Source organism: Streptomyces sp. NPDC090741 (genome assembly GCF_044769045.1).
GTDB lineage: Bacteria > Actinomycetota > Actinomycetes > Streptomycetales > Streptomycetaceae > Streptomyces.
On the sequence record NZ_JBIVXF010000027.1, the window covers coordinates 1 to 57,671 of the forward strand.

At 74.9% G+C, this 57,671-nt stretch carries 40 protein-coding genes and 1 pseudogene (1 of these 41 running past the window's edge); 8 read left to right on the forward strand and 33 right to left on the reverse strand.

What is annotated here, in order from left to right:
* The 3 genes and pseudogenes from ACIQU4_RS40450 to ACIQU4_RS40460 form a co-directional block, all read right to left on the reverse strand.
* A pseudogene (locus ACIQU4_RS40450) lies at positions 1-152 on the reverse strand (sulfate adenylyltransferase small subunit); the annotation flags it as partial.
* Positions 149-781 carry an adenylyl-sulfate kinase gene (gene cysC / locus ACIQU4_RS40455; protein ID WP_403742337.1) on the reverse strand — a complete coding sequence of 211 codons (633 nt, stop codon included), beginning with the start codon at positions 779-781 and terminating at the stop codon, positions 149-151. The gene cysC and the pseudogene ACIQU4_RS40450, both read right to left, overlap by 4 nt.
* Before the next feature lie 8 nt (positions 782-789).
* Positions 790-3,507: a penicillin acylase family protein gene (locus ACIQU4_RS40460; protein WP_403742340.1), complete on the reverse strand. Its 2,718-nt coding sequence runs from the start codon at positions 3,505-3,507 to the stop codon at positions 790-792.
* A gap of 272 nt (positions 3,508-3,779) precedes the next feature.
* Here ACIQU4_RS40460 and ACIQU4_RS40465 point away from each other — a divergent pair, with 272 nt between their 5' ends.
* Positions 3,780-4,511 (forward strand): sulfotransferase family protein, encoded by a 732-nt coding sequence (locus ACIQU4_RS40465; protein WP_403742342.1) that lies wholly within the window; start codon positions 3,780-3,782, stop codon positions 4,509-4,511.
* 56 nt (positions 4,512-4,567) lie between these two features.
* Here ACIQU4_RS40465 and ACIQU4_RS40470 read toward each other — a convergent pair whose 3' ends face one another.
* The 3 genes from ACIQU4_RS40470 to ACIQU4_RS40480 are packed head-to-tail and all read right to left on the reverse strand — an operon-like array spanning position 4,568 to position 14,840.
* Entirely contained in the window at positions 4,568-6,064 is a 1,497-nt protein-coding gene (locus ACIQU4_RS40470) for an amino acid adenylation domain-containing protein (RefSeq protein WP_403742345.1), read from the reverse strand.
* Complete coding sequence (locus tag ACIQU4_RS40475) at positions 6,064-9,378, reverse strand: amino acid adenylation domain-containing protein (protein ID WP_403742348.1); 3,315 nt, start codon at positions 9,376-9,378, stop codon at positions 6,064-6,066. Before ACIQU4_RS40475 ends, ACIQU4_RS40470 begins: the two co-directional genes overlap by 1 nt.
* Positions 9,375-14,840 (reverse strand): amino acid adenylation domain-containing protein, encoded by a 5,466-nt coding sequence (locus tag ACIQU4_RS40480; protein ID WP_403742350.1) that lies wholly within the window; start codon positions 14,838-14,840, stop codon positions 9,375-9,377. The genes ACIQU4_RS40475 and ACIQU4_RS40480 overlap by 4 nt, the downstream gene beginning before the upstream one ends.
* Positions 14,841-15,045: 205 nt before the next feature.
* On the opposite strand from ACIQU4_RS40480, the gene ACIQU4_RS40485 reads away from it, so the two are divergent.
* Positions 15,046-16,362, forward strand: a complete 1,317-nt coding sequence (locus ACIQU4_RS40485; RefSeq protein ID WP_403742353.1) for an MFS transporter — start codon at positions 15,046-15,048, stop codon at positions 16,360-16,362.
* On the opposite strand, the gene ACIQU4_RS40490 is transcribed toward ACIQU4_RS40485, so the two are convergent.
* Positions 16,332-17,582, reverse strand: coding sequence for a tryptophan 2,3-dioxygenase family protein (locus ACIQU4_RS40490; RefSeq protein ID WP_403742355.1), 1,251 nt, complete (start codon positions 17,580-17,582; stop codon positions 16,332-16,334). The genes ACIQU4_RS40485 and ACIQU4_RS40490 overlap by 31 nt on opposite strands.
* A gap of 146 nt (positions 17,583-17,728) precedes the next feature.
* Between ACIQU4_RS40490 and ACIQU4_RS40495 the strand changes: the two genes are divergently transcribed.
* Positions 17,729-18,937 carry an RNA-guided endonuclease InsQ/TnpB family protein gene (locus ACIQU4_RS40495; RefSeq protein WP_403742357.1) on the forward strand — a complete coding sequence of 403 codons (1,209 nt, stop codon included), beginning with the start codon at positions 17,729-17,731 and terminating at the stop codon, positions 18,935-18,937.
* A 14-nt stretch (positions 18,938-18,951) separates the two neighbouring features.
* Here the strand turns inward: ACIQU4_RS40495 and ACIQU4_RS40500 are convergent, their stop codons facing one another.
* From ACIQU4_RS40500 to ACIQU4_RS40555, 12 genes are all read right to left on the reverse strand, one after another.
* A complete protein-coding gene (locus tag ACIQU4_RS40500) occupies positions 18,952-19,794 on the reverse strand; it encodes a tryptophan 2,3-dioxygenase family protein (protein WP_403742360.1) in 843 nt (280 codons plus the stop codon).
* Between the two features lie 17 nt (positions 19,795-19,811).
* Positions 19,812-21,542, reverse strand: coding sequence for a condensation domain-containing protein (locus ACIQU4_RS40505; protein WP_403742363.1), 1,731 nt, complete (start codon positions 21,540-21,542; stop codon positions 19,812-19,814).
* 8 nt (positions 21,543-21,550) lie between these two features.
* Positions 21,551-24,952 carry an amino acid adenylation domain-containing protein gene (locus ACIQU4_RS40510; protein WP_403742365.1) on the reverse strand — a complete coding sequence of 1,134 codons (3,402 nt, stop codon included), beginning with the start codon at positions 24,950-24,952 and terminating at the stop codon, positions 21,551-21,553.
* Positions 24,953-24,988: 36 nt separating this feature from the next.
* Positions 24,989-26,368, reverse strand: coding sequence for a M20/M25/M40 family metallo-hydrolase (locus ACIQU4_RS40515; RefSeq protein ID WP_403742368.1), 1,380 nt, complete (start codon positions 26,366-26,368; stop codon positions 24,989-24,991).
* Positions 26,369-26,384: 16 nt separating this feature from the next.
* A complete protein-coding gene (locus tag ACIQU4_RS40520; RefSeq protein ID WP_403742370.1) occupies positions 26,385-27,488 on the reverse strand; it encodes an acyl-CoA dehydrogenase family protein in 1,104 nt (367 codons plus the stop codon).
* A complete protein-coding gene (locus ACIQU4_RS40525) occupies positions 27,485-28,651 on the reverse strand; it encodes an acyl-CoA dehydrogenase family protein (protein WP_403742373.1) in 1,167 nt (388 codons plus the stop codon). Before ACIQU4_RS40525 ends, ACIQU4_RS40520 begins: the two co-directional genes overlap by 4 nt.
* A complete protein-coding gene (locus tag ACIQU4_RS40530) occupies positions 28,648-32,118 on the reverse strand; it encodes an amino acid adenylation domain-containing protein (protein WP_403742375.1) in 3,471 nt (1,156 codons plus the stop codon). The genes ACIQU4_RS40525 and ACIQU4_RS40530 overlap by 4 nt, the downstream gene beginning before the upstream one ends.
* Positions 32,119-32,123: 5 nt before the next feature.
* Entirely contained in the window at positions 32,124-32,993 is an 870-nt protein-coding gene (locus ACIQU4_RS40535; RefSeq protein ID WP_403742378.1) for a [LysW]-aminoadipate kinase, read from the reverse strand.
* 118 nt (positions 32,994-33,111) lie between these two features.
* Positions 33,112-34,137, reverse strand: coding sequence for an N-acetyl-gamma-glutamyl-phosphate reductase (gene argC, locus ACIQU4_RS40540; protein WP_331741965.1), 1,026 nt, complete (start codon positions 34,135-34,137; stop codon positions 33,112-33,114).
* A complete protein-coding gene (locus ACIQU4_RS40545; protein ID WP_229335785.1) occupies positions 34,137-34,307 on the reverse strand; it encodes a lysine biosynthesis protein LysW in 171 nt (56 codons plus the stop codon). The genes argC and ACIQU4_RS40545 overlap by 1 nt, the downstream gene beginning before the upstream one ends.
* Before the next feature lie 105 nt (positions 34,308-34,412).
* Complete coding sequence (locus ACIQU4_RS40550) at positions 34,413-35,465, reverse strand: BtrH N-terminal domain-containing protein (RefSeq protein WP_403742381.1); 1,053 nt, start codon at positions 35,463-35,465, stop codon at positions 34,413-34,415.
* On the reverse strand, positions 35,455-36,036 hold the full coding sequence (locus ACIQU4_RS40555) for a hypothetical protein (RefSeq protein ID WP_403742384.1): 582 nt from the start codon (positions 36,034-36,036) through the stop codon (positions 35,455-35,457). The genes ACIQU4_RS40550 and ACIQU4_RS40555 overlap by 11 nt, the downstream gene beginning before the upstream one ends.
* Positions 36,037-36,057: 21 nt before the next feature.
* Between ACIQU4_RS40555 and ACIQU4_RS40560 the strand changes: the two genes are divergently transcribed.
* On the forward strand, positions 36,058-36,924 hold the full coding sequence (locus tag ACIQU4_RS40560) for a GNAT family N-acetyltransferase (protein WP_403742387.1): 867 nt from the start codon (positions 36,058-36,060) through the stop codon (positions 36,922-36,924).
* A gap of 61 nt (positions 36,925-36,985) precedes the next feature.
* Here the strand turns inward: ACIQU4_RS40560 and ACIQU4_RS40565 are convergent, their stop codons facing one another.
* From ACIQU4_RS40565 to ACIQU4_RS40595, 7 genes are read right to left on the reverse strand one after another with little or no spacing between them, the layout of a single operon-like run.
* Positions 36,986-37,990 (reverse strand): transketolase family protein, encoded by a 1,005-nt coding sequence (locus ACIQU4_RS40565; RefSeq protein ID WP_403742389.1) that lies wholly within the window; start codon positions 37,988-37,990, stop codon positions 36,986-36,988.
* Entirely contained in the window at positions 37,987-38,877 is an 891-nt protein-coding gene (locus ACIQU4_RS40570; RefSeq protein WP_403742392.1) for a transketolase, read from the reverse strand. Before ACIQU4_RS40570 ends, ACIQU4_RS40565 begins: the two co-directional genes overlap by 4 nt.
* Entirely contained in the window at positions 38,874-40,229 is a 1,356-nt protein-coding gene (locus ACIQU4_RS40575) for a DegT/DnrJ/EryC1/StrS family aminotransferase (protein ID WP_403742395.1), read from the reverse strand. The genes ACIQU4_RS40570 and ACIQU4_RS40575 overlap by 4 nt, the downstream gene beginning before the upstream one ends.
* Positions 40,226-40,582 (reverse strand): hypothetical protein, encoded by a 357-nt coding sequence (locus tag ACIQU4_RS40580; RefSeq protein ID WP_403742398.1) that lies wholly within the window; start codon positions 40,580-40,582, stop codon positions 40,226-40,228. Before ACIQU4_RS40580 ends, ACIQU4_RS40575 begins: the two co-directional genes overlap by 4 nt.
* Complete coding sequence (gene lysX / locus ACIQU4_RS40585) at positions 40,579-41,451, reverse strand: lysine biosynthesis protein LysX (protein WP_403742401.1); 873 nt, start codon at positions 41,449-41,451, stop codon at positions 40,579-40,581. Before lysX ends, ACIQU4_RS40580 begins: the two co-directional genes overlap by 4 nt.
* Positions 41,448-42,548, reverse strand: a complete 1,101-nt coding sequence (locus ACIQU4_RS40590) for a M20/M25/M40 family metallo-hydrolase (RefSeq protein WP_403742449.1) — start codon at positions 42,546-42,548, stop codon at positions 41,448-41,450. Before ACIQU4_RS40590 ends, lysX begins: the two co-directional genes overlap by 4 nt.
* A gap of 16 nt (positions 42,549-42,564) precedes the next feature.
* Positions 42,565-43,371, reverse strand: coding sequence for a 2OG-Fe dioxygenase family protein (locus tag ACIQU4_RS40595; protein ID WP_403742403.1), 807 nt, complete (start codon positions 43,369-43,371; stop codon positions 42,565-42,567).
* A 150-nt stretch (positions 43,372-43,521) separates the two neighbouring features.
* Between ACIQU4_RS40595 and ACIQU4_RS40600 the strand changes: the two genes are divergently transcribed.
* Together ACIQU4_RS40600 and ACIQU4_RS40605 are read left to right on the forward strand one after the other, a co-directional pair.
* Positions 43,522-48,792, forward strand: a complete 5,271-nt coding sequence (locus tag ACIQU4_RS40600; protein ID WP_403742406.1) for a MupA/Atu3671 family FMN-dependent luciferase-like monooxygenase — start codon at positions 43,522-43,524, stop codon at positions 48,790-48,792.
* Positions 48,789-49,310, forward strand: coding sequence for a flavin reductase family protein (locus ACIQU4_RS40605; protein WP_403742409.1), 522 nt, complete (start codon positions 48,789-48,791; stop codon positions 49,308-49,310). Before ACIQU4_RS40600 ends, ACIQU4_RS40605 begins: the two co-directional genes overlap by 4 nt.
* A gap of 112 nt (positions 49,311-49,422) precedes the next feature.
* On the opposite strand, the gene ACIQU4_RS40610 is transcribed toward ACIQU4_RS40605, so the two are convergent.
* On the reverse strand, positions 49,423-50,427 hold the full coding sequence (locus ACIQU4_RS40610; protein WP_403742412.1) for a LuxR C-terminal-related transcriptional regulator: 1,005 nt from the start codon (positions 50,425-50,427) through the stop codon (positions 49,423-49,425).
* Between the two features lie 315 nt (positions 50,428-50,742).
* On the opposite strand from ACIQU4_RS40610, the gene ACIQU4_RS40615 reads away from it, so the two are divergent.
* Together ACIQU4_RS40615 and ACIQU4_RS40620 are read left to right on the forward strand one after the other, a co-directional pair.
* Positions 50,743-50,952, forward strand: a complete 210-nt coding sequence (locus ACIQU4_RS40615; RefSeq protein WP_403742415.1) for a hypothetical protein — start codon at positions 50,743-50,745, stop codon at positions 50,950-50,952.
* A gap of 46 nt (positions 50,953-50,998) precedes the next feature.
* Positions 50,999-51,919: a LysR family transcriptional regulator gene (locus ACIQU4_RS40620; RefSeq protein WP_403742418.1), complete on the forward strand. Its 921-nt coding sequence runs from the start codon at positions 50,999-51,001 to the stop codon at positions 51,917-51,919.
* Between the two features lie 6 nt (positions 51,920-51,925).
* Here the strand turns inward: ACIQU4_RS40620 and ACIQU4_RS40625 are convergent, their stop codons facing one another.
* The 6 genes in view from ACIQU4_RS40625 to ACIQU4_RS40650 are tightly spaced (at most 22 nt apart) and all read right to left on the reverse strand, a layout consistent with a single transcriptional unit that may run on beyond the window.
* On the reverse strand, positions 51,926-52,963 hold the full coding sequence (locus ACIQU4_RS40625; protein ID WP_403742423.1) for an oxygenase: 1,038 nt from the start codon (positions 52,961-52,963) through the stop codon (positions 51,926-51,928).
* A gap of 5 nt (positions 52,964-52,968) precedes the next feature.
* Positions 52,969-54,072: an aspartate kinase gene (locus ACIQU4_RS40630; RefSeq protein WP_403742426.1), complete on the reverse strand. Its 1,104-nt coding sequence runs from the start codon at positions 54,070-54,072 to the stop codon at positions 52,969-52,971.
* Positions 54,069-55,109 (reverse strand): aspartate-semialdehyde dehydrogenase, encoded by a 1,041-nt coding sequence (locus ACIQU4_RS40635; protein WP_403742429.1) that lies wholly within the window; start codon positions 55,107-55,109, stop codon positions 54,069-54,071. Before ACIQU4_RS40635 ends, ACIQU4_RS40630 begins: the two co-directional genes overlap by 4 nt.
* Positions 55,110-55,131: 22 nt before the next feature.
* Positions 55,132-56,163: a transporter substrate-binding domain-containing protein gene (locus ACIQU4_RS40640; protein ID WP_403742431.1), complete on the reverse strand. Its 1,032-nt coding sequence runs from the start codon at positions 56,161-56,163 to the stop codon at positions 55,132-55,134.
* Positions 56,160-57,515 (reverse strand): methylaspartate mutase, encoded by a 1,356-nt coding sequence (locus ACIQU4_RS40645; protein ID WP_403742434.1) that lies wholly within the window; start codon positions 57,513-57,515, stop codon positions 56,160-56,162. The genes ACIQU4_RS40640 and ACIQU4_RS40645 overlap by 4 nt, the downstream gene beginning before the upstream one ends.
* Positions 57,512-57,671, reverse strand: partial view of a cobalamin B12-binding domain-containing protein gene (locus ACIQU4_RS40650; protein WP_053692618.1) — the 3' portion only. 293 nt of this gene lie beyond the right edge of the window; only the last 160 of its 453 coding nucleotides appear in the window; its start codon lies off the right edge, out of view; the stop codon is at positions 57,512-57,514. Before ACIQU4_RS40650 ends, ACIQU4_RS40645 begins: the two co-directional genes overlap by 4 nt.

Genomic DNA, 57,671 nt, shown 5'->3' on the forward strand with positions numbered 1-57,671 from the left:
GAGTCCTTGCCGCCGGAGAAGAGGATCACCGGCTTCTCGAACTCGCCCGCCACCTCGCGGAAGATGTGCACGGCCTCCGATTCGAGGGCGTCGAGATGGCTCAGCGCGAAGAGCGAGCCGGCCGCCTCCGCGGCCCGGACGGTCGCCGTCATGCCAGACCCCTTTCGGTGAGCAGTGCGTGCAGGGCCGAGGCCGACTCCCGGACGGTCTGGGTGTGGGACTCGATGCGCAGGTCCGGGGCGCGCGGGGCCTCGTACGGGTCGTCGACGCCGGTCAGACCGGAGATCTCGCCCGCCGCCTGCTTGGCGTACAGGCCCTTCACGTCGCGTACGGAGCAGACCTCGACCGGGGTGGCCACGTGCACCTCCAGGTAGGGGGTCGCGGTGGCGCGGTGCCGGGCCCGGACGGCCTCGCGGCTGTCGGTGAACGGCGCGATCACCGGGACCAGGACGAGCACCCCGTTGCGGGCCAGCACCTCGGCGACCATGCCGATCCGCTGCACGTTGGTGTTGCGGTCGTCCCGGGAGAAACCGAGGTCGGCGGAGAGGAACTTGCGGATCTGGTCCCCGTCGAGGACCTCCACCCGCCGGTGCTCCCGGCGCAGCCGCCCGGCCAGCTCCTCGGCGATCGTCGTCTTGCCGGCGCTCGGCAGCCCGGTCAGCCACACGGTGGCCCCCGGCCAGCAGGTGCACAGCCGGGCCTCGGGCCGAGGCAGGGCGCCGGGCTGAGGCAGGGCGCCGGGTTGCGGCGGGGCCGCGGGGAGGGTTGTCACGAGTGTCATCGGTCTGCTCACGCTCCTTCGGGGCGGAGGGTCAGGCGGTCCTTCGCCGCGGCGGTGACCGCGGACCGGGTCGAGGGCCAGGGGAGGGTCTCGCCCCTGCGCCACAGCTCCGTCTGGTCGTCGTAGTGGTCGTTGAAGGCGTGTCCGGAGGCGCCGGTCAGGTTGATCCAGCGCGAGGCGTCGAAGTCGGCGAAGTCCACGACCATCCGCATCGAGGGCACCCAGTTCACCTCGTAGCCCTTGGAGGCGTCCCAGCCGGTCGCGTCGACCGTCGCCGAACCGCCGCCGACCTCCACCGGCTCGTGGTTCAGCAGCCACTGCACGGGCGCGGGCCCGCCGGTGCCCAGGGTGTCGTTGCGCAGGGTCAGGGTGTGCAGGGCGCCCCACCGCCACTTCGCAGGGTCGGCGCCGAGCCGGCCGGACAACTCCTTCGCGGCGTCGTCCAGGGCGGCCCGCAGCACGTCGTCGCGGGTGCGCAGGCCGCGCGGGTCCTTGGCGCTGCGCCACCAGGGGTCGTCCGGCGAGGACAGCAGCTTGCGGACGACGTCGTACCAGAGGCCGCCGCCGTCGACGTGCAGCTGAGCCTTGTTGCCGTCGAGCTCGTCGTAGAACGTCAGCTTCAGCAGGTTGCTCCACACCGCGTTGAAGTACGCGGCCGGCGCCGAGTCCGCGCCCTGCCCGAAGTCCCAGCCGCGCAGCAGGTCCTGGGCGGCGCGGGCCTCCTTGCCGGGGGTGACCGTCAGCAGGTACGGGGTCAGGGCGGCCGCGTTCTCGTTGTGGTCGTCGAGCTGGATCCGCTGCATGGCGGCGGCGTCCAGCTTGCCCGCCTTCTCGATCAGCTGCGCGATCCGCTCGCTGCGGTAGCCGTCGCCCCAGTTGCGGGTCAGGTCGTACGGGTACTGCGGGCCGGCCGCCGCGTTGTTCGCGGTGACGATGTAGCCCGACGCCGGGTCGAAGGAGCGCGGCAGCGCGTCGAAGGGAACGAAGCCCTGCCAGTCGTACTCGCCGGTCCAGCCGGGCACCGGCCAGCGGCCCTCGCCCTTGCCGCGCACCGGGATCCGGCCCGGCGCCTGGTAGCCGATGTGGCCCTGGCGGTCGGCGTAGATCAGGTTCTGGGCGGGGGAGGAGAACAGCGCCGCCGCGGCCCGGAAGGAGTCCCAGTCCCTGGCGGTGTCCAGCTGGAACACCGCGCCCATGGTGCGTCCCGGGTCCAGGGCGCTCCACCGCATCGCGACCGCGTACTCGGCGCTGCCGCCGCTCTCGCGCTCGACGCCGGGGATCCGGCCCTCGGCGGCGAGCGTCTTCGCCTTGGGGAAGGCATCGGAGATGACGGGGCCGTGGACGGTGGAGCGGACGGTGATGGTGCGGTCCGGGCCGCCCGCGACCTTCAGGACCTCCTGCCGGGTCTCCAGCGGCCGCTGCTCGCCCTTGTAGGCGTACGTGGAGCCGGTGACGCGCTCCACGAACAGGTCGGTGTCGGCGGGGGCCAGGTTGGTCACGCCCCAGCCGATGTCGCCGTTGTGGCCGACGATCACCCCGGGCATCCCGGCGAAGCCGAAGCCCGACACGTCGTACGGGCAGGCCGGGCCGGTCGTGGTGCAGTGCAGGCCGCCCTGGTACCAGACGCCCGGCATGGACGGGGACAGGTGCGGGTCGTTCGCGAGCAGCGGCTTGCCGGTCGTCGTGCGGCTGCCGGCCACCACCCACGAGTTGGAGCCGATGCCCGAACCGCGCGGCCCGAGCACCTTGTCGACTCCTGCGAGGGCGTCGGAGGCTCCCGCCATCGGCCCGTACGCGGCCGTCGCGGTGGCCGTCGCCGTCGCGGTGGCCGCGGCGGCCGCCGGACCGGCCGGCGCCTCGGGCACGGTGCCCTGGCTGTCGCCGGGGGAGACGATCGGCCGCCAGCGGGAGAAGTCGTACGTCGGGAAGAGGGAGTCGACCTGGGCGTCGGTCAGGGTCGCGGCCAGCAGTGCGTGCCGCACCTGGTCCGAGAGGGTGGCGTTGAGGTTCCAGGCCATGGCCTTGAGCCAGGACACCGAGTCCGCGGGCGTCCAGGGCGCCGGGCTGTAGTCCAGGCCGCCCAGCTTCAGCAGCGGGTACTCCACCCCCAGGTCCGCGCCCTTGTGGCCGGCGAGGTAGGAGTTCACCCCGGCCGCGTACGCGTCGAGGTTGGCCCGCGACTGCGGGTCCAGCAGGGCGACCTCCTGCTCGGCCACCCGCCGCCAGCCCATCGTGCGGATCAGGGAGTCGGTCTCCACCTGGCTCTCGCCGAAGAGCTCGGCGAGGCTGCCGGAGGTGATGTGCCGGCGGACGTCCATCTCCCAGAACCGGTCCTGGGCGTGCACGAACCCCTGCGCGAGGAACAGGTCGTGCGGGTCGCCCGCGTAGATCTGGGGGACGCCCGAGGCGTCCCGGGCCACCGTCACCGGCCCGTGCAGGCCGGGCACCGACAGCTCGCCCGACACCTGCGGGTACGAGGCCCGCACCATCCGGGTCGCCGCCAGACCGGCCACGCAGGCCACCGTCACCAGCAGCACCGCCAGGCACCAGGCGGTCACCCGCACCCCGCGCCACCGGCGCGAGCCCCGCCGCGGCGCGGCCCGCACCTCCCCGGGCCCGCCCTCCGGCGGCCCGTCCTCCGGCGGCCCGTCCTCCCGAGGGGTGCCGCCGGGGTCCTCCCCACCCGGCGCGCCGGGCCGGGTCAGCGGATCCATCACATCGCTCATGTCTTCCGTTCCCATGCTCGGCGGAACTCTGCGCTCCCGACGGTCGCAGTCGCACCGCCCGGGCATAAGCCGGGGAATCTCCCGACAGTCGTTCCGCTATTCGTTCGCTACTGGCCGGCCGTCGGCCGCGGGAGCGGCCCGGCAGCGGGCCGATAGCGGGCCGGGAGCGGCCCGCGGTTGAGTGGGGCACCCGGGGACGCCGCAGCGGCGGAGCCGGTGCACATCACCCTTGGTTTTTCACCCTTGGTTTTTCCGGACACGAAGGCGGGGACATGCCGGCGACAGCGCTCTGGGCGGCACCACGATCACGTTCGACCGCGTTCTTCCGGTCGATGCTCCAGCACGGCGACATCACCGCCCTGCACGAGCCGTTCTGCAACGTCGCGGACTTCGGGGAGACCGAGGTCGAGGGCGCCGTCGTCCGCTCCGAACGCGAGCTGATCGACGCGATCGGCGAACTCGCCCGCCACCGGCCGGTGTTCTTCAAGGACACCACCGACCACCGCTACGCCGAGGTCCTCGCCGACAAGGAGTTCCTCGCCGGGAGCCGGCACACCTTCCTGCTGCGCCGCCCCGAGGAGATCGTCTCCTCCTTCTACGCCCTCCAGCCCGACATGGAGCTCTCGGACGTCGGCATCGAGGGCCTGCACGAGATGTACCTGGCCGTCCTCGCCGCCGGGGGCGAGCCGCCCGTGGTCGTCGACTCCGACGACCTGGTGGAGCGGCCCGCCGCCACGATGGCCGCGTACTGCGCCGCCGTCGGCATCCCCTTCCGGCCCGAGACGCTCAGCTGGGACGCCACCGCCCGCGGCGAATGGCAGCGCACCGACCGCTGGCACGTCGCCGTCAGCAACAGCACAGGGTTCTCCAAGAGCCGCACCGCCTACCGGCACACCGCGGAGAACGACCCGAAGCTCGCGCAGTTCGCCGCGCACCACCGGCCGTTCTACGAGTTCCTGTGGGACGCCCGGCTGCGGGTCGGCCAGGAGGCCCCCGCCCTCTGAGCGCCCCGCAGCCGACGGGGCCCGGCCCGCACACCGCGGGCCGGGCCCCTTCCGCATCAGAGCGCGGCGGCCAGCGCCCGGCGGTCCACCTTGGCGTTGGGGGTCAGCGGGATCTCCTCCAGCACGACCACCCGCCCCGGCAGCATGTACACCGGCAGCACCGCGCGCAGGTGCGCATGGACCTCCGCGAGCGAAGGGGTGTCCGTACCGGTGACGAAGGCCGTCAGCACGCCCTCGCCACCCTCCTGCGGCCGCACCAGGTCCACCACCGCGTCCTTGACCCGCGGATGCTTCAGCAGGACCTCCTCGATCTCGCCGGGCTCGATCCGGTGCCCGTGCAGCTTGATCTGGGTGTCGATGCGCCCCGCGAACTCCAGGCCGTCGTCCCCCACCGTCCAGCGGACCAGGTCGCCCGTCCGGTACAGCCGGGCGCCGTGCCCGCCGAAGGGATCGGGTACGAACTTCAGCGCCGTCAGCCCCGGCCGGTCCAGGTAGCCCCGCGCCAGGCACACGCCGCCGATCAGCAGCTCCCCGAACCCGCCCGGCGGCTGCTCCAGCCCGTCCGGGCCCACCACGTGCGCCTCCAGGTTCGCCATCGCCTCGCCGATCAGCGGCTTGGGCCGGCCCAGCCGCGGATCGTGGCGCTGCTCGGTACAGGCTACGGTCGCCTCGGTGGGCCCGTACTGGTTGTTGACGATCCGCGTCGGCGAGGACCAGCGGTCCGCCTGGAAGCGGCTCAGCTGCTCCCCGCCCACGTTGAGCACCCGCAGCCCGGGCAGCTGCTCGGGGTCCAGCAGCGGCAGGATCGCCGTGGTGAACACCCCGATCGTGACGCCCTCGTCGTGCATCAGGGCGCCCAGCGCCCGCGGGTCGAGCAGGGTCAGCGCCGAACCCTGCACCAGGCAGGAGCCCGTCGTCAGCGCCCCGAAGATCTCCAGGACGCTCACGTCGAAGCAGGGCGTGGTCAGCTGCAGCCAGCGGTCACCCGGACCGATCGAGAACTGCCGCGCCATGTGCGAGGTCAGGTTGACCACGCCCCGGTGCGGCAGCAGGGTCCCCTTGGGGCGGCCCGTCGACCCCGAGGTGTAGATGACGTACGCCAGCTGGTCCGGGTGCGCCGGCAGCTCCGGGTCGGCCGCGGACAGTCCCGTCAGCATGTCCGCCGTGAACGGGTCGTCGAGGCAGACCGCCGCCGCCTCCTCGGGGACCTGCCCGGCCAGGGCGGTCGTGGTGACGACCAGCTCGCAGCCCGCGTCCCCCATCAGGTAGCCCAGCCGGTCCACGGGCTGCGCCGGGTCCATCGGCAGGTACGCCCCGCCCGCCTTGAGGATCGCGAGCATCGCCAGCGGCAGCTGCGGGCCGCGCTCCATGAGCACGCCCACGACCGACTCCCGGCCCACGCCCATCCGGCGCAGGTGCGCCGCCAGCCGGTTGGCCCGCCCGTTCAGCTCCCCGTAACTCCACTGCTCGCCCTCGAAGCGCAGCGCCGGCGCCTCGGGGATCCGCCGCGCCCAGTCCTGCACGAGCTCGTGCAGGCATGCCTGTCCGTTCATTACCGACCGCCTCCAGCGTCCGTGTCCGCCGGCCCGGATCCGTCCCGGCCGGCCAGCAGTTCCTCCACCTCGTCCTCGCTGAGCTCGCCGATCTCCAGGGCCAGGCGCGCGATCGCCCCGACGTCCACGCCCTGGTCCCGGCCGGCCGCCTCCACGAGGGCCGCCTGGCTCTCCACGTCGGTGGCCGCGAAGACCTCCCGCAGCGGGATCTCCACCCCGAACACCTCCGCGGTCAGCGCGGCGATCCGGGTCGCGGCCAGCGAGTAGCCGCCCAGCTCGAAGAAGTCGTCCCGTACGCCCACCCCGTCGACGTGGAGCACGCTGCCCCACACCTCGGCCAGCAGCGACTCCACCGGGGTACGAGGGGCCAGCCGCCCGGCGTCCAGGGCCGGCCGGGCGCTGCCGACGGGCGGCAGGGCCCCGCGGTCGGCCTTGCCGCTGACCGCGAGCGGCAGCCGCTCCAGCGCCACGAAGTGCGCGGGCACCATGTGTTCGGGCAGGGTCCGGCGCAGCTGCTCCCGCAACGCGCGCACCGGCAGGTCCGTGCCGCCGTCCGGTACGTAGTAGGCGGCGAGGGCGGTGTCCCCGGTCTCCCGGACCGCCTTGACGACCACCTCCCGGATTCCGGGCAGGGCCGCCAGGGCCGCCTCGACCTCGCCGAGTTCGATGCGGAACCCGCGCACCTTGACCTGGTCGTCGATGCGGCCGAGGTAGTCCAGGCCGCCGCCGGCCGTCCAGCGGGCCAGGTCCCCGGTGCGGTACATCCGCTGTCCGGGCTCCCCGAAGGGGTCGGGCAGGAACGCGGACGCGGTCAGCGCGGGCCGCCCGTGGTAGCCGCGGGCCAGGCCGGCGCCCGCCACGTACAGCTCGCCCGCCACCCCGACCGGCACCGGCCGCAGCGCGCGGTCCAGTACGTACGCGCGGGAGTTGGCCATGGGCCGGCCGATCGGGACCGGGCCCGGGGCCAGCACCGCGCCGGGGCCCACCCGCAGGGCCACGCAGCCCACGGTGGCCTCGGTGGGCCCGTACTCGTTGGTGACCACCGCGCCGGGAAAGCGCCCGCGCCACTGGTCCAGGACCTCGGAGGTCAGCATCTCGCCGCCGATGACCAGGTCCCCGGTGGGCGCGTACGCCTCGGGCAGTCCCAGCAGGATCGGCAGGTGGCTCGGCGTGACCTTGAGCAGGGACAGCCGGCCCTCCCCGCCCGGCAGTTCGTCGGTGCGGCCGTCGAGCCCGCCCAGCACGATCCGGCCGCCCGCGGTCAGCGGCCCCAGCAGGGTGGTCACCGACAGGTCGACGGAGACCGGCGAGTGCAGCAGCGCCGACCCGGCCAGGCCCGGGTAGTCCCGGCGGCAGGCGGCCAGGTAGTCGGCGAGCGCGCGGTGGCTGATCAGGACGCCCTTGGGCCTGCCGGTCGAGCCGGAGGTGTAGATGGCGTACGCCAGGTGGTCGGGGCGCAGCGGGGCCCGCCGGTCGGCGTCGGTGACATCGCCGGCGGCGCAGCGGGCCAGCGCGCCCCGGGTGGCGGGCGCGTCCAGGTCGAGGCGCTCGGCCGCGCCCGTCGCCGCCGCGGGGACGGCCGTGGTGGTGACCACTGCCGACGGCGCCGCGTCGGAGAGCAGGTACGCGATCCGGTCGGGCGGCAGCACCGGGTCCACCGGGACGTACGCGGCACCGGACTTGAGGACGGCCAGCACGGCCGTCACCGTCTCGGCCGAGCGCGGCAGCATCAGTGCCACCGTCCGCTCGGGGCCCGCGCCGCGCTCGATCAGCAGCCGGGCCAGCCGGTTGGCGGCCTCGTTCAGCTCGCCGTACGTGAGGGTGCCCGCGTCGCCGACCACGGCCGGGGCATGCGGGTAGGCGGCCGCGCGGGCCTCGACCAGGGCCGGGGTGAGCTCCGCGGGGACCTCGGCGGCGGTCCGGTTCCACTCGGTGAGCAGGGTGTGCTCGTCCTCGGGGCGCAGCAGCGGCAGCTCCCCGATCCGGTCCCCGGGGCGGGCCGCGGCCGCCGCCAGGAGGGTTTCGTACTGGGTCCACATACGGGCGACGGTGGCCTCGTCGAAGAGGTCGGTGCTGTAGTCGACCACCCCCTCGAAGCACTCCCCGGAGTCCCACAGCTGCACGTTGAGGTCCAGGTGGGTGGCCTTGCGGCGGACCGGGACGGTCGACAGCTCCAGACCGTCCAGCGCCACGTCCGGCAGCGGCGCGCTCTGCAGCAGGAACATCACCTGCGCCAGCGGCTGATGGCTCAGGTCCCGCTTGGGCGCGAGCTCCTCCACGAGCCGGTCGAAGGGCAGGTCCTGGTGCTGCAGGCCGTCCAGTACGGTCTCGCCCACCTGCGCGGCCAGTTCGGCGAAGCTGGGGTCGCCGGCCAGCGAGGCCCGCAGCAGCAGCACGTTGATGAAGCAGCCGACGACCTGCTCCACCTGCGGGGTGCGGTTGGCGACGCCGCTGCTGACGGTGATGTCCTCGCCGCCGGTCCAGCGGCCCACCGCCGCGTGGAAGGCGGCCAGCAGGGCGGTGAACGGGGTGACCCCGAGGGTGCGGGCCGCCTGCCGGACGGCCGCCGAGGTCGACGGGGACAGCCGCACCGGCAGGGTCGCCCCGCGGAAGGACTGCACGGGCGGCCGCGGCCGGTCGGCGGGCAGCTCCAGCACCGGCTGCATCCCGGCGAGCCGCTCGCGCCAGTAACCGAGCAGCTCCTCGGTCCGCTGCGCGTCGAGCTGCTCGCGGTGCCAGGCCGCGTAGTCGACGTACTGCACCTCCGGCTCGGGCAGCCGAGGCCGCCCGCCGGCCCGCAGCACCGGGTACGCCGCGGCCAGTTCGCCGACGAAGATCCCGCAGGACCAGCTGTCGGAGACCAGGTGGTGCATGGTGACGGCCAGGACGTGGTCCTCGTCGCCCAGCCGCAGCAGCTCGACGCGCAGCAGCCGTCCCGTGAGGTCGAAGGGGCGGGCGGCCGCCTCGGCCACCAGGGCGGCCAGCTCTTCGGGGTCGGCCGCGGCCGCGTGGCCGGTCAGGTCCCGTACGGGCAACTCGACGAGGTGGTCCTCCTCCACGATCTGGCCGAGGACCCCGTCGACCGTGCGGAAGACGGTGCGCAGCGACTCGTGGCGGCGCACCACCTCCCGGACGGCGCCGGTCAGGGCGGCGGTGTCGAGCGGTCCGCGCAGCCGCACCGCGAAGGGCACGTGATAGGCGGAGCCGCCCGGGTACAGCTGCTCGATGATCATGATCCGCTGCTGGGCGTGCGTCGCCGGGAACATGATCTGCTCGGGGTGCATCAGGGCCATCGGATTCTCCACGTACGTCATGAGCCGCTCTGGCTGCCGATCCGGCGTGCGGCCCGCAGGGCCCGCAACGCGTCCTTGCCCCCGCCCGGCGCCGCTCCCGGCGCGACGAGGGCGACCTGGCGGGTGCGGTCGATCCGGGTGATCCGGCCCGCCCCGCCGCCCGGCCGCGGCGGTGCGTCCGCCGTGGCGAGGGCGTCCACGGCCGCCGCCAGGTGCTCCAGCGTCGGCGTCTCGAACATCACCCGCAGCGGCAGCTGCGCCCCCAGCGACTCCCGCACCCGCACCGCGAAGCGGGACATCAGCAGGGAGTGGGCGCCGTGGTCGAAGAGGTTGTCCGTACGGCCGATCGCCCCGGTGCCGAGCAGCTCGGCGAGGATCCCCGCCAGCTCCCGCTCGGTCGCCGTGGCCGGCTCGTCGCGGGGTGCGTCCTGCTCCGGCGCGGGCGGCTTGAGCGCCGCCCGGTCCACCTTCCCGCTGGTGTTCAGCGGGAAGCCGTCCACCCACACGAACCGGGCGGGCACCATGTAGGCGGGCAGCACCCGCGCCAGCTCCTCGCGCAGGACGCGGGTGGTGACGCGTTCGTCGAAGTCCGCTCCTCGTGAGTCCCGGCCCCCGCGGACGTACGCGGCCAGCACCGCCGGGGCGTCCGGCGCGGGCCGGTGCACCACGGCCACGCCCTGGCTCAGCTCCGGCAGCCGGCTCAACGCCGCGTCGATCTCGCCCAGTTCGATCCGGTGGCCGTTGACCTTGACCTGGTTGTCGACCCGCCCCAGCAGCTCGGTCCGGCCGTCCGCGGTGGTCCGCGCCAGGTCCCCGGTCCGGTACAGGCGGGCGCCCGGGGTGTCCCCGTACGGGTCCGGTACGAACGCCGCCGCCGTCAGGCCCGGCCGGCCCAGGTAGCCGCGGGCCAGCCCGGCGCCGCCGATCAGCAGCTCCCCGGCCGCGCCGGCGGGTACCGGCTCCAGCGCCGCGTCGAGCACGTACACCTGCGTGTTGGCGACGGGCGCGCCCAGCGGGGTGGCGGCCCCCGGCACCGCGGTGACCTGCGTACCGGTCGACCACACGGTGGTCTCGGTCGGCCCGTACAGGTTCCACAGGGTGCCCGTACCGAAGGACAGCAGCGTGCGGGCCAGCCCGGGGGAGAGGGCCTCGCCGCCGCTGGCCATCGCCAGGCCCGGGGTGCCGGTCCAGCCCGCGTCGCACAGCAGCCGCCAGGTCGCGGGGGTGGCCTGCATCATCGAGAAGGCGCCGGACTCCAGCCGCACCCGCAGCTGCTCCCCGGCGGCCGCGATCCGGCGCGGCACGATGTGGGAGCAGCCGCCGGTGATCAGCGGGAGGTAGGCCTCCAGGGCGGAGATGTCGAAGGAGAACGTGGTCACGGCCAGCAGCCGGCCGCCCTCGGCGGGCCCCAGCAGCCGGACCATCGCGGCGAGGAAGTTGGCCAGGGCGCCGTGCGGGACCTGCACCCCCTTGGGGCGGCCGGTCGAGCCGGAGGTGTACAGCAGGTAGGCCGCCTGGTCGGGGCGTACGGAGACGGCGGGGGAGGAGGCGGGCAGCGCGGCCAGCTCCCCGGCCAGCTCGTCGAGGACCAGCCGGACCGGGCCGGCTGCGGAGGCGTCGACCGCGGCTGCGGAGGCGTCGACCGCGGCGGCCGATTCGACCGCGGCGGCCGATCCGGCCGTGTCCACGGACGAGTCGGTGATCACGATCCGGGCGCCGCTGTCGGCCAGCAGGTACGCGATCCGCTCGGCCGGCAGGTGCGGGTCGACCGGCAGGTAGCTGCCGCCCGCCCGCAGCACCGCGAGCATCGCCACCACCATCGTCTCGTCGTGCGGCAGCCGCACGGCCACCGTCTCCTCGGCCCGCAGCCCCCGCGCCAGCAGCAGCCGGGCGAGCCGGTTCACGGCCGCGTCCAGCTCCCGGTAGCTCAGCGTCCGGGTGTCGCGCACCCGGTCCGCGTCCGGGGCGGGCCCGGCCGGGCCGAGCGCGTACTCGGTGTCGTCGAAGGCCAGGGCGGGCGCGTCGGGCGTCCGGGCGGCCTGCGCGGCCACCAGCGCGTGCACCGGAGTGTCCGAAGTCCCGGGCACGGCGGTGTCGTTGCGGTCGTGCAGGACGACGGCCCGCTCGGCGGCGGGCATCAGCGGCAGCAGGGCGACGGGGCGCTCCGGGTCCGCGGCGACGGCGTCCAGCAGGGCGCACAGCCCGGCGGCCATCCGCTCGGCCGTGGCGTCCTCGAACAGGGCGCGGTCGAACTGGAGCAGCCCGCTGAGCGTGCCGTCCACCTCGGCGAAGGTCAGCTGGAGGTCCATCTGGGCGTGCGGCTGGTCCAGCGGCACCGGCCGCATCTCCAGCCCGCCCAGGTCGAACCGGGAGGCCGGATCGCCCAGGACGAACGCCGCCAGGGGGCCCGACTGGAGCGTGAAGAGCGCCTGCACCAGCGGGGTGCGGCTCGTGTCGCGCGCCACCCGGCTCCGCTCGACCAGCAGCGACAACGGCATCGCGCTGTGCCGCAGGGCGGCCGGTACGCTCCGCGCGGCCCGCCGCAGCAGGGCGGTGAACGACTCGCCCGGCACCAGGTCGGCGCGCAGCACCGCGGTATTGAGGAACGGCCCGACCACCTCCGCCGTGTCGGCGTGCTCCCGGCCGTGTACGGGGGAGCCCACGAGCAGGCTCGCCTGCCCGGCCGTACGGCCCAGCATCAGCTGGTACGCGCTCAGCAGGACGGTGTAGAGGGTGGTCCCCTCGGCGCGGGCGAGGGCGCCCAGCGCGGCGGCGGTCCCCGGCTCCAGCCGGAAGCGCCGCACCCCGGCCGGGGCGCGCCGGCGGGCCGGGCGGACGTGGTCGGCGGGCAGTTCCAGTACGGTCGGGGCGCCCGCCAGCTCGCGCTGCCAGAACTCCCACAGCCGCTCGCCCTCCGGCCCGGCGAGCCGTCCTGCCCGGCGGCGTACGGCCGCGCCGAACCCGGGCACGGCCCGCGCGCCGGGGACGGGCCCGCCGGTCTCGGCCCGGTAGTGCGCGCCGAGCTCCCGCAGCAGGATCTCCAGGGACCACAGGTCGGACACCAGGTGGTGCAGGGAGACGACCAGCCGGTGCCGGCCGGGCCCGCGGCGCAGCAGGGCCACCCGCAGCAGCGGGCCCGCCTCCACGTCGAAGGGCCGGTAGGCGAGCGCGGTCAGCTCGGCCCGCATCCGCTCCGCGGGCCACGCGCTCGCGTCGGTTTCGGTGAACTCCGGTTCCAGTACGGCGTGGACGCGCTGTACGGGGCCGTCGCCGACCTCGGGGAAGGTGGTGCGCAGGGCCGCGTGGCGGCGTACGACGGCGGCCAGCGCGCGGCGCAGCGCGGCCGCGTCCACCTCGCCGGACAGCTCGGCGGCGGCGGCGAGGTGGTAGGCGGAGCCGTCCGGGTCCATCCGGTGCATGAACCACATGGCCCGCTGCCCGTGCGAGAGTTCGCCGTCCCCGGGCGGGGCGTCGGCGAGCGGCGCGGGCGCCGTGCCCGACGCCCCGGAGTCCGCGGTGGCGATGGCGTCGGCCAGTTCGGCCAGGGTCAGCGAGAAGGCCTCCTCCGGGCCGAGCTCCAGCCCGAACTCCCGCTGCAGCCGGTGCAGGAGCCGTACGGAGTCCAGCGAGTCCAGGCCCAGGGCCGCCGGAGAGGCGTCCGCGGGCACCTCCTCGGGCCGGGTCCGCAGCAGTACGGCCGCGGCCCGCCGCAGGTGGGCCAGGACCGCCTCGCGGTCGCCGGCGGCCGGTACGGGCGCTTCCGCGGCTGCGTCCCCGCCCGCGGCGGCCGGCTGCTCCTCGTCGGCGTGGACCGCCGTCACCAGCAGCTCTCCCGCCAGGTAGGCGGCGCGGCAGGCGTGCCGGGCCACCTTGCCGCTGGAGGTCCGCGGCAGCGAGGCCGTACGGATCAGGACCACGGCGTGCGGGCGCACCTCGTGCTGCTCGGCGACCCTGGCCTGCACGGTGCGGGCCAGCTCCGCCGGGTCCGCCAGCCCGTGGCCGTGGATCAGCTCCTGGACGACGACCAGCTGCTCGCCGCCGTCGGCGCCGGTGACGGAGAAGGCGGCGCCGCCGTTGCCGCGCAGCGCGGGCGAGCAGCGCTCGGCGGTCAGCTCGATGTCCTGCGGGTAGTGGTTGCGGCCGCGGACGATGATCAGGTCCTTGCGGCGGCCGGTCACGTACAGCTCGCGAGCGTCGCCGTCGCCCGAGAGGAAGCCGAGGTCGCCGGTGCGCAGGAAGCCGGTGCCGTCACCGCCCTCGACGAGCGCGCCGAAGGTGTCGGCGACGGCGTCGGTGCGGTTGAAGTAACCGCGCGCCACGCTCGGGCCAGCCACCCACACCTCGCCGACCTCCCCGGCGGCCACGGGCAGCCGGGTCTCGGGGTCGACGATCTCCAGCCGCTGCTCGGGCGGCAGCACCCCGGAGGCGACCAGTTCGCCGGCCACGCCGGAGCCGGCGGGCGGCTCGCAGGTGCGGAAGCCGGTGCCCGCGGGCCCGCCCGTCACCAGCAGGGAGCCCTCGGCCAGCCCGTAGCAGGGCAGGAAGGCCTCGGGGCGGAAACCGGAGACGGCGAAGGCCTCGGCGAAGCGGTGCAGCGAGGCCGGACGGACGGGCTCGGCCCCGTTGTACGCCACCTGCCAGGACGACAGGTCCAGGGCGGCCCGCTGCTCCTCGGTGGTGCGCTCGACGGCCAGGTCGTACGCGAAGTTGGGGCCGCCGGTGACGGTCGCCCGCTCCTCGGCGACCACGCCCAGCCAGCGCAGCGGATCGCGGGCGAAGGTGCTCGGCGCCATCAGCGACATCGTGCCGCCCGCGCGGACGGTCCCCATGACCGAGCCGATCAGGCCCATGTCGTGGTACATCGGCAGCCACGACACCCCGCGCATCCCGGTGTCCAGCCCGAACACCCGGGCGATCATCGCGGTGTTGTGCAGCAGGTTGCCGTGGCTGAGGACGACGCCGCGGGGCGTCGAGGTGGAGCCGGAGGTGTACTGGAGGAAGGCCGTGGCGTCCTCGCCGATCCGCGGGGCCCGCCAGGCCGGCGCGTCCTCGGCGCTCATCGCGTCGGTCGCCACCAGCCGCAGTGGCGGCACCCCGTCGGCGGAGGCCAGGCGCGGGGCGAGCCGGTCGCGGATCACCGCGGTCGTCAGGGCCACCTCCGCGCCGCTGTCGCGCACGATCGCGGCGAGCCGCTCGGTGGAGCGGGCATTGCGGCTCGGCGGGTACGCGGGGACCGCGACGACCCCCGCGTACAGGCAGCCGAAGAAGGCGGCCACGTAGTCCAGTCCGGCGGGGAACAGCAGGACGGCACTGCGCCCGGCCAGCCCGAGGTCCGCCAGGTGCGCCGCGACGGCCCGGGCCCGGGCGTCGAGCCCGGCCCAGTCGAGCAGCTCGGGCTCGCCCAGCTCCTCGGAGTGGAAGCGGAAGGCCGTCGCGTGCGGGCGCTCCTGTGCCGTACCGGAAAGTACGTCTCGCCAGTTCATGTAACGACCTCACCTCGATCACACCGTGGTCAACGGTGCACACCTTGGCCCAGCCGCCGGCCCCGCCTCGATCGGGGCTTTCCCCGACTGCCCCGTGCGCGTGCGGGCTGTGAGAGTCCGTCAGGGTGCCCGTACCCCGGACTCCCGCAGCCCGCCGAGAACGCCGAGAACGCCGAGAACGCCGAGAACCTGGGGAAGGTCACCAATGACGAGCACCGAGCCACGCACCGAGCCCGGCCCCGGGGCGGTCCGCCCCCGCCATCCGCTGCGCACCACCCGCGACTACCGGGCCCTGTGGGCGGGGGACGCCGTCTCCCAGTTCGGCTCCAAGATCACGGAGTTCGTACTGCCGCTGCTGATGGTCACCGGCCTGCACGCGAGCGGCACCCAGGTCGGCCTGCTCCAGACCCTCTACATGGCGCCGTTCTTCCTGCTGCCGCTCTTCGCCGGGGTCTGGCTGGACCGCCGCCCCGCCCGCCCGGTGATGATCGCCGCCGACCTCGCCCGCTTCGCGCTCGTCCTGGCCGTCCCCGTCCTCGCGCTGCTGGGCGGGCTCGCGCTGTGGCACGTGTGGCTGATCGCCCTGCTCGGCGGCTCCCTGAGCGCGGTGTACGACATCGCGGCCACCGCCTACCTGCCGCGGCTGCTGCCCGCCGCCCAGCTCCCGGCCGCCAACAGCCTGGTGACGGCCAACCAGGCCGTCGGCGGCACCGCCGGGCCCGGCCTCGCCGGCTGGCTCGCCGCGCTCTTCGGCCCCGCCGCCACCCTCGTCTTCGACGCCCTGTCCTACCTGGCCTCCGCCAGCGCCCTGATGCTCGTACGCCACCGCGAGAAGACCGTCCGCTCCGCCGCCCCGCGCGACCTGCGCCGGGAACTGGGGGAGGGGCTGCGCTCGGTCCTGGACAACCCGCCGCTGCGCGCCGTCGCCGTCCACGCCGGCATCTACAACGCGGGCATCGCCCTGCTGAACCTGGCCTTCCTGATGCGTTTCGTCCGCGAACTCGGCCACGACAGCGCCGACTTCGGGCTCGTCATGGTCGTCGGCGGGCTCGGCGCCGTGGCCGGGGCGCTCACCGCCCCGCAGCTGGTGCGCCGCCTCGGCTTCGGACCGGCCTTCCTGACCGTCCTGGCCTTCTCGACCGCGCCCTACCTGCTGCTGCTCACCGCCGACGGCGGCGGCGCCGACCTGCCCGTGAGCGCCCTCGCCTACCTGCTGGGCACCGGAGGGGCCTCCGCGGGCAGCGTGATCGCGGTGACCATGCGGCAGCGGCTGACCGCCCCGCACCTGTACGCCCGGATGACCGCCACCTACCGGCTCATCAGTTTCGGGATGCTCACGCTGGGCACCACCTGCGCCGGGTTGCTCACCCAGTACGCGGGGGCCCGTACCGCCCTCGCCGTCGCACCGGTCCTGCTGCTGCTCTCGGTCGGGCCGATCGCCGGCCGATCCGTACGCACGCTGCGCGCCATCCCGGAGCGGGCGGCCGCGGATCAGGCCGCGGAGGAGGCTTCCGACTCCTGAGCGCGGTGCACGGAGTCGAACACGGGGATCTTCCGCACCTCGCCGAGGTAGGGGGTCCCCTCCGTGTATCCGGTGCCGCTGCGGTTGCCCAGCATCCGTACGGCGAGCCGGTAGTGGGTCTGGCGCCAGCGGCGCAGCGCGGAGGCGAACTCCTCCATCGCGGCGGCGGCCGGGAGCACGCGGCCGCGGCCGGCGCGCGGCCCGGCCAGGGCGTCCGCGTACGCGTCGTCCAGGGTCCGCTGCCCGGCCAGCACCTGTTCGCGGACCTCGGGCACGGAGCGGTAGGCGTGCGAGTGGAGCCGCTCGGCGTCGGGGGTCCGGCACAGGGACTCCACCAGCTTGTACGAGCGCGACTGGATGGCGCTCGCCCCCTCGGTGAACTCCCGGAACACCCGGAAGGCCTCGGCCTGCATGGTGGCGAGCAGCGAGAACAGCGGCGCGGACTCCGTCAGGGCGGCCGCCGCGCGGCGCAGCCGGTCCGCGGCGGCCGGCCCGCGGCCCGCGTCGAGGGCCTCGATCGCCGCCCGCAGCTCGGCCGCCAGCAGGGTGAAGGTGGCCTCGAAGGCCTGGAGCACGCGGATGAACAGGTACTCGTCGTGTGTGACGTGCACCGGCAGCATGCTCAGGTCCAGCACCAGCCGCTCCCGCGCCGTCATGGACGCGTCGGCCGTCTCCCACAGCCGGCGCGCCGCCTTCTCGGGCTCCTCGCCCGGTACGGGGCCGGGCAGCCCGAGGCGGGCCAGCGCCGGGGCGGCCACCCGCAGCGCCAGCCGGTGGCGCTTGCCGACCAGCAGCGGGGACGGGCGCAGCTCCGGCAGGAGAGCGCTCTCCCCGGCCACGGCGGCCAGTTCGAAGCGGGCGAGGTCGCCCAGGAGGTGCACGACGAGCCGGTCGCGGTGCCCGCGTATCTCCTCGGGACCGGCCCCGGCGGGCGGGGCCAGCAGGGACAGCGCGGTGTAGGTGGGGTAGTCGTAGCGGCCGTCGTACTTGTCGAGGGCGGTGTCCAGGAACCGGTCCAGCACCTCGCGCGCGGCCTCCTGGCCGGCCCCGGCCGGGGCGGGCGCGCAGGTCAGCTCCTCGCGCGCCCGGTCCAGCAGGGTCAGCAGGGACCCGGAGACGAAGTGCTTCCCGCCCTCCCGGTAGGCCGCGACCACGCCGGCGTACGGAAATCGGTCCGGCGCGGGCGCGGGCTCGGCGAGCCAGTCGGTGAGCGCTTTCATGTGAATCCCCCTGGGTGGAAACCCCGGTTTTCGGGCCGGGGAGGAATTGCATTCCTGGATCGGAGCCGTCTATCGGCTTAACACGATGTGGTCTCGTTCTGGCGAAACGGATATCCCTCATCTGCGCACTCGCTAGCGTGCGAGGCGTGAGTTCAACTTCCGTGAAGCGGGCGTTCAAGTACCGCTTCTATCCGAGTGATGTGCAGGCGGCGGAGTTGTCACGCACGTTCGGGTGTGTGCGGAAGGTCTACAACCTGGCGTTGGAGGCCCGTTCCCGGGCATGGCAGCGGCAGGAGCGTGTGAACTACGTCCAGACCTCGGCAATGCTGACCGAATGGAAGAAGACCGAGGAACTGGCCTTCTTGTCCGAGGTGTCCTCGGTTCCGCTCCAGCAGGCGCTGCGCCACTTGCAGGGGGCGTTCGTCTCGTTCTGGGACAGGCGGTCGAAGTACCCGCGGTTCAAGTCGCGGAAGAAGTCGCACGCCTCGGCGGAGTACACGCGTTCCGCGTTCACGTGGCGTGACGGACTGCTGACGCTGGCGAAGATGTCCGAGCCGCTGGACATCGTCTGGTCCAGGCCGCTGCCCGAGGGCGCGATGCCGTCCACGGTGACCATCAGCCGGGACGCCGCCGGGCGCTGGTTCGTGTCCCTGCTGTGCGAGGACACCCCCGCACCGATGCCTGCCACCGCTCGGGCGGTGGGCATCGATGCCGGCCTCATGTCGCTGGTGACGCTGTCCACCGGGGAGAAAGTCACCAACCCGCGGCATGAGCGCAGGGACCGGGTCCGCCTGGCGAAGGCGCAGCGTGACCTTGCCCGTAAGGAGAAGGGTTCGAAGAACCGGGAGAAGGCCTGCCGGAAGGTCGCGAGGATCCATGCGCGGATCGCCGACCGGCGGCGGGACTTCCTCCACAAGCTGTCGACTCGGCTCGTGCGTGAGAACCAAACGCTCGTGATCGAGGACCTGACGGTGCGCACCATGGTCAAGAACCACAAGCTCGCCCGCTCCATCAGTGATGCGTCGTGGGCGGAGCTGCGGTCCATGCTGGAGTACAAGTGCGCCTGGTACGGGCGTCGGCTGGTCACCGTCGACCGGTGGTTCCCCAGCACGAAACTGTGCTCCCGTTGCGGCGCTCTTGCCGCGAGCATGCCCCTGCACGTCCGTACCTGGACGTGTGAGTACTGCGGTACGACCCATGACCGGGACGAGAACGCCGCTGTCAACCTTTTGGCCGCCGGGCTGGCGGTGACTGTCTGTGGAGACGGTGTGAGACCTCAACGGAAAACTCCGGGCGGGCAGTCGTCGGTGAAGCAGAAACCCCAGCGGGCGACCGCTGGAATCCCCCGCCTGTAGGCGCGGGGGAGATGTCAAGTGCGGGATTTCTCCTCGGGAAGGGGGGCCGCCGGGGACGGAGCCGCCGGGGCCGGGGTGGTGGCCAGGGTGGCGGCCGGGGTGGCCGCCGGGGCGGCGTCGCCCATCGGGCCGGTGCGGGTGAGCTCGGTGCGCACGAGCCACAGGCGGGGGAAGAACTGGTGGCCGATCAGCTTGGTCAGCACGCCGATGGGGATGCCCTTGGTGCCCAGGACGTCCTCGCCCAGCAGGCGGAGCGCCATCTTGCAGTGCTCCACCCGCCACAGGGAGATCCCCTCGTCCCAGCCGATCAGGGCCTCGGCGAGGCGGTGCACGGGCGTGTCGGGCTGCGTGCGGTAGACCTCGGCGAGGTCGACGCCCCGCTCCTCGACGGCGCGGTCGAAGGCCTCGCCGAGCAGCGCGGTGGCGCGGCGGGCGGCCGCCCAGCCGGGGGACTCGAAGCCGGAGCCGTGGCCCAGGACGGTGCGGATGGTCTGGAAGTCCCAGGGCGAGAGCCGGCGCATCATCTCCAGCTGGTCGGTGGCCAGCCGGACGCCGAGCCGGGCCCGCTCCAGCAGCCGTACGGCCGTGTCGAAGGAGCCCTCGCCGATCAGCCGGGTGCTGTCGGTGAGTTCCTGGCAGGCGAGCTTGAGCCACAGCTCGGTGGACTGGTGCACCACCTGGAAGAGCAGCTCGTCGCGGTGGATGACCTCCTCCGGGCGGCGCTGGAGGGACAGCAGGGTGTCGGTCCGCATGTAGCGGGCGTAGTCCGTGTCCCCCGTGCCGGGCAGCACCGGTACGGAGTAGTCCTTGCCGGCGGGTGCGGTGTGCGCCTCGGCGGCGGTGGTCTGGGTGGTCACGGGGTGGGTCTCTCCTGTCAGGCGGCCGCGGGAGCGGCGATGGTGCGGTGCCCGGCCGCCGCGGCGGCGGCCTCGGTGTGGGCGATGACCTCGCGGATGGTGTGCTGGCCGAGCATCCGGTCCAGGGGTAGTTCCAACCCCTGCTCCCGGGCGGCGGTCACGATCCGCACGGCCCGCATCGAGTTCCCGCCCAGGGCGTAGAACTCGTCGTGGACCCCGACCTCCGAGACCTCCAGCACCTCGCGCCACAGCGCGACCAGCAGGTGCTCGCCGGGGGTCTGCGGTTTCCCGCCGCCCTCCGGGACGGCCGTACGGGCGTCCTCGTACGCCTCGTACGCCTCGTCGGGCGCGGCGGCCGGCGAGCCGCCCGCCGCCGCGCGGGCGTCCGCCACCGGGCAGGGCAGCGCCGACAAGGCGGTGCCGGGAGCCGCCGAGGCGGCCCGCAGCACCGCGGACAGCGAGCGCGCCACGAGGACGGCCGTCTCGGCGGTGAAGAGGTCCGCGGACAGGGACACGTGCCCGGTCACCGCGTCGCCCTGCTCCACCAGGTCCGCGACCGCGTCGAACTGCAGTGCGGTGTCGGGGAGTTCGACGGGCTCCAGCGTCACGCCGGTGATCGCGGCCAGGCCCAGCGGTACGGACTGCTGCACGTTCAGCAGCGTCTGCGCGAGCGGCAGCCGGCCGGCCCGCCGGTCCGGGTGCGCCCGCTCCACCATCAGCTCGAACGGCACGTCGGCCCGGGAGTACGCCTCCACGCACCGGTCCCGGACCTGGGCCAGCAGCTCGCCGAAGGACGGGTCCCCGGACAGGTCGACGCGGATCGGCAGGGTGTTCACGAAGAACCCGACCAGCGGTTCGAGGTCCACCTCGGGCCGCCCGGCCACGGGCAGGCCCACCACCAGGTCGCTCTGCCCGCTCCACCGCGACAGCACCACCGCGTACGCGGCCAGGGCGACCATGGAGGCGGTCACTCCGCCGCCGGGGGCGGTCAGCCGCAGCTGCCGCACCACCGGCGCCGCCGCCTTCACCGGCGCCGACACCGCCGACCACGCCCGTACGGTGGGGCGCGGCAGGTCCGCGGGCAGCCGCAGCTCGCGCACCCCGGCGAGCCGCTCGCCCCAGTAGGCCAGCTGCTCCTCCAGGGCGCCGGAGGCCACCTGCTCGCGCAGCCAGACGGCGTAGTCCGCGTACTGGAGCGGCAGTTCCTCCAGCGGGTGCGCGGTGCCGTGCAGGCAGGGTTCGTACAGTGCCGTCAGCTCGCGCAGCAGCACGCCCAGCGACATGCCGTCGCAGACGCTGTGGTGGACCAGCGCCAGCAGTACGTGGTCCTCGTCGGCCAGTCGCAGCAGCGAGCAGCGCAGCAGCGGGCCTGCGGCCAGGTCGAAGGGCTCCCGGCTGAGCTCCGCGGCCAGGGCCACGGCCGCCTCCGGACCGCCGGGCACCTCCACGACGGGCAGGGCCACCGGGCCGGGGGCCCGCACCACCTGCGCGATGTCGTTGCCGTCCAGCCGCAGCACGCTGCGCAGCACCTCGTGCCGGGCGACCACCTCGGTCAGGGCGCGCTCCAGCGCCCCGTGGTCCAGCGGGCCGCGCAGCCGCAGGGCGGCGCGCATCGTGTAGAGCGCGGTCCCGCTGCCCGCCTGCTCCAGCAGCCACATCCGCTTCTGCCCGAACGAGGCGGGCAGGGCGAACAGTTCCTCACGTGTCTCGGTCTCGGACATCTCGGTCTCGGTCTCGGTCTCGGTCATGTCAGGACTCACTCCGCAATCGAAGGGGCGGGTACGCGGTAGGCGGACCGGTCGATGCGCCGCAGGGCCGGTGCGGACGCCGGACGGCGCCCGGCCGCGGCCAGGGCCTCGGCCGTCGCGCGCACCGTCGGCGCCGCGAACAGCCGGCCCAGCGGCAGCTCCACCCCGTACCGCGCCCGTACCCGGGCGAGCAGCTGGGTGGCGAGCAGCGAATGCCCGCCGAGGTCGAAGAAGTTGTCGGTGGCGCCGACGGCGGGGACGCCGAGCACCTGCGCCCAGATCGCGCACAGCTCGCTCTCCACGGGCGTCGCGGGCGCGAGGCGGCCGGCGTCGGGGGCGGCGGGCTCCGGGTCCGGCAGCCGGCGCCGGTCGAGCTTGCCGTTCGGGCCGAGTGGCCACTCGGCGACGGCGGCGAAGGCCGTGGGCACCATGTGGGCCGGCAGCAGCTCCCGCAGGTGCGCCCGCAGTACGGTGGCCAGCCCCTCGGCGGCCGGTGCGTCCGCGTCCGGTGCGTCCGCGTCCGGTGCGTCCGCGTCCGGTGCGTCCGGGCCCTCGGCGGGGCGGACGTGCGCCACCAGCACCGGGGTTCCGGAGCTGCCGGTGCGCACCGAGACCACCGCCGAGTCCACGCCCGGGTGGGTGCGCAGCGCCTCCTCGATCTCGCCCGGCTCGATGCGCATCCCGCGCAGTTTGACCTGGTGGTCGATCCGGCCCAGGTACTGCAGGGTGCCGTCCGCCCGCCACCGGCACAGGTCGCCGGTGCGGTAGAGCCGGGCCCCGGGCGCGCCGAAGGGGTCCGGTACGAACCGCTGCGCGGTCAGCCCGGGCCGGCGCCAGTAGCCGCGGCCCACGGCCGGGCCGCCCAGGAGCAGTTCGCCCGCGACGCCGACGGGGACGGGCCGGCCCGCGCGGTCGACGACGTACACGTGCGCGCCGTCGATGGGGCGGCCGATCGGCACCCGGCTGCCGTACCCCTCGGCGCAGGGGTACCAGGTCACGTCCACGGCGGCCTCGGTGGGCCCGTACAGATTGAACACCCCGGTGTCCGGCAGCAGTCCGGCGCATTCGGTGACCAGCGCGGCGGGCAGCTCCTCCCCGCTGCACACGATGCGGCGCAGGGTGTCGCGTACGGCGGGCAGCCGGGCGGCGGTGGTGAAGGCGGCCAGCATCGAGGGCACGAAGTGCACGGTGGTGACCGCGGCCGAGGCGATCAGGTCGCAGAGGTACTCGGGGTCCTGGTGGCCGCCGGGCCGGGCGAGCACGCACCGGCCGCCCACCATCAGCGGCCAGAACAGCTCCCACACCGAGACGTCGAAGCCGATGGGCGTCTTCTGGAGCACGCCCTCGCCCTCGGCGAGCCCGAACGCCCGGTGCATCCACAGCAGCCGGTTGACGACGGCGCCGTGCTCGTTCATGGCGCCCTTGGGCCGTCCCGTGGACCCCGAGGTGAAGATCACGTACGCGAGGTCGCGGGCCCCGGCGCCGGCCTGCGGGCGGTGCGCCGGACGGGCGGCGACCGCGGCGGCGTCCCGCCGCACGCACAGCACCCGCGCTCCCGCGGCTGCGGCCGCGGCCGTCAGCTCCGCGGGTACGGCGGCCGTGTCGGTGACGAGGACCCGGGCCCCGGCGTCCTCCAGCATCATCTCGATCCGGGCCGCCGGGTAGCCGGCGTCCAGCGGCAGGTAGGCGCCGCCGGACTTGAGCACGGCGAGCAGCGCCACCATCAGGTCCAGGCCGCGCGGCAGCGCCACCCCGACGAGCGCGCCCGGGCCGACGCCCCGCGCCCGCAGCTCCCACGCCAGCCGGTTGGCCCGCTCGTCCAGTTCGGCGTAGCTCAGCCGCTCCGCGCCGTACTGGACGGCGGTCGCCCGCGGCGTGCGGTCGGCCTGGGCCTCGATGTGCCCGTGCACGGTGGGGGTGTCCGTCGGTACGGCGGGCGCGCCCGCCCCGCTCCACCGCTCCAGCAGCCCGGCGCGGTCCGCCGACGTCATGACCGGCAGCTCCGACAGGGCGGCGGCGGCCCGCGCGGGCCCGGCCTCCTCCAGCACCAGCCGCAGCGCGGTCGCGATCCGCTCCACCGTCGCCGGGTCGAACAGCTCGGTGCTGTACTCGACGAGCCCGTCGAAGCCGCCGTCGGCGCGCGGCGCGAGGTCCACGGCCAGGTCGAACTTGGCGGCGGCGGTGTCCAGCCGGACCGGCAGCATCTCCAGGCCGCCCACCACGACCGGCTCCTGGGCCTGCTCGTCGGACTGGAACAGGTAGCGCACCAGCGGGGTGCGGCCGCCCGCGTCCCGCTGCGGGCGCAGCTCCTCGACCAGGTGGTCGAAGGGCACGTCGGCGTTGGCCCGCGCGTCCAGCACCTCGCCGTGCATCCGCCCGACGAGCTCCTCCAGCGAGGGGTCGCCCGACAGGTCGATGCGCACCGGCAGGGTGTTGACGAAGAACCCGGCCAGCGCGGCCGTCTCGGCCCGGCCGCGGCCCGCCACCGGCGTGCCCACCACGAGGTCGTCCTGGCCGGTGAAGCGGGCGAGGACCGCGGCGAACGCGGCCATCGCCACGGTGAAGGGCGTGGTGCGCAGCCGGTCGGCGAGCGCGCCGATCCGGGCCCCGGCCGCCGCGCCCACCTCGAAGCGGGCGTGCGCCCCGGAGAAGTCGGAACGGGCCGGCCGGGGCCGGTCCGTGGCCAGGTCGGCGAGGACGGCCCCGTCGAGCCGCCCCCGCCAGTGCTCCAGCTGCGCGGCCGCCGCCGGGGAGGACAGCCACTGCGACTGCCACAGCGCGTAGTCGGCGTACTGGACCGGCAGTGCGGGCAGCCGCGGCTCGCGCCCTTCGGCCTGCGCCCCGTACAGCTCGACCAGTTCGCGGATCAGCACCTGGAGCGACCAGCCGTCGGACACGGCGTGGTGCATGGCCAGGACGAGCAGCCGGGCATCGCCGGCGCCGTGCAGCAGGGTGCAGCGCAGCAGCGGTCCTGCGGCGAGGTCGAAGGGCTCGGCGGCGACCTGTCCGGCCCGCCGTACGAGCTCCTCGCCGGCCTTTCCGGGGGCCGAGGCCGTGCGGACGGCGACGGGCTCGGCGGGTAGGACCACCGCCTGTACGCCGCCTTCGCCGTCGGCGCGCAGGACGCTGCGCAGCACCTCGTGCCGCTCGGTGATGCGGGTCAGCGCCCGCTCCAGCGCCGGCTGGTCGAGGCGGCCGCGCAGCCACACGCCGCAGGCGATGGTGTACGCGGGGCTGCCCGGCCGGAGCTGGTCGAAGAACCACAGCCGGCGCTGCCCGGAGGACGGGGCGGCGGGGGCGGCCGGGTCGGGCCGGCGCGTGATGCCGCCGGGCGCGGAGCCGAGGCCGCGCCCGCGGCGCAGCTGCGCGAGCAGCGCGGCGCGCTGCGGGGAGAGGAACTCGGAGGACATGGCGTCACTGGCCTTCGTCGTCAGGGGACCGGCGGTTCAGGGGTAGGTGCGCAGCAGTTCGGTCAGGCAGCGGGCGCCGAACTCCAGGGCGGTCACGGGGATCCGCTCGTCGGCGCAGTGCAGCAGTCGGCGGTGCGGGCTGCCGGCGGGCAGCAGCAGCGGCAGCCAGCCGTAGCAGCGGATGCCCAGGCGGGCGAAGACGGTGGCGTCGGTGGTGGCCGGGCTCATCACCGGCAGCGGCACGGCCTCGGGGTCGGCCTCGCGCAAGATCGCCTCCAGCCGGTCGTAGAACGGCCCGAACTCGGGTTCCGCGATCAGCTCGGGGCGGACCCGGGGGTCCTCGTGCAGCAGCTCGATCCCGATCGCGTCGGCGTCTTCACCGCGGCCGCCGTCCCCGCCGTCGCCGCCGATCAGGGCGCGGATCTCGGCGACCAGGTCGGCCACCTCGAACTCCCCGGGCAGGATCCGCCCGTCGACGTCGACGGTGATCTCCGCCGGCATCATGTTGATCTTGTGTCCGGTGCGCACCACCGTCGGGTTGACGGTGTGCCGCAGCACCGAGTCGAGCTGGAGCGCCTCGTTCAGCGGCAGTCCCGCGGGCGGCGCGTCGCCCTCGCGGTCCTCCCGCAGCCGGGTCACCGCCCCGGCCAGCGGCTCCGGCAGCGCCCCCGCCAGCGCGGCCAGCATCCGGTCGGCGGCCGGCATCTGATGGCGCGGCAGCCGGGCCCCGCTCAGCGCGGTCAGCACCGCGCCGAGGCGGGCCGTCGGATTGTCCGGCGCGGCCAGCCGCGAGGCGTGCCCGCCGGGCCCGCGCAGGGTCAGCCGCAGCCAGCCCGGCCGCTTCTCGGCCACCACCACCGGGTGGAAGCGGATCCCGGCCAGCTCGATCCCGGCGCCGCCCTCCTCTCCGATGGCGTACCGCACCCCCTCGAACAGCTCGGGGTACTGCTCGACGAGGAACGCGGCGCCCGCCCCGCTGCCGTCCTCCTCGTCGGCGACGACCGCGAGGACCACGTCCCCGGCGGGCCGCTCCCCGGCCGCGCGCAGCCGGAAGAGCGCGGACAGCATCATCGCGAGGCCGCCCTTCATGTCGATCGCGCCGCGGCCCCACACCTCCCCGTCCACGAGGCGGCCCTCGAACGGCGGGTGCGTCCACTCCTGGCCCGTCACCGGCACCACGTCGGAGTGGGCGTGCAGCAGCAGCGGCGGGGCCTCGCCCCGGCCGGGGAAGCGCACCACCAGGTTGGTGCGCTCGGCGCTGGGGCCGACCACCTTGTAGTCCGTGATCCCCTCGGCGATCAGCAGCCGTTCGAGGTGGGCGACCAGGCGGCCCTCGTCGCCGGGCGGGTTGACGGTCTCGATCCGGATCAGGTCCCGCAGCAGCGGCACCGGGTCCAGGAGGTGGGAGTCGTGCATGGGGCGGCCTTTCGGATCAGCGGGGGTTCGGGGTGTCGGAGAGCAGCGCAGCCGCCTCCCGCAGCAGCTCGGTGCCCGTGCCCAGCCACTGGGAGTCCACGGCGGCGCGGCGCAGGAACAGCTGGGCGTCGCAGGCCTCCGTCATGCCGTAAGCGCCGTGCAGGTGCACCGACTCAGCGGCCGCCCGCCGGGCCAGATCGCCCGCCAGGTGCAGCACTTGCGCGCCGGTGCGCCGTACGTCCTGCCCGCGGTCGGCGGCCGCGGCCCCCGAGCGGGCGAAGGCCAGTACGGTCGCCACCTCCGCGGCCAGCGCGGCCAGCCGGTGGGCGGGCGCCTGCTGCCGGGCCAGCGGCTGCCCGAAGGCCTGCCGGGACCTCAGCCGCTCCGCGGCCAGCTCCACCGCGGCCCGCGCGGCTCCCGCCAGCGCGGCGGCCTGCCGGATCCGGGCCGCGGCCAGTACGGCCGGCCAGACCGCGCCCACCGGGTGGACCGCCCCGGACACCGCGGCCCGGTCCAGGTCCACCGCGTACAGGTCGCCGCGGCCGATGTCGTCGCGCCGCGTCAGGCGCACCCCGGGCTGCTCGCGCGGTACGAGGGCCAGTACGGGCTCCCCGTCGGGCCCGGCTCCGACCACCGCCAGGTGGCCGCAGTCGGCCGCGAAGGCGGTGAAGGGCCGGCGGCCGGTGACCGCGTACCCGTCCCCCTCCCGGTGCACGGTGAGCGGGCCGGGCCGGGCGGGCCCGGTCAGCCCGTCCTCGCGGACCGCGAGGGCCAGCCGCTCCGCGCCGCGGGCGACCTGCTCCAGCAGCGGTCCGTACGCCGGATCCCCGGCGGCGGCCAGCAGCGCGGCCGCCGTCACGGTGTCCGCGTACGGGCTCTGGTACAGGGCCGCGCCCATCAGCTCGGCGATGGCGGCCCGTTCGTCCTCCGTGTGCGGGCCGAAGGCGCCCAGCTCGGCCAGGGTGGCCCACACGGCGTCCCGGGTGCCCGCGTCCTCCTCCCCGAGCCGGGCCGCCGGCCCGGCCGCGGCGCCGCGCGGCCGCTCCCCGAGCCGGCGCAGCACCGGCGCCAGCTCCTGCCCGAACAGTTCCCTCAGCCCGTCGAGCACGGCCGTCGTCACAGCAGCCCCAAACCGTTGGTGGCGATCAGAGTGAGCATGACCTCGGAGGTCCCGGAGGCCAGCCGGTGCGAGGGGCCCATCCGCAGCCCCGCCTCCAGCACCCCGCCGTCCGGCGCGGCGCCGTCCCAGGCGGTCAGGACCGCCTCCAGCCCGCAGACCTCCAGGCCGAGGTCGAGCACCGGCCGGATCTGCTCGGTGACGTACCACTTGGCCATCGCCGAGCCGACCGGGTCCGGGCGGCCCGCGCCGAGGTTGCGCACCTGCTGCCAGGCCATGGCGTGCCCGGCGCGCAGCCGGGCGTCGAGTGCGGCGAGCGGCAGCGCGTACGCCGGGTCCGCCAGCCGGCCGGCCGCCGCGGCCCGCTCGGTCACCAGGTCCAGCAGGCGGCGGGCCTTGGCGTGGAAGTCGACCCCGGTGCGCTCCAGCTGGAGCAGGTCGTTCATCAGGGCCCAGCCGTTGTCCACCTCGCCGAGGACGTCGGCCTGCGTGAGGCGCACCCCGTCGATGACGACGAGGTTGAACCGGTCGTTGCACAGCGTCGCAACGGGCTCCACATGGACGCCGGGGGAGCGCAGCGGCAGCAGGAAGAGGGTGATGCCGTGCATCGCGACCGGTGACTCGGTGGTGCGGGCCGCGCACAGCGCCACTTCGCCGTACTGCGACTTCATGTTGTAGACCTTCTGGCCGTACAGCCGCCAGCCGTCGCCGTCGCGGCGCGCGGTGGTGCGCAGCCCCGACAGGTCGGATCCGGCGTCCGGCTCGGTGAAGAGCACGGTGGCGATCTCCTCGCCGGCGGCCAGCGCCGGCAGGTGCCGCTTCCTCTGCTCCTCGGTGCCGACCTCCAGCAGGAACCGCCCGACGATGTCGATGCTGAGGACGTGGACGTCGTCGGGGATCCCGGCGAGCGTCATCTCCTCGGTGACGATGGCCGCCTCGGCGGCGCCCAGGCCCGCCCCGCCGTACTCCTGCGGCCAGTTCGGGGCCAGCCAGCCCCGCTCGCCCAGCCAGCGGTGCACCGGCAGGTGCGTGGCCTCGGTGCCCGGCGGGTACGCGGCGATCTCGGCGGCCAGGGCGCGTACGCGCTCCTCGGCCAGCAGGGCGCGCACCTGCCCGCGGAACTCCTCCTCGGCGGGGGTGAGGGCGCCCGGGTGTCCGCCGGTCACAGCGCACCGTCCCGTCCGGCTTCGGCCGCTTCGGCGGCACCGGCCGCTTCGGCCGCACCGGCGGCTTCCGCCGCCTCGGCGGCTTCGGCGCGCTCCAGCAGGGCCAGCAGCTCGGCGTCGTCGGCCGAGGCCAGCTCCCGCTCCTCGACCAGGTCGGCGAGCTGCCCGAGCGTGCTGTTGACGAACAGGTCGCGCAGTTCCAGCTCCACCCCGAAGCGCTCCCGGACCCGGGCCGCGAACTGGGTGATCTTGAGCGAGTTGCCGCCGACGGCGAAGAAGCCGTCGTGGGTGCTGAAGCCGCCCCGGCTCAGGATCTCCTCCCAGATGCCGGCCAGCGCGAGCTGCGTGGGGGTCGAGGGTGCCTCGAACTCCACGGCGGCCGCGGCCTGTTCGGGCTCCGGCAGCCGGGCCCGGTCCAGCTTCCCGCTCGCCGCCCGCGGCAGCTCGGCGAGCACCGCGAAGAGCGCGGGCACCAGGTGCGCGGGCAGCCGTCCGCCGAGACGGCGGCGCAGCTCCCCGTCGTCCGGCGCCGCCGTCCCCGGGACGGGGACCACGTACGCCACCAGCCGGGCGTCGGCGCCCTCGCCGTGGGCGACGACGACCGCCTCGGCGATCTCAGGCTCCGCGGTCAGCGCCTGCTCGATCTCGCCGGGCTCGATGCGCAGCCCGCGGATCTTGACCTGCTGGTCGACGCGGCCGCGGAACTCCAGGTTCCCGTCGGCCCGGCGGACCACGAGGTCGCCGGTGCGGTAGAGCCGCCCGCGGTCCGTGCCGCCGTCGCCGTCGCCGCCGTCGCCGCCTTCGCTCCCGTCCCCGTACGGGTCCGGTACGAACTTCTGCCCGGTCAGCTCCGGGCTGTTCAGGTAGCCGCGGGCCACCCCGACGCCGCCGACGAGCAGCTCGCCCGGCACCCCGACGGGCACCAGGGAGCCGAACCGGTCCACCACGTGCGCCGTGTAGTTGGCGAGCGGGGTGCCGATGGGCGGCATCGAGTCGTGCACCGTCCGCGGGCACTTGTAGTCGATGCAGGCGACCGTGGCCTCGGTGGGCCCGTAGCCGTTGTGGAACTCGCGCCCGCCGGTGTTCCAGCGGTTGACCAGCTCGCCGGGGAAGGCCTCCAGGCCGACGAAGAGCATCCGCAGCTCCGGCAGCGCCGCCGGGTCGAGCGCCCCGAGCACCGCCGGCGGCAGGTCCGCCACCGTGACGTGCTCGTCCCGCATCAGCGTGGTCAGCCGGTCGGGGTCCAGCAGCGTCTCGCGCGGCGCCTGCACCAGGGCGGCGCCGCTGGTCAGCGCGGAGAAGAAGTCGAACAGGCTGACGTCGTAGGACGGGTTGGCGAACTGGAGCACCCGGTCCCCGGGGCCCATCCGGAACAGCTCCGTGATGGCCCGGGCGAAGTTGACGATCGAGCGGTGCTCCACCTGGACGCCCTTGGGGCGCCCGGTCGAGCCCGAGGTGAAGATCACGTACGCGAGGTTCTCCGGCCCCGCCGAGGCCGGCAGCCGGCCGGGCGCGGGCCCGTCCGCGAGCGCCGGATCGTCAGTGAGCACGGCGGTGACCGCGGCCGGCAGCTCCCCGGCCAGATCGGCCGTGGTGACGGCGGTACGGGCGTCGGCCTCCTCCAGCAGCAGCTCCCAGCGGGCGGCCGGGTGGTCCGGGTCGAGCGGCAGGTAGCCGCCGCCCGCCTTGTGCACGGCGAGGAAGGCCACCGGCAGCGCCGGGCCGCGCCGCGCGAGCACGCCCACCACCGACTCGGGCCCGACCCCCTGCGCGCGCAGCGCGTGGGCGAGGCGGTCGGCCCGCTCGTCGAGCTCCCGGTAGGTCAGCGCCGCGCCCTCGTACACCACGGCCACCGCGTCCGGGTGGGCGTCCGCGACGGACTCGACGAGCTGGTGCAGGCACAGCTCCTCCGTGCCGTACGTGCGCGCGGTGTCGTTCCAGCCGCGGACCAGCTGCCGGTGCTCCGCGTCCGTCAGCAGCGGCAGCTCGCTCAGGCGCAGCTCAGGGTTCTCGGTGACGGCCCGCAGCAGCCGGGCGTAGTGCCCGAACAACCGCTCGATCCGGTCCGTGTCGAACAGCTCGGTGGAGTACTCGGCCCACAGCCGCAGGCCCTGTCCCGGCACCTCGGTCAGCTGCACGGCCAGGTCGAAGCGGGCGGTGCCCGGGTCGGCCGGGTACGGCTCGGCGGACAGCCCGCCCGCCTCGGCCTCGGCGGCCGCCGCGTGCTGGAGGGTGAAGCAGGTCTGGAAGAGCGGGTTGCGGCTCGGGTCGCGCTCGGGGGCCAGCTCGTCCACGAGGGTGCCGAAGGGCAGGTCCTGGTGGAAGTGGGCACCCATCACGGTCTCGCCGGTGCGCCGCAGCAGCTCGCGGAAGGTCGGGTCGCCCTCCGTGGAGGTGCGCAGGACCAGCGTGTTGGAGAAGAAGCCGATGAGGTTCTCGATCTCCGGCCGGGTGCGGCCCGAGAACACCGAGCCGAGGACGATGTCGTCCTGGCCGGTGTAGCGGGTCATCAGCGCGGTGAACGCGGCGAGCACCACCGTCAGCAGGGTGGCCCGCTCGGCCAGGGCCGTGCGGTGCAGTCCGCGCAGCAGCTCGTCCGGCAGCATCTCGGTCAGCGTGGCGCCGTCGCGGGTGGGGTCCGCGGGCCGGGGCCGGTCGGCGGGGAAGTCGAGGGTCGCGGCCCCCGCCAGCCGCTCCCGCCAGTACGCGAGCTGCTTGTCCAGCACCTCGCCGGTCAGGTGGCCGCGCTGCCACACCGCGAAGTCAGCGTACTGCACCGGTAGTTCGGGTAGTACGGGGGCGGACCCGGCCGCCTCGGCCCGGTAGAGGGCGACGAGCTCGCGGGTCAGGATGTCCGTGGACCAGCCGTCGGTGGCGATGTGGTGCATGGCCAGGACCAGGACGTGCTCCTGCGGCCCGAGCCGGACCAGCGAAACCCGCAGCGCGTGCTCGGCGGCCAGGTCGAAGGAGTGCCGGATCTCGGCCCGTACGTGGGCCTCGACCGCGGCCTCCTGCTCCGCGCCGGCGAGCGCGCCGAGGTCGGTGACGGGCAGCGCGACCTCGGCGGGGGCCGGATCGACGTGCTGGTAGGCCACCCCGTTCAGCTCCGGGTAGCGGGTGCGCAGGATCTCGTGCCGCCCCACCAGGGCGGTCAGCGCCCGCCGGAACGCCGGCAGGTCCAGCGGCGCCCGCAGGCGCAGCACGGACGGCGCGTTGTAGACCGGCCTGCCCTGGGACCACTGGTTCAGGAACCACAGCCGCTGCTGGGTGAACGACAGCGGCAGGGCCCGGTCCCGGGCCGCCGGGGTGATCGAGGTGCTCGTAGCCCGCACCGTGGTCCGCTGGCGCTCGCGCAGCGCCAGCAGGGCCTTGCGGGTGTCGGCGAGGCTGCGCGCACCCGCGCCGGCCGCCGCCGTTCCCGTACCGGCCGTCGGCCCTGCGCTCGTTCCGGTCGTCGTCTCGGCCATCGCCGTCAGCTCCCCGTCGTCGTCAGCGGCGCGGCGCCGCCCGTCTCGTGTACGGCGGCCAGCCGTACGGTGGTCCCCGCGCCGCCGAGCGCGCCGGAGACCGGGCCCTTCACCCGGCCGTCGGCCACCACCACCTCGGCCACGGAGCCCAGCAGGGCCTCCCGGGCCGCCTGCAGCTTGGCCTTCATGCCGCCCACGGCCGCGTCCCCCACGGGCCCCTCGGCGGGCACCCGGTACTCGGGCAGCAGCGAGGACTCGTCGCGGTGGTCGGCCAGTACGCCCGGCGCCCCCGTCAGCAGCACCAGCCGCTCGGCCCCCAGGGCCGCGGCGACCGCGGCGGCGGTGCGGTCGGCGTCCACGTTGACCGCGGTGCCGTCCTCGGCGAGGGCCGGTGGCGAGAGCACGGGCACAATGCCGTGCTCCAGCAGCAGGGTCAGCAGGGTCGGATCCACGGTCCGGATCCGGCCGTTGTGGTCGTCGCGGATCATGACGGTGCGGCCGTCGAGCACCGCGCGGTGCGCGGCGGTCCGCCGGGCCCTGACCGTGGCCCCGTCCAGGCCGGTCAGCCCGGCGGCGCGGGCGCCGTAGCGGCCCAGCGCCGCCACCAGGGCGGGCTTGACCTTGCCGGCGAGCGCCAGCTGGAGGACCTCCAGGGTGGCGGGGTCGGTGTAGCGGCTGGAGGAGCCGCTGGGCGTGGTCAGCCGGCGCTGGGGAACACCGAGCCGCTCCGCCAGCAGGTCGACCTCGGCGGCACCGCCGTGCACCAGCACGACACGGCGGCCCGCGGCGGCCAGGGACGCGATGTCGGCGCACATCGCATCCCGGTCGATCGCCGGGCTGCCACCGCATTTGACGACGGTGACGGGGTGAATCATGTGTCGCTGCCTCTCGGATCGGAACGGGGTCGGCCGGGCGGGCGGGGGCCCGGCGCCGCCGGGGAGTCCCGCCGGCGCCGGTGCGGGCGTACGGGGCCTCGTACAGGGCCCGGCACGGTCAGATCGGGTGCAGGCCCGGGAAGCCCAGGGCGGTCCGCTCGTCCCAGCCCATGCGGATGTTCATGCTCTGCACGGCGTTGCCCGCCCCGCCCTTGACGAGGTTGTCCAGCGCCCCGATCACCAGCAGCTGGCGGCTCGGCGCGTCGTAGGCGAAGCCGACGTCGCAGTAGTTGGAGCCGAGCAGCAGCTTCGGCTCCGGGAACCGGTAGTTGCCGCGCTTCTGCGCGACGACGCGGACGAAGGGCTCCCCCGCGTACGCCGTGCGGTAGGCGGCGCGGATCGCCGCCTCCGTGACCCCCGGCTGTGCGGTCGCCCGGATGACGACCTGCACACCGCGGACGGCGTCCACACCGGTGGCCGTCATCAGCGCGTCCAGGCCGGTGGCCTGGCTGATCTCGGCCTGGTGGCGGTGGTTGAGCGGGGCGAACACCCGCAGCACGTTGCTGCGCTCGGAGTGCAGGTTCATCTCGCCCGCCGAGGCACCCGAACCGCTGGAGCCCACCCGGCCGTCCACGGTGACCCGGGACTCGATCAGGCCCGCCGCGGCCAGCGGATTCAGCGCCAGGATCGACGCGCTCGCCATGCAGCCGGGCACGCTCACCAGGTCGGCGGTGCGCAGGCTCTCCCGGTGCAGCTCGGGCAGGCCGCTCACGGCGTCCGCGAGCAGCTCCGGCACCGGGTGCTCCCGGCCGTAGTGCCTGCGGTACAGGGCGGGGTCCTTCAGCCGCAGGTCGGCACTGAGGTCGAAGACCACCTTGCCGCGGGCGGCGAGCTCGGCCCGCCCGGCGGGGTCGTCCAGGCTGGACGCGGTGAAGAAGAGGACGTCGCACTCGGGCAGTTGCTCCGGTGCGACATAGCTGAGGTCGGTCAGACCCCGGAGGTTGGGGTGGCTGCCGTCGACCCGCCTGCCGGACAGGCGGGTCGACGTGGCGGCCACGACCTCGACCTCGGGGTGGCCGAGCAGCATCCGGAGCAGTTCGCCCCCGATGTACCCGGCCCCGCCGACGATCCCGGCACGGATCACTACTCCCCCCAGTCCTCTTCGGCCTCGGGGGCCAAGGCCATGATCAGCGGTTCGCGCGAAACGATTTCGAGTTCCGCCATGCATTCCGCACACTCGACGATTTCGTTGAGTTCCACCTCGGGAGCGACGGAGACGTCTCCGGTGCATTCCGGGCATGCTTCCTTGAGCAAGACAGCATTCCTTTCCATGCGGTATTCGGCATGTTTTCCGCGGGCGTTTCCACCGCAGGTCGAGCCTGCCGGGCGGGGCCCCGCGCAGTCAGTCGGGGATAACCCCTACGCGCCCTGAAGGGCGTGCCCGCGGGCTTCGAGACGGCTCTGGAGTCCCTCCAGGGTCCGGTCGTACGCATCGAGCAGCGCGGCCGTGCGGCGCAGCAGGCCCGCCACCGCGGCGGCCCGGTCCGGGCCCGCCGTGGCCACCGCGATGCGCAGCGCGGACCAGTGGTGGGCCACCCGGTCCACCTCGCGGGCCAGTTCGGCCAGCCGCAGCTCGCCGAAGCGCCGCCCGGCCTCGCGCAGGAACTCGGCGTGCAGCCCGGTCACCGCGAGGACGGGGCCGATGACGACGAAGACCTCGTCCCCGACGGCCGGGTCCTCGGGCAGCCGGTCGAAGGCCCCCGTCAGGAAGGTGCGCAGCCCCGCGAGCCCGCGCAGGTGCCCCGCGGCGGCGTCGGCGGCGGCCGGCTCCGCGCGCAGGGCGCGCAGGTTCGCCGCGGTCACCCGGTCCACGAACTCCGGGTCGAAGGCCGGCTGGTCCTCCCCGATCCGCACCTCCAGCCAGCGGTTGCCGATCGGGTTCGCGGTGAAGAACAGGTCCCGGTCGTGGTGGACCGGGTTGCCCGAGTCCCGGGCGGCGCCCAGCGCGGCCAGCGGGATGGTCCCCTGGAAGGAGGGCGGCACCGGGTCGGCCACGAACACGTCGCCGGTGGTGTCGTCGAAGCCGTACAGCACCATCAGGTGGTTGGTGTGCACGTCGCGGTAGGCCGGCCGGAACGGCAGGTGGAAGTTGTCGGCGGCCACCGCCACCGGGGTGCCCGCCGCCAGCGCGGCCCGCACCTGCTCCCAGCCCGCGCGGGCGTCGGCCGGCTCGTGCCAGTGCGAGTGCACGTCGTGGAAGGGGGCGAGCCCGCCGAAGAGGTCCTCGGCCGCGCCCGGGAAGTAGTACTCCTCGCGGCGGATGTCGCCCGCCGGGTAGTCGAAGCCCCAGCCGGCGCCCAGCGCCTGCACCGGGTCCAGGCCGTGGAAGCCCAGCAGGACCCCGGCCGTCGTGTGCAGGCAGTGCGACAGCTCGTGCCGCCAGTAGCCGACGGGTCCCAGTTCAACTCGCAAGACGGCTCTCCTCGTCCGCTGTGACGGTCATCGCGAAGACGTGCATCGCCGGGTTGTCCGGCAGCCGCACCGCGGCCAGCGGCGCGGGCACGCGCACCGGCACCCGCTGCTGCCAGATCGACGGCGCGTGGTGCAGGTGGGTGTGGCGGGGGTAGCGCATGCTGCCGGTGACGAAGGCCCTCGGCTCGCCGAAGTACGCGGCGGTCTGCGGCCAGAAGTCGCTCATCCGCAGCCACTCCCGGCGCACCGTGCCGTCCGCGTAGTGCAGTTCGACCTCGTCCTCGGTGCGCCGCTCGGCCGCGCCGACCAGACCGATCCAGTCCCAGCGGCCGCCCGGCAGTTCCACCAGCTGCCCGCGGCAGCGGACGTTGTCCCCGGCGGCGCTCTCGCGGGCCGGGAACTCGAAGACGGCCCCCACGAGGTCCACCAGGGAGCCGGGCTCGGGCAGTTCCTCCGCCGGAAACGTATTGCGCCAGATATTGAACCCGTAGTCGCCGGGGGTGTCCGGCGGCTGTATTCCGCGATTGTTGAAATGCGCGGACAGATTGACGACGGTGTTTCCCAATCCCATCACATCCACTATGTTGCGGCTGTGCTCACCACAGAAAAGGCGGCCACTGCCGTCGATATCCAGATCCGATTCCTTGACTCTGTTTCCGCCGCCCCGGAAGACCTCTGCGAGCGGGTGGCGGCGGTCACCGCGGCCGCGTACGCGGCGGGCGACCTCGTCCCCGGCCTCCCCGTCGCCGACGGCGCCCGCGAACGGGCCGAAGACGTACGGGAGGACCTCGCGGCGGGCCGCGGACTGTGGGTCGCCTCCCTCGGCGGTGAGACCGCCGGTTCGGTGCGGGCCGTGGTCCGCCCCGACGGGGACTGGGAGGTGCGCCGGCTGGCGGTTTCCCCCCGGGTGCGCCACGCCGGGCTCGGCCGGCTGCTGCTGCGCCGCCTCGAAGCGGCGGCCGCGGCCGCGGGCGCCCGGCAGGTGGTGCTCGACGCCGTGGTGGAGCGGGGCAACCCGGCGTTCTACGCCCGGGTCGGCTTCCGTACGGTCCGTCACTTCGGCGCCGCCGACAAGCCGCTCTCCGAGGTGCACATGGTGCGCGATCCGCGCGCCCCGCAGGAGCCCGGACCGCCCTACGCCCCCGGCGGGGACGGCTGGGCGGTGTCCTGGTGGGCCGGTCCGTGCGGCACCCGCTGCCGCACCGGGGCGCCGCTGCCCGCCGCCCCGGAGGAGGCGCTGCTCGGCATCGACTTCCTGCCCGGCGCCACGGCGTCCCAACGGGCCGCTGTGGAAGGGGTGTTGGCCGCCTCGGCGGACCGGCGTACCGAGGACGGGCTGTTCTTCGCCCGTCCCGCCGCGCGGATCGAGGCGTTCGCCCAGCCCCGGCTGATCCACACCGGCCTGCTGGCCTGGTGGCGCAGCCCGGCCGCCCGCGCCGCCCGCACCCCGCGCCCCTGAACGGCGGCCCGGCGGCTCGCGGCGGGGCTGCTCGTCGCGAGCCCGCTCGTCGCGGGGCTGCTCATCGCGGGGCGGCGGCCAGCCGGGCCGCCGCCGCGGCGATCTCCGCCGGGCTGATGCCGGCCAGCTCCAGCAACTGCCGCTCGTCGGCGACGTGGTCGAAGAACCGGTCCGGCACCCCGATCCGGTGCACCCGGCACGGCGCATCCTGCGTCACCACCTCGCAGACCGCGGCCCCCAGGCCGCCCGCCACCAGGTGGTCCTCCACCGTGACGATCCCGCCGGTCTCCCGCGCCGCCGCGAGCACGGCCCGGCGGTCCAGCGGCTTGATCGTGTGCATGTTGAGCACCCGGGCGAAGACGCCCCGCCCGGCCAGCTCCCGCGCCGCCTCCAGCGCCATCGACACCGGGTACGGGCCCGTCGCCACGATGGTGACGTCCGTACCGGCGCGCAGCTCGCGCGCCTTGCCGACGGTGAACTCGTACGGCTCCGCGTGCACCAGGGGCGTCGCCGCCCGGCCCAGCCGCAGGAACAGCGGACCCGGCAGGTCCGCCGTGGCGCGCACCGCGTACTCGGTCTCCACCGCGTCCGCTGGCACCACCACGGTCAGGTTCGGCAGCGTCCGCAGGATCGCCAGGTCCTCCACCGCGTGGTGCGTGGGCCCGTAGTGCCCGGCCGACAGCCCGGCGTGGGTCGCCACGATCCGTACCGGCAGGTTGTTCCCGGCGACGTCGATCTTCACCTGCTCGCAGGCGCGGGCCGCCGCGAACCCCGACAGGGTGTTCGCGTACGGCAGCAGACCGGTCGCCGCCAGTCCCGCCGAGACACCCATCAGGTTGGCCTCGGCGATGCCGACGTTGACGTACTGCCGTGGCAGCTCCTCGCCGAACAGCGTCTCCAGGCCGCCCATGTCGGAGTCCACGCAGATGATCCGCGGGTCGGTCCGGGCCAGCTCCAGCAGCGTCCGGCGGTACACCTCGCGCGCGGGGACCGCGTACCGCTCCTCCCAGGACGGCTCGGCGACTCCAACCGCTTCCGCGGCGGTCTCCGGCATCGTGGCGGTCATCGTGCCCTCCTCGCGTTCAGGCCGGTCAGGGCCCGCTGGAACAGCCGAGGCGTCAGCTGCACCGAATGGGACTTCTTCTTGCCCTCGAACAGGGGCACCCCGCGGCCCTTGACCGTCCGCGCCAGCACCACAGTCGGCCGCCCGCCGGTGTCCGGCAGAGCCGCGAACACCTCGCGCAGCGCGCCCAGGTCGTGGCCGTCCACCTCCGCCACCGCCCAGCCGAAGCTGCGCCAGCGGTCGCCCAGCGGCTCCAGGCTCACGCACTCCTCCGTGGAGCCGGAGATCTGCAGCCCGTTGCGGTCGACGACCGCGACCAGGTTGTCGAGCCGGTGGTGGCCCGCGTTCATCGCGGCCTCCCACACCGAGCCCTCCTGGAGCTCGCCGTCGCCCAGCAGGGCGAAGGCCCGCCCCGGCCGGCCCTGGCGGCGCAGCCCCAGCGCGACCCCCGAGGCCAGCGACAGCCCGTGGCCGAGCGATCCGGTGGGGAACTCCACCCCGGGCAGCCGGCGCAGCGGGTGCCCGGCGAGCCGGCTCCCCGGCGCGCCGTACGTCGCCAGTTCGGCCCGGTCGATGAAACCGCGCTGGGCCAGCACCGCGTACAGGGCGGCGCTCGCGTGCCCCTTGCTGAGCACGAACCAGTCCCGGTCCGCCCAGTCGGGCTGCTCCGGCCGCAGCCGCAGCACCTCGTGGTACAGGACGGTCAGGACGTCGGCCGCGGAGAGACTGCCGCCGACGTGGGTGCCGTGCGCGGTGGTGCCCATCCGCAGGACGAGCTCGCGCACCTCGTGCGCCAGGTCCGCCAGGTCCGCCGGAGCGGCCGGAGCAGCCGGAGCGGCCGGGTCCGCGACGGCCGCAGCCGTCGCGGGCGGGTCGAGCAGGGTGCTCACGCGCTCTCCTCAGGGGTGTTGACCGCGGCGTGCCACGGCGGGCGGTACTCCATGGCCCGCGCCAGCGGCAGCAGGTCCTCGATCCGGTCCCAGACCTTCTCGAAGGCCTGCGCGCACCGGTCGAGGACCGGGCCCGCCGCCGGGTTGAGGTGGATCCGCTGGATCGTCAGCGAGTCCTCGATCACGGCCAGCGAGACCGGGAACTCGGAAATGTCGTGGCGCGGCCGGGCCGCGCCCTCGATCCGCCACGGGTAGCCGCCGAAGCCGGACAGCTCCCGGAAGGCCCGCTGCCCCGGCAGCGGCACCACCTGGTACGGGGCCACCGGCACGCCCTCCGCCTTCAGGGCCCGCTGAAGCACCGCGCGCAGCGCCCCGTCGGAGACCTCGGGGTGGCCCAGGCCCGCCGCCGAGAACCGCAGCCGCAGGATGTGCCAGGCGTGCGTGCGGTCGGCGGGGACCTGCGGGGCGAGCAGCCCCGGCAGCCGGCCGATCCGGTCCAGGAAGGACTCCACGTTCTTGGCGCGCAGCGCGTGGTATTCGTCGAGGCGGGCCAACTGGCACCGGGTGAAGGCGGCCTGCACCGCGCTCAGCTTCTCGTTGCCGGCCAGCACCCGCGAGATGTAGTCGCGGTCCTTGCCGGCCCGCAGGTCCTCGCCGAACTGGCGGCGCAGCACGATCCGCTCGTACAGCTCCTCGTCGTCGGTGGTGATCAGCCCGCCCTCGCCGCAGGTCGGCAGGTTCTTGACCACGTTGAGGCTGGTGGCGTTCACATCGCCTATCGAGCCGGCCCGGCGGCCCTGGTACTCGGCGCCCTGGGCCTGCGCGGCGTCCTCGATCAGCTTCAGCCCGCGGCTGTCGGCGAGCGCCCGCAGCGCCGCCATGTCGGCGGGCAGGCCGTGCAGGTGCACCACGACGATCGCCCGGGTCCGCTCGGTGACGGCCGCGGCGGCCGCCTGCGGGTCCATCGTGAAGGTGACCGGGTCCACGTCGACGAAGACGGGCACCAGCAGCCGCTGCACCACCGGGATCGCGGTCCCGATGAAGGTCAGCGCGGGCACCAGCACCTCGGAGCCCGGCTCCAGGTCGAGCGCGGCCAGCGCCAGTTCCAGGGCCGCCGTCCCGTTGGAGACGGCCGCGCAGTAGCGGGTCCCGGTGTACGCGGCCCAGTCGCGCTGGAGCGCGGACACCTCGCCGCGCCCCGCGTCGTTGGAGGTGAACAGACCGCCGTCCAGCACCCCGCGGACCGCGGCGTGCTCCTCCTCGGTGATCACCGGCCAGCCGGTGAGCTCCTTGCCCATGTCCTGCCGGCGCAGCGACTTGGCGCCGCCGAACATCGCCAGTGTGCCGCTCATGTCGTCACCAGACCGCTCTCGTGGGGATCGGGCAGGCCGGCGGGCGCCGGTGCCACCGTGGTCAGCGCGAGGAGTACGAGCCCCTCCTGCTCGGGCAGCCGTACGCGCTCCAGCTCGTCGCGGCGGGTCACCGGTACCCGCAGCCGTACGGCCGCACCCGCCGGGATCTGCGCGGTCTCGGGGTCCGTGCCCCCGGCGAAGTGCAGCCACAGCGTCGCCTCGGCCGCCGCGGCGGCGCGCACCTGGAGGTGCAGCCAGTCGTAGCGGCCGCGGGGCACCTCCAGCACCCGGCCGTCGAAGGGCACAGGGCCGGCCAGCGGTATGGCGGCCAGGCGGCCGGGCGCGCGGCTCACTGCGCGTCCCAGACGGCGAGCCGGGCCAGGACGTAGTCCACGTACGCGCCCACCAGGTCGGTGCCCAGGACCTCGATCGCCCCGTGGAACTCGGGGGTGTGGTTGACCTCGTTGACGACCATCCGGCCGTCCTTGTGCTCGATGACGTCGACGCCGAGGACGCCCTCGCCGATCGCCTCGGCGGTCGCGGTCAGCAGCTTGACCAGGTCGTCGGTGAGCGGACACACCTCGGTGCGGCCACCGAGCGCCGTGTTGGTGCGCCAGTTCTCGGAGATCTTGTAGATCGCGCCGACCACCTCGCCGCCGAAGACGTACGCCTTGATGTCGCGGCCGGGCTTGTCGATGTACTCCTGCACGTAGGTGATCTGGTGGTGCGGCCCGGGCAGCGCCGCCCGGTGCTCGAAGATCGCCTCGGCGCCCTCGTGGTCGTGCAGCCGCGCGCCCATCCGGCCCCAGGAGCCGGTCAGCGGCTTGACCACCGCGGGGTAGCCGAAGGCGTCCAGCGCGTCCAGCGCCGCGTCCGGGACCAGCCCGACCATCGCGCGCGGGGTGGGCAGTCCGCCCTCCCGCAGGGCGAGGGTGGTCAGCAGCTTGTCCCCGCAGAGGTTGATGATCCGCGAACTGTTGAGCACCGGCACGCCCAGGTGCTCCAGCAGCCGGCTCGCGTACGCGTTGCGGGTGTGCGAGATCTCCCGGCTGAGCGCGCCCCGGTAGGGCAGCGCGCCCGGCCCGTCGAGCTGGAACGTCAGGCGCCGGGTGTCGAGCTGTTCGAACTCGATGTCCCGCTTGCGCAGTTCGGCCAGGAGCAGGCGCTCCTCCAGCCGCACGCGCGAGGTCAGTACCGCCAGCGGTCGTCGTGCTGTGTTCACGGCGTGCCGCCTCCCATTCCGTTGAGGGCACCGGTCGTGGTGCCGAGGGCCACCGACTGCGCCAGCCGCGGCAGCGCCGCCGTCAGGACGTCGATGGCGGTGAGGTATTCCGGCAGAGCGATGTGCTCGTCCTCGGTGTGGCAGTAGCGGGAGTCGCCGGGACCGTACGCGGCCGTCGGCACCCCCCAGACAGGACCCACCACGTTCCAGTCGGCGGTGCCCAGCTTCAGCTTCGGTACCGGCCGGGCGCCCGTCTGCCGGATGGCGGCCGACAGGGCCTTGACCACCGGGTCGGTGCGCGAGGACCGCACCGCCTCGACGTGTTCGACGACGGTGATCCGCCGTCCGCCCGCCAGTTCGCCGAGCGCGGCCCGGAAGGCGGCCGCGTCGAAGTGCACCGGCACCCGGCACGACACCTCGATCCAGGCCTCCTCCAGGCCGCCGCCCAGGGCGACCACCGAGGGCAGCGCCTGGTCGAACAGGGCGCTCGCGGTCCCGGGCCCGTAGCGGCGCAGGAGCCACTCCCGTACGCCGAACCAGAAGTCCGCGACGATCTCCGCGGCCGTCGCCTCGGGCGAACTGGTGTGCGCGGCCGGCTGCTCGGCGGTCATCCGGAACCGGAAGACGCCCTTGTAGCCGATCCCCACGCAGGTGGCCCCGCTCGGCTCGCCGATGACCACGGCGTCCGGGCGCATCAGGCCGGCCAGGTGGCGGGCGCCGGCCGAGGTGCGCTCCTCGTCCACCGCGCCGACCACCGTGATCCGCGCGTCGGTGGTGTCCGCGAGGCGGGCCGCCGCGCAGACCATCGCGGCGAGCGGCCCCTTCGCGTCGACCGTGCCGCGCCCGTACAGGACGTCGCCCGACAGCCGGATGGGCACCTCGCCCGGCACGGTGTCCATGTGGCCCAGCAGCAGCAGGTGCGGCCCGTCGGCCGGGCCGACCGAGCCGTGTACGTTCCCGGCCGCGTCGACGTGCGTGTCGAAGCCGAGCCGGTCCATCGACGCGGCCAGGAAGGACCCGACCGCGGCCTCGGTGCCCGAGACGGAGGGGATGTCGACGAGCGAGCGCAGCAGCGCGGTCTCGCCCGTACGGTCCATGGCGCTCACGCCCGCGTCACCCGCCGGCCGGGACGGCCGGGACGGCCGGGACGGCCGGGACGGCCGGGACGGCCGGGTTGAGGTCGACCAGCAGCATGTCGCGCACCGCCGTACCGTCCAGCGGGCTGATCGGGGACACCTCGTGCGTCACCCGGGCGTCGTCGACGAACATCGAGTCCAGCGGGTCGAGCAGGGTCAGCCGGACCGGCTCGCCGCCCTCGGGGTGCACAGTCGAGAGCCCGCCGCCGCACCGGTCCCGGCGCAGCAGGTGCATCCCGACGTACGCGTGCCCGTCGCGGTGGCGGCCCTCCGGGGTCGGTTCGCCCTCGCCGCCCGGCTCGGCCAGGATGCGGATCAGGTGGACGCCGACCTCCCAGGAGGTGGTGCCGCTCAGTTGCGCGGCCGCCCGGGCGTCCAGCCCCACGAGCGCGAGCATGCCCTCGTGCAGCAGCACCTCGGGGGCGATCGGCGCGAACACCCGGTCCTGCCCCCGCCACATGTGGATCACGTCCTGGCGGAACGAGGCGTGCGGCAGCGGCGCGAACGAGGCCGTGCCGTCCGCCTCCACCTCCACCCGCAGCCGCCCGTAGCGCCGCAGCCGGAACAGCTTCCCGCCGGGGATGCCGGTGTCCGGCTCCAGGTCCTCCCAGGCCGCGCGGAAGTCCTCCAGGGCGTCCGCGGGCAGCAGGTGCCGGATCCGGTCGCGGCGCAGGCAGGTGAAGCCGGCCCGGGCCGTCTCCCGGGCCAGGCCGTCGGCGCAGTCGCCGGCCGGCGGTCGGGTCCGGACTGCCTCGTCCGGCGCGGTCACTCCCGTACTTGTCACGATCGCCCCTTCAGCAATGATGCGTATGACCGGCGATCACGCTGCCGGTCCGGGCCGCGGCGAAGGAGTCCGGATTTCCCCCGACTCCACTCGCGCGCCCGTCCCGGGGAGGCTTCGGGCCAGACACACACGTCGACGAGGAGCCCCGGCATGCCGCGAAACGTCAACGACCGACTGGCACAGCTCACCCCGCAGCAGCGCGCCGCGCTGCTGGGGGAGCTGCGCGCCAACCGTGAGCCGCGGCAGGGCAGCGACCGCATCGCCGCCGCCGGCCGCGACGAGCCGCTGCCGCTGTCGTCCGTACAGCAGAGCCTGTGGTTCCTCGACCAGTGGTCCGACGGGCTGGCCTTCTACAACACCCCGCTCGCGCTGCGCCTGCGCGGCCCCCTCGACGTGCCCCTGCTGCGCTCCGCCCTGAGCACCGTCGTCGCCCGGCACGAGACCCTGCGCACCCGCTACCTCGCCACCCCCGACGGCCCCCGCCAGATCGTCGACGCGCCCGCGCCCGCCACCCTGGAGCTGCTCGACCTCTCCGCGCTGCCCGCCGCCGAACGCGAGGCGCGCACCCGCGAGACCGCCTCCCGCGAGGCCCGCCGCCGCATCGACCTGTCGGCCGGCCCGATGCTGCGCGCCACCCTCGCCAAGCAGGGCCCCGACGAGCACGTCCTGGTGCTGTCCATGCACCACATCGCCACCGACGGCTGGTCCACCACCCGCATGGTGCAGGAGCTCACCGAGTGCTACCTGGCCGGGCGGGCCGGCCGCGCCCCCGTCCTGCCCGAACTGCCCATCCAGTACGCCGACTACGCCGTCTGGCAGCGCGACCGGCTGGCCGGCGAGGCCGGCGCCCGCTCCCTGGCGTACTGGCGCGAGCGCCTGGACGGGCTGCCCGCCCTCCAGTTCCCCGCCGACCGGCCGCGCCCCGCCGACCCGAAGTGGACCGGCGCCGAGGTGAGCGCGTACCTGGAACCCGCGCTCCACCGCGACCTGGAGGCCCTCGCCCGCAGCGAGCGCACCCGGCTGCTGCCGGTGGCCGTCGCCGGACTCGCCGCCCTGATGTCCCGCTACACCGGCCAGGAGGACATCGCCCTCGGCTCCGTCTTCTCGGGCCGCACCCGCACCGAGTTCGAGCCGCTCATCGGCTACTTCGCCAACACCGTCGTCCTGCGCACCTCCACCGCGGGCGACCCCACCTTCCGCGAGCTGCTGGCCCGTACGGGCGACGCCGTCTCCGACGCGCACAAGCACCAGGAGCTCCCCTTCGACCAGCTCGTCGGCGAACTGCGGCCCGAGCGCGACCAGAGCCGCAACCCCCTCTTCCAGCACGCGATCTACCAGCTGGGCACGCCGGTGGAGACCGTCCGCATGGGGGACATCGAACTCACCGGTCTGCCGCTGCACATGGGCACCACCAAGTTCGACTGGACGATCGGCCTCTCCGAGCGCTCCACCGGCGGCGTCGACCTGATGACCGAGTACGCCACCGAACTCCACGACGGCGACCGCATCGAGCGGATGCTCGGCCACTACCGCCGGGTCCTGGAGAGCGCCGTCTCCCGCCCCGACGCCCGCCTCTCCGAGCTCGCCGTCCTCACCCCCGCCGAGCACGAGCGGATCCTGGTCCGCTGGAACGACACCGCCGTCCCCGTCGAGACCGCCGGCGGGGTCCCCGCCGCCTTCGCCGCCCAGGTCGCCCGCACCCCCGAAGCCACGGCGGTCGTCCACCGGGGCGCCGCCCTCGACTACGCGGCCCTGGACCGGCGCGCCAACCGGATCGCCCACCGCCTGCGCACACTCGGCGTCGGCCCCGGCACCCTGGTCGGCGTCTGCCTCTCCCGCGGCCTCGACATGCCCGCGGGCCTCCTCGGCGTCCTCAAGTCCGGCGCCGCCTTCGTCCCCCTCGACCCCGACTACCCGGCGGCCCGCCTCGGCCACGTCCTCGGCGACGCCCGGCCCGCCGCCGTCCTCGTCGACGCGGACAGCACCGCCCGGCTGACCGCCGCGGCCGCCCTCGCCGAGGGCTCCGAGCCGGCCTTGCTCGACCTGTCCGCCGACGCCCTCGACGACGCCCCCGACACCGACCCCGGCGTCACCGTCGCCCCGCACGACCTCGCGTACGTCACGTACACCTCGGGCTCCACCGGAAAGCCCAAGGGCGTCATGGTCGAGCACGCCCAGCTCCTCAACCTCTTCCGCGGGCTCGACGACCGGGTCGGCGAGCACTCGCCGGGCACCTGGCTCGCCATCAGCAGCATCTCCTTCGACATGTCCGAGGTCGAGATGTTCTGGACGCTGACCCGCGGCTTCAAGGTGGTCGTGGCCTCCGGCCGCCCGCACGAGCTGCTGCGCTCCGCCCCCGCCCGGCGCACCCGCCCCATGGAGTTCGGCCTCTTCTACTTCGCCAGTGACTCCGGCGACGACGCCCCCGGCGGCAACCGCTACCGGCTCCTGCTGGAGGGCGCCAAGTTCGCCGACCGCCACGGCTTCTCCGCCGTGTGGACCCCCGAACGCCACTTCCACGCCTTCGGCGGCCTCTACCCGGCACCCTCCGTCACCGCCGCCGCGCTCGCCATGGTCACCGAGAACATCGCGATCCGCTCCGGCAGCGTGGTCATGCCGCTGCACCACCCGGTGCGCGTCGCCGAGGAGTGGTCCGTCGTCGACAACCTCTCCGGCGGCCGCGTCGGCATGGCCTTCGCCTCCGGCTGGCTCCACGACGACTTCGTCTTCGCCCCCGAGAACTACGAGGACCGCAAGCAGGTCATGATCGACGGCGTGCGGACCGTACGGTCACTGTGGCGCGGGGAGTCGGCCACGCTGACCGCCGGCAACGGCAAGGACGTCGAGGTCCGCATCCGGCCCCGCCCCGTCCAGAACGAACTGCCCGTCTGGCTCTCCTCCGGCGGCACCCCCGCCACCTTCAAGGCCGCCGCCGAACAGGGCGCCAACATCCTCACCCACCTGCTCGGCCAGGACCTCGACCAGCTCGCCGAGTCCATCCGGCTCTACCACGACACCTGGCGGGAGAAGTTCGGCGCCGAGGGCGGCAAGGTCACCCTCATGCTGCACACCTTCCTCGACGAGGACCGCGACCGGGCCCTGACGCTGGTCCGCGAGCCGTTCATCGACTACCTGCGCACCTCCCTGGACCTGGTCCGGGTCCTGGGCCAGCGCATGGGCGTGGACGTCGACCCCCGCAACATCGGCGAGGACGACCTCGACGCCCTCCTCGGCCACGCCTTCGACCGGTACGTGCACACCAGCGGCCTGTTCGGCACCCCCGAGGACTGCCTGGAGCTGATCGACAAGCTCTCCGCCATCGGCGTCGACGAACTCGCCTGCCTCGTCGACTTCGGCATCGACGCCGACGACGTACTGGGCGGCCTGGAACACCTCGACCGGCTGCGCGTCCTCGCGGGCGACCCGCTGGGGCGGGCGCGGCAGGAAACCGGGACGTCCACGGGATCCGGCCACAACGCCTCCCTCGCCGAGCTGATCGCCGAGCACGGCGTCACCCACCTCCAGTGCACGCCCTCCCTCGCCCAGCTGATGCTCGACGACCCCTCCGGAGCGGCCCGCGAGGCCCTCGGAGCCCTCGACGTCCTGCTGGTCGGCGGCGAGGCGGTGCCCACCGCGCTGGCCCTGCGGCTGCGCGAGGCCACCGGCGCCAGCTTCCACAACATGTACGGGCCCACCGAGACCACCGTCTGGTCCACCGCGGCGGCCATCGACGGCTCCGACACCGAGGCCCCCACCGTCCCCGTCGGCACCCCCATCGCCAACACCGCGGTCTACGTCCTCGACGCGCACGGCGCCCCGCTGCCCGTCGGCGTGCCCGGCGAGCTCCACATCGGCGGCGACGGCGTCTCCCGCGGCTACCACAACCTGCCGGAGCTGACCCGCGAGCGGTTCCTGCCCGACCCGTTCCGGCAGGACCGGGCAGGCGGCGCCCGCATGTACCGCACCGGCGACCTCGCCAAGTGGCTGCCCGACGGCCGCCTGGAGTTCCTCGGCCGCGGCGACGACCAGGTCAAGGTCCGCGGCTACCGCGTCGAACTCGGCGAGGTCGAGACGGCCCTGCGCGACCACCCCGGCGTCGGCTCCTGCGTGGTGGCCGCCCGCGGCCCGGCCGGAGCCCAGTACCTGGCGGCCTACCTGGTGGCCGCTCCCGGCCAGGGCGCCCCCGGCGCCGACGCGCTCCGCGCCCACCTGCGCGAGCGGCTGCCCGAGTTCATGGTGCCCGCCCGCTACACCGTGCTGGACGCGCTCCCGCTCAACGCCAACGGCAAGGTGGACCGGTTCAAGCTGCCCGACCCCTCCGCCGCGGCCGCCGACGGCCCCGCCCAGGCCCCCGCCACCCCCACCCAGAAGATCCTCGCCGAGGTGTGGCAGCAGCTCCTGGAGGTCCCCTCGGTCGGCATCCACGACAACTTCTTCGACCTCGGCGGACACTCCATCACCGTCATCCGGGCCGTCGACTTCGCCAACAAGCGCGGCGTGCGCATCACCGCCCGCCAGCTCTTCCAGCACCAGACCGTGGCCGAACTGGCCGCCGTCGCCGACCAGGAGGCCGCCTCGGCATCCACGGCCGGCGCCGTGCCCGCACCGGGCGGCACCCTCACCCTCCTCAAGTCCGGCTCCGGGCAGCTGCCCCCGCTGTTCTGCGTCCACTCCAGCACCGGAACCTCCGCCTCCTACTTCCCGCTGGCCCAGCACCTCGAAGAGGACCGGACCGTCTACGGCATCGACGCCGCGCCCATCGTCCCCGGCGCTCCCGAGGACTCCCTCGACGAGCTCGCGCAGCGCTACCGGGACGCGATCCGCGAGGTGCAGCCCGAGGGCCCGTACCACCTGCTCGGCTGGTCGCTCGGCGGCGGCATCGCCTGGGCGGTGGCCTCGCTGCTCCAGGCCGAGGGCGCCGAGGTGGCGCTGCTGGCCCTGGTGGACACCCAGCCGCCGGCGCAGCTGCCCGAGCCGCTCGGCCACGCCGAGTCTGTGTGCGCCTTCGCCGACAGCTTCGCCCTGTCCATGGGCCGGCCCCCGCTGCACACCGACCCGGACACCGTCCGCGCCCTGCCGCAGGAGGCCGCGTACGAGGCGGTGCTCGGCCGGCTCGCCGAGGCGGGCCTGGTCCGCGACGGGGAGGACGGGGAGATCCTGGCCCGGGCCCGGATGTTCACCGCCATGACCCGGGCGGCCTCCACCTGGCGGGCCACCCCGTACCGCGGGCCCGTCGAACTGCTCGTCGCCGACGACCCGGGCGATCTGGACTGGTTCCGCCGGGGCTGGGAGCGGCACGCCGACGGCCCGGTCCGCACCCGGCTCGTGCCCGGCACCCACTTCACCGTCATGCAGGGCACCGGCGCCAAGGACATCGCCGCCGCGCTCGGCGAACTGCTCCCGGAAAGCCGCCTCGGATGACCGTCATGGAGACGCCGCGGGCCGCGAGGCCCGCACTGGACACCCTGCTGCGGTCGGTCTTCCGCCAGCACGCCGCCGGGGTCGCGGTGATCACCGCCCGCGGGGCGGACGGCCGCCCCCACGGGTTCACCGCGACCTCGCTGATCTCGGTCTCCGCCGACCCGCCGGCCCTGGCCTTCGCGATCTCCGGCGGAGCCTCCAGCTGGCCGGCGGTCGCCGCCGCCGAGCACGTCGCGGTGCACCTGCTGGGCGAGGACCAGGCCGCGCTGGCCGCGGTCTTCGCCCGCAGCGGCGCCGACCGGTTCGCCGCGGCCGACTGGTCGCCCGGCCCCCGCGGGGCCCCGGTGCTCTCCGGGGTCCTCGCCTGGCTGGTGTGCCGGGTGACCGCCCGGGTCCCGGCGGGCGACCACCGCATCGTGGTGGCCGAACTGGTCACGGGGGACCCGGGCCCCGCGGACCGCCTCCCCCTCCTCTACCGCGCGGGCGCCTTCACGGCACTGCGCCCCACCGCCCCCTGACCGCAACCCGGGCCGGGGCGGGTCCCCTCCCGCCCCGGCCCGGCGGCTGCCACCCCCGAACGGGGGCCGGAGCCCCCCTGGCCGGTACCGGCCAGGGGGGCTCCCGGCGCGGCTAAAGCTCGTACGGGAGCCAGCCGCAGCGGACCGCGCGGACGCCGGCCTCGAACCGGCTCCGCGCGCCGAGGCGCTCCATCAGGACCGTCGCGATCCGGCGGGCGGTACGGTGCGAGACCCCCAGCCGCTTGGCGATCCCCTCGTCCGTGTGCCCCTCGGCCAGCAACCGCAGCACGGCGGCCTCCTGCCGGCTCAGGGCCTCGTCGCTCCCGCGGGGCGAGGCGGCCTCGCCGAACGGCTGCGCCTGGTCCCACACGCTCTCGAAGAGCGTGCACAGCGCGGTCAGCGTCCCGTGGCCGGTCAGCACCACGGCCCCCGCCAGGCTGTCCTCGCTGTTGAGGGGGATGATCGCGGTCTTGCGGTCCAGGATCGTCATCCGGGTCGGGAGGACGGCCACCGTACGCACCTGGCCGCCCTGGCTGGTCAGCCAGTTCACGTGCTCCACCGTCGGCGGGCTGTTGCGGACCGCGTCGACGTAGATCGTGCGCATCACCACCCCGCGCTTGAGCAGGCGCTCGTTCAACGGCCGGGCGGCGGCCATGTTCTCCTCGCTCTGCCCGCCGTCGGGCACGAAGGCCATCACCTCCTGTTCCACCTCGTTGGTGAACCGGGCCAGCCGGGCCCGTATCTGCTCCACCCCGTTGAGGTGCTCCACTCCCGCGTGCGCGGCGGCCGGCTGCAGACCTGCGTACTCCGAGATGAGCTGGGAGGCGGCCGCCCGCGAGGCGGCGATGCGCTGCCGGTGCGCCGCGAACTCCGCCTGCTGGCGGGCCAGCAGGTGCTCCAGCCCCAGCTCGGGGCTGACCGCGCGCGGATGGTCCGGGAAGTCGGCCCGGTCGTGGACCACCAGGCACAGCTCGGCCAGCCGCCCCCAAGCGCGCCGGATGTCCTCTTCGGTCCAGCCCAGCCGTTTCGCCAACGCGGTCGCGTCGTCCCTCGGATGGGCGAGCATGGTGCGGTAGACGGATTCTGTGGGCCCGTCCAACCCCAATGACTCAAGCACTGGATCCCCCTGCTGAACAGAGCGGCGGGCTGGTCGCTCCGCCCTGATCATGCCAAACGGCAAGCTGCCGATCGAGGGGATGAAACCACTCTGCGCGGCCCCGCGCCACAGGGATCCCGCCAGTGGACTGAAGGGGCCAGGGCCCAATCAGGCCAGCCGGTTTCCCTTCACCTGCACCCACCGCTCGAAGGATGCTTGAGCCACGGCGGAAAACAGCCGCCGCACAACTCGGCACAAGCCCCCCGAACCACGTCAACCGCGGGACGTGCGAGGGGAGTTCGAGTACCTCACCCCGACTCCTGGATGGGACCGCTCATGCTCCGCGCCCGCTTCGCCCCGATCGCCGCCAAGACCGCCGCCCTCGCCCTCGCCGCCCTGTTCCTCCTGCCGGCCGGCGGCGCCGCGACCGCCACGGTCCTGGCCGACGGGCCCATCGCGCCGGGCGCCACCCAGCCGGCCCCCGGCACGGGCACCGGCGGCACCGGCACCGGCAGCGGCACGGGCGACGACATGGGCTGGGGCTGACCGGACCGCACACCGGGGAACCGGCCTCGAACCCGCGGGAGACCACGTGGACATCCGACAGCTGACGACCTTCCACCGGGTGGCGACACTGCTCAGCTTCACGCGGGCGGCCACCGAGCTCAAGTACGCCCAGTCCAGCGTCACCGCGCAGATCAAGGGACTGGAGATCTCCCTCGGCGTCGAGCTCTTCGAACGCCTCCGGGGCAAGATCCAGCTCACCCCGGCCGGTGAGCGCCTGATGCCGTACGCGGAGCAGATCCTCTCCCTCGCCGACGAGGCGCGGGGGGTGACGGCCGGCCTGGGAGACCCCTCCGGGGTCCTGACCATCGGCACCATGGAGAGCCTGATCTCCTACCGGATGCCCCCCGTCCTGGAGTACTTCCACCACCGTTACCCGCTGCTCCAGCTGGTGCTCCGCCCCAGCCTGTGCGCCGAGACCTGTCACTCGCTGCGCCAGGGCTCCTTCGACCTGGGCTTCCTGATGGAGGCCGAGACGGAGCACTCCGGGGTGCAGACCGCCGTACTGGGCTCCGAGCCGCTGGCCGTGGTGGCCGCTCCCGACCACCCCCTGGCGTTGGCCCGAGGCCTGACGACGCAGGACCTGCGCACGGCCGCCGTCCTCGCCCCCGAGGCCGGCTGCGCCTACCGTGAGCTGTTCGAGGCCGAGCTGAACGACGGCTCGGGGGAGCCGGTCTCCTTCCTGGAGTTCGGCAACATCGAGTCCATCAAGCGGGGCGTGGCCGCGGGCCTCGGCATCAGCCTGCTGCCGACGATGACGGTGGCCGAGGCGGTGGAGAGCGGCCAGCTCGCCGTCCTCGACTGGGAGCCGCCCTTCGAGGTGTTCACCCAGCTCGCCTGGCGGCGCGGCAAGCAGCTGTCGCGGGAGATGCGCCTGTTCGTCGAGCAGACGGTCGCCTTCATGTCCGAGTACTACCGGCCGGCGGCCGCGGCCGCGGCGGCCGCCTGAGGGGGCTCACAGGTGGACGCGGCGGGCGGTCGGCGAGGCGCGGTGGCGGATGGTCCACAGGCTGCGCCGTACGTAGGTGCGCTGGACCCAGCGGTCCAGCCCGTCGTAGCGGGGCGTGAACACCGAACGGGCGTGCACGCCCTTGCGGTTGTTGACCAGCAGGGCCTGGCCGGGCCGCAGCCGCACGGGCTGCGCCACCGAGCGGCAGACCTCCTGGAGCCGCAGCAGCGCCGTGCCCGCCGCGGTGGTCATCGGGCGCACCCCGTTGGCCGCCACGGTGATCTCCGGGAAGGCCGCCGCGCCGCCGATGAGGGGCACCGGGTCGGAGAGCACCTCGCGGCCGCCGGCGTGGGCCCGGGTGTAGCCGCCGGGGGCGTTCAGCCGGAACAGCGGGCTGCGCAGCGTCGTCAGCACGTCGTCGCCGAGGGAGGCCGCGATGTCGCGGGCGTCCGCGTAGTACGTCACGGCCTCGCCCTCGTGGTCCGCGCGCAGGCAGTTCAGCACCAGGAAGTCGGGGTTGGCCAGGTCGTAGCGGCCCGCCGGGTCGTGGACGATGTCGCTGTGGAAGTTCAGGAAGGACCGCGAACCCTGGTTGGTCTGGGTGTGCTCGCCGCCCGGGACGGGCACCACGTCGTGGACGATCCGGCCGTCCTTCTCGGTGAGCATCCCCACCGGCTCGCCCAGCAGCCCGCTCAGCCCCAGCAGCACCCCCTCGGCGACGAAGGTCGCCTTGGCCGGGCTCGGACCGCCGTCGAGCGGGGTGGGCGGCAGCAGGGCGTCCTGCGGCAGGTTCCCGACCAGCGCGACCCCCGGCGTGTCGGGGTGCCGGCCGAAGTCCAGGAGCCGGCGCAGCAGTTCGGTCGGCAGCTGGGCGAAGACCTGGTGGCAGCGGGCCGTGGCCCAGTCGAGGTCCGCGGCCGGGTCGGCCAGCCGAGCCAGGTCCCGGCCCACCGCCTCACGCACGGAGTCGGGCAGGTCCCAGACGGCGAGCGCGGAGCCGCTGTCCGGCCGTACGCCCAGGATGTCGGCGACGGTCATGGTCATGTGCATCACACTCCTGCGAGTCTCAGGGGCCGGGCGCGGGAGGCCGGGCCGTTCTCGAACGTGCCGTGCAGCCGCCGCGCGAGGGCCACGGCCCCGTCCGCGTCGGCCGCCAGATGCGTGGTCGCCACCGGGCCGCGCAGCACCGTCACCGGTACGCCCGCGCTCGACCCGGGGGCGAGGCCCCGGCGGCGGTGGAACTCCGCGAGGTCCAGGAACCCGCCGACGGCCACCACCAGCGGGCCCTCGGCCAGCCGTACGGCGTCCGCGTTCGCCGCGCGCAGCGCCGCGTACGCCCGGTCGGCGGCGGCCTCGCTGCCGTACCGCAGGGCGGCGGAGCGCCGGTTGAGGACGACGGCGGACACCGGTTCGCCCGCCGCGCCCACCCGGGTGCCGTGCGCGAACGGCGGCCGGCCGTGCCGCAGTACGAGCTCCACGCCGCACTTGCGGGCCATCTCGACGGCCCGCCGGTGGATCACCTTCGCGCCGTGCAGCGACAGCAGCGAGGCCGTGCCGTACGAGACCATCGGCAGCAGCCGCGCCCCCGGCACCAGGTGCGGGTCCGCGCTGTAGATGCCGTCCACGTCGGAGTGGATCTCGCACGTGCGCGCGCCGACGGCCGCGGCCACGGCCACCGCCGACAGGTCCGAGCTGTTCTTGCCGAGCCAGGTCGGCCGGCCCCGCGCGTCCACGGCCTGCCCTCCCGGTACGACCACCACCTCGTGGCCGGCCAGGGCCGCGGTCAGCGCCCCCGGGTCCGTGTGCACGAGCCGGGCCCGCGCGAACACCGAGTCCGAGACCAGGCCCAGCTGCTGCCCGGCCAGTACCGCAGAACCGATGCCCGCCCGGTGCAGGGCCGCGGCCAGCAACTGGGCGCCCGCCGTGTCGGCCAGCGTCAGCAGCCCGGCCAGGGTCTCGTCCTCGGGATGCGGATCGATGCCCAGCAGCCGCTCCCGCAGCGCCTCCGTCTCGCCCGGCCCCGCGCTCACCACCACGGCCAGCGGGCCGCGCTCCTCCCGCAGCCGGCGGCCGACCGCGTCCGCGACGCGCTCGTACCCGTCCGGCCCGGCGAAGCTCGACCCGCCGAACTTCAGGACCCGCGCCCCGCTCACAGCGTGCCCCGGGCCAGGAGTTCCTCCGCGATCTGCACCGCGTTCAGCGCCGCGCCCACCCGCAGGTTGTCGGCGACCAGCCACAGCCAGAACCCCCGCGGGTCGTTCGGCGAGACCCGGATCCGGCCCACGTGCACCCGGTCCGGGTCCTCCAGGGCGGCCGGCACCGGAGGCCGGGCCTGCGGCCCGTCGTACACGCTCACCTCGGGCAGCGCGCCGAGCAGCGCGACGAGTTCACCTCGCTCGACCTCACCGGCGCACTCCACCCACACCGACTCCGAGTGCCCGTTGACCACGGGCACCCGTACGCAGGTCGCGGTCACGTCCAGCCCCGGCTGGCCCAGGATCCGCCGCGACTCGTGCAGCAGCTTCTCCTCCTCGCGGGTGAAGCCGCTCTCCAGCACCTCGTCGATCTGCGGAAGCACGTTGAACGCCAGCGAGGGGGTGAACCGCTTCGACAGCGGCTCGGCTCCCGGGTCCTGGAGCGCCAGCGCGCACGCCTCCTGGAGCTCCTCGATCCCCGAGTGCCCCAGCCCCGACGCCGCCTGGTACGTGCTCACCACGACCCGGCGCAGCCCCCAGCGCCGGCCGACCGCGTCCAGCAGCCGCACCAGCGGGATGGTCGAGCAGTTCGGGTTGGCGACCGTACCGCCGACCGGCCGCCGGTCCAGCTCCGCCCCGTTGACCTGCGGGACCACCAGCGGGGTCGCCGGGTCCATGCGGAAGGCACGGGTGTTGTCGATGACGAGGGCGCCCGCGGCCGTGGCGCGCGGCACCCACCGCTCGCTGACCGCCGTACCGGCCGAGAAGAACGCCAGGTCCACCGAGCCGAAGTCGAACTCCTCCAGGTCCCGCACGGTGTAGTAGCGGCCCGCGACGCACACCTCCCGGCCGGCGGAGCGCGGCGAGGCCACCAGGTACAGCTCGCGGTAGGGCAGCCCCCGCTCCTCGAACAGCTCGACGAGGGTGCCGCCGACCGCGCCGGTCGCGCCGATGATGGCGATGCGGGGCGCTGAGGGGTCGCTGACGAGGGTCACACGAATCTCCGATCTCGATCGTTCAGTACAGGGGAACCGGGTAGTGCAGACCACCACCGGTCCACAGCTCGTTGAGGCCGCGCGGCACGTCCAGCCCGGAGGCCGGGCCGAGCGCGCGCTCGTACACGTCCGCGTAGGTGCCGACGGCGGCCAGGACGCGGGCGGCCCACCGCGGGTCCAGCCCCGCGGCCGGCCCGTGCCGGCCCGCCGCCCCGGCCACCCGCTCCAGGGCCGCGGCGCGGTTCCCGTCCCCGGGCCCGGCCCGCGCCACCTCGTGCTCGGCGGCGAGCAGCAGGTTCACCACCCACCGGCACAGCCGCAGCCAGCCCGGGTCGTCTTCGCGGACCGCCGCGGCCATCGGCTCGCGCGAGATCGTCTCCGCGAGGACCGTGTGCTCCGCGGGTACGGGAAGCAGCGCCCGCTGCCCGGCCAGCGCCACCCGGTCCAGCACCAGCGCGGCGCACCCGCCGTCGGCGTAGCCGGCCAGCGCGGCCGCGGGCGTCGGGAACTCCCGTACGCGGACCGCCAGGCCCCTCGGGCCGTACCAGGCCGCCAGGTTGGCGGCGCTCGTGGTGCCCGCCTGCACCGCGAGCTCGCGGCCCGCCAGAGCGGCCGGGCCGCTGACCCCGTCCGCCGCGCGGACCAGGAAGCCCTCGCCGTCGTAGCAGGTCACCGCGGCGAACAGGACGGGCCAGGCCGCCTCGCGGCCCATCGTCCAGGTGGCGTTGGCCACCGTCAGCTCCGCGCCGCCCGCCGCCAGTACGGCGAGCCGGTCCGCCGGGTCGGCGGGCACCCACTCCACCGCCTCGGCGCCGCCGAGCGCGGCAGCGGCCACCGCCCGGGCCACGTCCGTGTCCAGGCCCGACCACACCCCCCGCGCCGAGCGCGCCGACAGCCCCGGCACACCGCGGCTGACCACCGCGCGCAGCGCCCCGTACGACCGCACGGCGGCCAGCGTCGGCCCGGCGCCGGCCCCGGAGTCCGCCCGGCCCGTCGCGCCCGCCCGCGCTGCGGAGTCCGCCCGGCCCGTCGCACCCGCCCGGTCGGCGCTCATGCCGCCGCTCCGTCGCCGAGCCGGCGGCCCAGCACGTCCTCCGCGTCGAAGCGGCGCTCGTTGAAGCCGAGCATGTCCAGCAGCTGCCGGGAGCCGACCGCCGCGGCCGCGGCCTCGGGCACGGCGCGCCGGGCCCGCCGGGGGAGCGGGACGCGCCCCGGGTCCGCCCAGCGCAGCACCCCCCAGGGGTCCACCACGGCCCGCGCCCGGTTGGCGTTGTCCGGGTGCAGGCAGTACGGCACGTCCAGCAGCCCCGTCGCGAACGACCGCAGCAGGGCTTCGCCCACCGTCGGCGCCTGCTCCAGCACGCAGTCCACCAGCAGCGCGGCCTCCTCGTACACGCCGTACGGGCCCGGGACGGCCACCGGCCACGTACGCGTACGGCCCCGCTCGTCGGCGGCCACGGCCGCGGCGAACTCCAGCGCGGCCACGTTCTCGTCCAGGGTCGGGATCCGGTGCGCCTCCGCGGGCGTCTTGACCACCAGCCGGGCGGCCCCGCCGTGCACCGCGAGGCGCGCGCTCTCCTCCAGGAGCCGGAAGGCGCCCGCCGCCGAGCGCGGGAAGACCCCCATGAACGTGTACAGCACCACGTGCCAGTCCAGGCCGTCCAGGCCGTCCAGGCCGTCCTGGCCGTCCTGGCCGCAGTCCAGCCGCTCCGCGGCGAGCCGGTGCAGCGCGGCGAGCGCCTCCAGGTCCTGCCCGGGGTGCGTCTGCTGGGCGTAGCTGAGGGAGAGGGAGCGCACCCCGTGCTCGCGGAAGAACAGCGCCTCCAGCACGCTGAGCGCCACCAGCACCGAGGGCGGGCACAGCTGGCCCAGCATGCCGCCGCCGAAGGTCTCCAGGTGCATCGGCTCCTCGCGCGCCGCGATCAGCTCGCAGCAGTGCGCCCAGGCGCGCACCGAGTCCCGCAGCGGTACCCGGCCGTAGGGCAGGCAGTACGAGACCGGGCCGCCCTCGGTGGCGTCCGCACCGGCCGCGCAGGCCGTCGCCACCAGGCGCCCGGCCAGCGCAGAGCCGTGCCGCACCTGGACCGGGAAGCTCTCCGAAGCCAGCCCCTTCAGTACCTCACGCGTACCTTCCGCCCCGTGGGCCACGAGCGGGAAGCCGTTCAACTCCGCCCCGGAGCGCAGCGCCTCCAGCGCCCGCGCGTACTCCCCGACCCGGGTGTAGCTGTCCACGGTGACGGTGCCCGCCGTGGGCGCCGCGACGTCACGGACCGCACGCAGCCCCTCCCGCATCCGGCGCGCGCCGGCGAAGCCCATCCGCGGCTGCACGACCAGCGACCCGGACTCCCGGGCCCGTCGCACGTGCGCCGCGAACCGGCCCGTGCCGGCGGTGCCGGGCCCGCTCATGCGACCGGCTCCGCGGGCGCGCGCCGACGGGGGCGCAGCTCCCTGAGGAAGTCCGCGAACTCCTCCAGCCCGTGCTCGGAGGCGAAGACGGCGTCGTAGCCCGCCGCCACCAGCGCGTCCACGTGGCTGTCGGCCGCGCCGTCCACGCCGAGCTTG

Bases quoted from the DNA above. Each gene is read 5' to 3' on its own strand.
- cysC (WP_403742337.1), bottom strand. From the start codon at position 781: ATGACACTCGTGACAACCCTCCCCGCGGCCCCGCCGCAACCCGGCGCC.
- ACIQU4_RS40460 (WP_403742340.1), bottom strand. From the start codon at position 3,507: ATGAGCGATGTGATGGATCCGCTGACCCGGCCCGGCGCGCCGGGTGGG.
- ACIQU4_RS40465 (WP_403742342.1), top strand. From the start codon at position 3,780: ATGCCGGCGACAGCGCTCTGGGCGGCACCACGATCACGTTCGACCGCG.
- ACIQU4_RS40470 (WP_403742345.1), bottom strand. From the start codon at position 6,064: ATGAACGGACAGGCATGCCTGCACGAGCTCGTGCAGGACTGGGCGCGG.
- ACIQU4_RS40475 (WP_403742348.1), bottom strand. From the start codon at position 9,378: ATGACGTACGTGGAGAATCCGATGGCCCTGATGCACCCCGAGCAGATC.
- ACIQU4_RS40480 (WP_403742350.1), bottom strand. From the start codon at position 14,840: ATGAACTGGCGAGACGTACTTTCCGGTACGGCACAGGAGCGCCCGCAC.
- ACIQU4_RS40485 (WP_403742353.1), top strand. From the start codon at position 15,046: ATGACGAGCACCGAGCCACGCACCGAGCCCGGCCCCGGGGCGGTCCGC.
- ACIQU4_RS40490 (WP_403742355.1), bottom strand. From the start codon at position 17,582: ATGAAAGCGCTCACCGACTGGCTCGCCGAGCCCGCGCCCGCGCCGGAC.
- ACIQU4_RS40505 (WP_403742363.1), bottom strand. From the start codon at position 21,542: ATGACCGAGACCGAGACCGAGACCGAGATGTCCGAGACCGAGACACGT.
- ACIQU4_RS40510 (WP_403742365.1), bottom strand. From the start codon at position 24,952: ATGTCCTCCGAGTTCCTCTCCCCGCAGCGCGCCGCGCTGCTCGCGCAG.
- ACIQU4_RS40515 (WP_403742368.1), bottom strand. From the start codon at position 26,368: ATGCACGACTCCCACCTCCTGGACCCGGTGCCGCTGCTGCGGGACCTG.
- ACIQU4_RS40530 (WP_403742375.1), bottom strand. From the start codon at position 32,118: ATGGCCGAGACGACGACCGGAACGAGCGCAGGGCCGACGGCCGGTACG.
- ACIQU4_RS40535 (WP_403742378.1), bottom strand. From the start codon at position 32,993: ATGATTCACCCCGTCACCGTCGTCAAATGCGGTGGCAGCCCGGCGATC.
- ACIQU4_RS40555 (WP_403742384.1), bottom strand. From the start codon at position 36,036: ATGGGATTGGGAAACACCGTCGTCAATCTGTCCGCGCATTTCAACAAT.
- ACIQU4_RS40565 (WP_403742389.1), bottom strand. From the start codon at position 37,990: ATGACCGCCACGATGCCGGAGACCGCCGCGGAAGCGGTTGGAGTCGCC.
- ACIQU4_RS40575 (WP_403742395.1), bottom strand. From the start codon at position 40,229: ATGAGCGGCACACTGGCGATGTTCGGCGGCGCCAAGTCGCTGCGCCGG.
- ACIQU4_RS40590 (WP_403742449.1), bottom strand. From the start codon at position 42,548: ATGGACCGTACGGGCGAGACCGCGCTGCTGCGCTCGCTCGTCGACATC.
- ACIQU4_RS40600 (WP_403742406.1), top strand. From the start codon at position 43,522: ATGCCGCGAAACGTCAACGACCGACTGGCACAGCTCACCCCGCAGCAG.
- ACIQU4_RS40605 (WP_403742409.1), top strand. From the start codon at position 48,789: ATGACCGTCATGGAGACGCCGCGGGCCGCGAGGCCCGCACTGGACACC.
- ACIQU4_RS40615 (WP_403742415.1), top strand. From the start codon at position 50,743: ATGCTCCGCGCCCGCTTCGCCCCGATCGCCGCCAAGACCGCCGCCCTC.
- ACIQU4_RS40625 (WP_403742423.1), bottom strand. From the start codon at position 52,963: ATGACCATGACCGTCGCCGACATCCTGGGCGTACGGCCGGACAGCGGC.
- ACIQU4_RS40640 (WP_403742431.1), bottom strand. From the start codon at position 56,163: ATGAGCGCCGACCGGGCGGGTGCGACGGGCCGGGCGGACTCCGCAGCG.
- ACIQU4_RS40645 (WP_403742434.1), bottom strand. From the start codon at position 57,515: ATGAGCGGGCCCGGCACCGCCGGCACGGGCCGGTTCGCGGCGCACGTG.